Annotated in this window: 50 protein-coding genes and 1 tRNA gene (1 of these 51 only partly in view); 34 read left to right on the top strand and 17 right to left on the bottom strand. The window is 63.9% G+C overall.

The genetic code is table 11. The annotated features are described in order from the left end of the window. Nucleotides 1-328: 328 nt before the first annotated feature. From B4400_RS19800 to B4400_RS19815, 4 genes are all read left to right on the top strand, one after another. Nucleotides 329-724 (top strand): MmpS family transport accessory protein, encoded by a 396-nt coding sequence (locus B4400_RS19800; protein WP_234803077.1) that lies wholly within the window; start codon nucleotides 329-331, stop codon nucleotides 722-724. Continuing rightward, a complete protein-coding gene (locus B4400_RS19805; RefSeq protein ID WP_078312286.1) occupies nucleotides 721-3,675 on the top strand; it encodes an MMPL/RND family transporter in 2,955 nt (984 codons plus the stop codon). Before B4400_RS19800 ends, B4400_RS19805 begins: the two co-directional genes overlap by 4 nt. Before the next feature lie 838 nt (nucleotides 3,676-4,513). After that, nucleotides 4,514-4,930 carry an MmpS family transport accessory protein gene (locus tag B4400_RS19810; RefSeq protein WP_078312287.1) on the top strand — a complete coding sequence of 139 codons (417 nt, stop codon included), beginning with the start codon at nucleotides 4,514-4,516 and terminating at the stop codon, nucleotides 4,928-4,930. Continuing rightward, a complete protein-coding gene (locus B4400_RS19815; protein WP_078312288.1) occupies nucleotides 4,927-7,908 on the top strand; it encodes an MMPL/RND family transporter in 2,982 nt (993 codons plus the stop codon). Before B4400_RS19810 ends, B4400_RS19815 begins: the two co-directional genes overlap by 4 nt. 137 nt (nucleotides 7,909-8,045) lie before the next feature. On the opposite strand, the gene B4400_RS19820 is transcribed toward B4400_RS19815, so the two are convergent. From B4400_RS19820 to B4400_RS19835, 4 genes are all read right to left on the bottom strand, one after another. Next, nucleotides 8,046-8,522, bottom strand: coding sequence for a DUF5078 domain-containing protein (locus B4400_RS19820; protein ID WP_078312289.1), 477 nt, complete (start codon nucleotides 8,520-8,522; stop codon nucleotides 8,046-8,048). Between the two features lie 61 nt (nucleotides 8,523-8,583). After that, complete coding sequence (locus tag B4400_RS19825; RefSeq protein ID WP_078312290.1) at nucleotides 8,584-8,994, bottom strand: hypothetical protein; 411 nt, start codon at nucleotides 8,992-8,994, stop codon at nucleotides 8,584-8,586. A 41-nt stretch (nucleotides 8,995-9,035) separates the two neighbouring features. Next, nucleotides 9,036-10,034, bottom strand: coding sequence for a Gfo/Idh/MocA family protein (locus tag B4400_RS19830; protein WP_078312291.1), 999 nt, complete (start codon nucleotides 10,032-10,034; stop codon nucleotides 9,036-9,038). Beyond that, the gene (locus B4400_RS19835) at nucleotides 10,027-10,551 is read right to left on the bottom strand and encodes a ribonuclease FAU-1 family protein (RefSeq protein ID WP_078312292.1); all 525 of its coding nucleotides are present in this window, start codon (nucleotides 10,549-10,551) and stop codon (nucleotides 10,027-10,029) included. The genes B4400_RS19830 and B4400_RS19835 overlap by 8 nt, the downstream gene beginning before the upstream one ends. A gap of 69 nt (nucleotides 10,552-10,620) precedes the next feature. Between B4400_RS19835 and uvrB the strand changes: the two genes are divergently transcribed. Next, on the top strand, nucleotides 10,621-12,780 hold the full coding sequence (gene uvrB, locus B4400_RS19840; protein ID WP_078312293.1) for an excinuclease ABC subunit UvrB: 2,160 nt from the start codon (nucleotides 10,621-10,623) through the stop codon (nucleotides 12,778-12,780). Here the strand turns inward: uvrB and soxR are convergent, their stop codons facing one another. Continuing rightward, nucleotides 12,781-13,233 carry a redox-sensitive transcriptional activator SoxR gene (gene soxR / locus B4400_RS19845; protein WP_078312294.1) on the bottom strand — a complete coding sequence of 151 codons (453 nt, stop codon included), beginning with the start codon at nucleotides 13,231-13,233 and terminating at the stop codon, nucleotides 12,781-12,783. It lies immediately after the preceding gene. Nucleotides 13,234-13,279: 46 nt separating this feature from the next. On the opposite strand from soxR, the gene B4400_RS19850 reads away from it, so the two are divergent. From B4400_RS19850 to B4400_RS19860, 3 genes are all read left to right on the top strand, one after another. After that, nucleotides 13,280-14,728, top strand: coding sequence for an MFS transporter (locus B4400_RS19850; protein WP_078312295.1), 1,449 nt, complete (start codon nucleotides 13,280-13,282; stop codon nucleotides 14,726-14,728). Nucleotides 14,729-14,741: 13 nt separating this feature from the next. Next, a complete protein-coding gene (locus B4400_RS19855; protein ID WP_078312296.1) occupies nucleotides 14,742-16,199 on the top strand; it encodes a M20/M25/M40 family metallo-hydrolase in 1,458 nt (485 codons plus the stop codon). A 184-nt stretch (nucleotides 16,200-16,383) separates the two neighbouring features. Then, complete coding sequence (locus tag B4400_RS19860) at nucleotides 16,384-16,824, top strand: universal stress protein (RefSeq protein ID WP_078312297.1); 441 nt, start codon at nucleotides 16,384-16,386, stop codon at nucleotides 16,822-16,824. 27 nt (nucleotides 16,825-16,851) lie between these two features. On the opposite strand, the gene B4400_RS19865 is transcribed toward B4400_RS19860, so the two are convergent. After that, a complete protein-coding gene (locus B4400_RS19865) occupies nucleotides 16,852-17,529 on the bottom strand; it encodes an MBL fold metallo-hydrolase (protein WP_078312298.1) in 678 nt (225 codons plus the stop codon). 153 nt (nucleotides 17,530-17,682) lie between these two features. On the opposite strand from B4400_RS19865, the gene uvrA reads away from it, so the two are divergent. Both uvrA and B4400_RS19875 read left to right on the top strand, forming a co-directional pair. Then, nucleotides 17,683-20,637, top strand: a complete 2,955-nt coding sequence (gene uvrA, locus B4400_RS19870) for an excinuclease ABC subunit UvrA (protein WP_078312299.1) — start codon at nucleotides 17,683-17,685, stop codon at nucleotides 20,635-20,637. Nucleotides 20,638-20,647: 10 nt separating this feature from the next. Further along, nucleotides 20,648-22,129: an AMP-binding protein gene (locus B4400_RS19875; RefSeq protein ID WP_078312356.1), complete on the top strand. Its 1,482-nt coding sequence runs from the start codon at nucleotides 20,648-20,650 to the stop codon at nucleotides 22,127-22,129. Here the strand turns inward: B4400_RS19875 and B4400_RS19880 are convergent. From B4400_RS19880 to B4400_RS19895, 4 genes are all read right to left on the bottom strand, one after another. Then, on the bottom strand, nucleotides 22,086-22,346 hold the full coding sequence (locus B4400_RS19880) for a hypothetical protein (protein WP_078312300.1): 261 nt from the start codon (nucleotides 22,344-22,346) through the stop codon (nucleotides 22,086-22,088). The genes B4400_RS19875 and B4400_RS19880 overlap by 44 nt on opposite strands. A 32-nt stretch (nucleotides 22,347-22,378) precedes the next feature. Further along, the gene (locus tag B4400_RS19885; RefSeq protein ID WP_078312301.1) at nucleotides 22,379-23,698 is read right to left on the bottom strand and encodes an alpha/beta hydrolase; all 1,320 of its coding nucleotides are present in this window, start codon (nucleotides 23,696-23,698) and stop codon (nucleotides 22,379-22,381) included. 133 nt (nucleotides 23,699-23,831) lie between these two features. Beyond that, complete coding sequence (gene lysX / locus B4400_RS19890; protein ID WP_286151400.1) at nucleotides 23,832-27,104, bottom strand: bifunctional lysylphosphatidylglycerol synthetase/lysine--tRNA ligase LysX; 3,273 nt, start codon at nucleotides 27,102-27,104, stop codon at nucleotides 23,832-23,834. An 85-nt stretch (nucleotides 27,105-27,189) separates the two neighbouring features. Further along, nucleotides 27,190-27,540 (bottom strand): DUF1844 domain-containing protein, encoded by a 351-nt coding sequence (locus tag B4400_RS19895; RefSeq protein ID WP_078312303.1) that lies wholly within the window; start codon nucleotides 27,538-27,540, stop codon nucleotides 27,190-27,192. A gap of 287 nt (nucleotides 27,541-27,827) precedes the next feature. On the opposite strand from B4400_RS19895, the gene infC reads away from it, so the two are divergent. The 6 genes from infC to B4400_RS19925 all read left to right on the top strand — a co-directional run bounded on the left by infC (nucleotide 27,828) and on the right by B4400_RS19925 (nucleotide 31,074). Further along, nucleotides 27,828-28,442, top strand: a complete 615-nt coding sequence (gene infC / locus B4400_RS19900) for a translation initiation factor IF-3 (RefSeq protein WP_078312304.1) — start codon at nucleotides 27,828-27,830, stop codon at nucleotides 28,440-28,442. Nucleotides 28,443-28,472: 30 nt separating this feature from the next. Next, the gene (gene rpmI, locus B4400_RS19905) at nucleotides 28,473-28,667 is read left to right on the top strand and encodes a 50S ribosomal protein L35 (protein WP_005058702.1); all 195 of its coding nucleotides are present in this window, start codon (nucleotides 28,473-28,475) and stop codon (nucleotides 28,665-28,667) included. A gap of 68 nt (nucleotides 28,668-28,735) precedes the next feature. After that, entirely contained in the window at nucleotides 28,736-29,125 is a 390-nt protein-coding gene (gene rplT, locus B4400_RS19910) for a 50S ribosomal protein L20 (RefSeq protein WP_005058700.1), read from the top strand. Nucleotides 29,126-29,157: 32 nt separating this feature from the next. Beyond that, nucleotides 29,158-29,910 carry a TrmH family RNA methyltransferase gene (locus tag B4400_RS19915; protein ID WP_078312305.1) on the top strand — a complete coding sequence of 251 codons (753 nt, stop codon included), beginning with the start codon at nucleotides 29,158-29,160 and terminating at the stop codon, nucleotides 29,908-29,910. Between the two features lie 66 nt (nucleotides 29,911-29,976). Beyond that, complete coding sequence (locus B4400_RS19920) at nucleotides 29,977-30,933, top strand: oxidoreductase (protein ID WP_078312306.1); 957 nt, start codon at nucleotides 29,977-29,979, stop codon at nucleotides 30,931-30,933. Nucleotides 30,934-31,003: 70 nt separating this feature from the next. Then, a tRNA-Cys gene (locus B4400_RS19925) sits at nucleotides 31,004-31,074 on the top strand. Between the two features lie 68 nt (nucleotides 31,075-31,142). Here B4400_RS19925 and B4400_RS19930 read toward each other — a convergent pair. The 3 genes from B4400_RS19930 to B4400_RS19940 all read right to left on the bottom strand — a co-directional run bounded on the left by B4400_RS19930 (nucleotide 31,143) and on the right by B4400_RS19940 (nucleotide 33,907). Then, nucleotides 31,143-31,697, bottom strand: coding sequence for a hypothetical protein (locus tag B4400_RS19930; RefSeq protein WP_078312307.1), 555 nt, complete (start codon nucleotides 31,695-31,697; stop codon nucleotides 31,143-31,145). A 10-nt stretch (nucleotides 31,698-31,707) separates the two neighbouring features. Beyond that, nucleotides 31,708-32,310, bottom strand: coding sequence for an MspA family porin (locus B4400_RS19935; RefSeq protein ID WP_078292678.1), 603 nt, complete (start codon nucleotides 32,308-32,310; stop codon nucleotides 31,708-31,710). A 481-nt stretch (nucleotides 32,311-32,791) separates the two neighbouring features. Then, nucleotides 32,792-33,907 carry an oxygenase MpaB family protein gene (locus B4400_RS19940; RefSeq protein ID WP_078312308.1) on the bottom strand — a complete coding sequence of 372 codons (1,116 nt, stop codon included), beginning with the start codon at nucleotides 33,905-33,907 and terminating at the stop codon, nucleotides 32,792-32,794. Nucleotides 33,908-34,137: 230 nt separating this feature from the next. Between B4400_RS19940 and B4400_RS19945 the strand changes: the two genes are divergently transcribed. Together B4400_RS19945 and B4400_RS19950 are read left to right on the top strand one after the other, a co-directional pair. Beyond that, nucleotides 34,138-35,148, top strand: coding sequence for an adenylate/guanylate cyclase domain-containing protein (locus B4400_RS19945; RefSeq protein ID WP_078312309.1), 1,011 nt, complete (start codon nucleotides 34,138-34,140; stop codon nucleotides 35,146-35,148). Between the two features lie 54 nt (nucleotides 35,149-35,202). Further along, on the top strand, nucleotides 35,203-35,937 hold the full coding sequence (locus B4400_RS19950; protein WP_078312310.1) for a rhomboid-like protein: 735 nt from the start codon (nucleotides 35,203-35,205) through the stop codon (nucleotides 35,935-35,937). Here B4400_RS19950 and B4400_RS19955 read toward each other — a convergent pair. From B4400_RS19955 to B4400_RS19965, 3 genes are read right to left on the bottom strand one after another with little or no spacing between them, the layout of a single operon-like run. Next, nucleotides 35,894-36,397, bottom strand: coding sequence for a methylated-DNA--[protein]-cysteine S-methyltransferase (locus B4400_RS19955; protein WP_078312311.1), 504 nt, complete (start codon nucleotides 36,395-36,397; stop codon nucleotides 35,894-35,896). The two genes, B4400_RS19950 and B4400_RS19955, sit on opposite strands and share 44 nt — an antisense overlap. Continuing rightward, nucleotides 36,394-37,875 (bottom strand): DNA-3-methyladenine glycosylase 2 family protein, encoded by a 1,482-nt coding sequence (locus tag B4400_RS19960; RefSeq protein WP_078312357.1) that lies wholly within the window; start codon nucleotides 37,873-37,875, stop codon nucleotides 36,394-36,396. Before B4400_RS19960 ends, B4400_RS19955 begins: the two co-directional genes overlap by 4 nt. Before the next feature lie 50 nt (nucleotides 37,876-37,925). Then, nucleotides 37,926-38,351: a DUF6653 family protein gene (locus B4400_RS19965; RefSeq protein ID WP_139361499.1), complete on the bottom strand. Its 426-nt coding sequence runs from the start codon at nucleotides 38,349-38,351 to the stop codon at nucleotides 37,926-37,928. 84 nt (nucleotides 38,352-38,435) lie between these two features. Here B4400_RS19965 and pheS point away from each other — a divergent pair, with 84 nt between their 5' ends. The 13 genes from pheS to B4400_RS20030 all read left to right on the top strand — a co-directional run bounded on the left by pheS (nucleotide 38,436) and on the right by B4400_RS20030 (nucleotide 52,546). Next, nucleotides 38,436-39,491 carry a phenylalanine--tRNA ligase subunit alpha gene (gene pheS, locus B4400_RS19970; protein ID WP_139360385.1) on the top strand — a complete coding sequence of 352 codons (1,056 nt, stop codon included), beginning with the start codon at nucleotides 38,436-38,438 and terminating at the stop codon, nucleotides 39,489-39,491. Further along, on the top strand, nucleotides 39,491-41,965 hold the full coding sequence (pheT, locus tag B4400_RS19975) for a phenylalanine--tRNA ligase subunit beta (protein WP_078312313.1): 2,475 nt from the start codon (nucleotides 39,491-39,493) through the stop codon (nucleotides 41,963-41,965). Before pheS ends, pheT begins: the two co-directional genes overlap by 1 nt. Before the next feature lie 253 nt (nucleotides 41,966-42,218). Further along, nucleotides 42,219-43,262: an N-acetyl-gamma-glutamyl-phosphate reductase gene (argC, locus tag B4400_RS19980; RefSeq protein WP_078312314.1), complete on the top strand. Its 1,044-nt coding sequence runs from the start codon at nucleotides 42,219-42,221 to the stop codon at nucleotides 43,260-43,262. Nucleotides 43,263-43,291: 29 nt separating this feature from the next. Further along, a complete protein-coding gene (gene argJ, locus B4400_RS19985; RefSeq protein ID WP_078312359.1) occupies nucleotides 43,292-44,500 on the top strand; it encodes a bifunctional glutamate N-acetyltransferase/amino-acid acetyltransferase ArgJ in 1,209 nt (402 codons plus the stop codon). Then, on the top strand, nucleotides 44,497-45,366 hold the full coding sequence (gene argB / locus B4400_RS19990; protein ID WP_078312315.1) for an acetylglutamate kinase: 870 nt from the start codon (nucleotides 44,497-44,499) through the stop codon (nucleotides 45,364-45,366). The genes argJ and argB overlap by 4 nt, the downstream gene beginning before the upstream one ends. Further along, nucleotides 45,363-46,553, top strand: a complete 1,191-nt coding sequence (locus tag B4400_RS19995; protein WP_078312316.1) for an acetylornithine transaminase — start codon at nucleotides 45,363-45,365, stop codon at nucleotides 46,551-46,553. Before argB ends, B4400_RS19995 begins: the two co-directional genes overlap by 4 nt. Beyond that, the gene (argF, locus tag B4400_RS20000; RefSeq protein WP_078312317.1) at nucleotides 46,550-47,488 is read left to right on the top strand and encodes an ornithine carbamoyltransferase; all 939 of its coding nucleotides are present in this window, start codon (nucleotides 46,550-46,552) and stop codon (nucleotides 47,486-47,488) included. The genes B4400_RS19995 and argF overlap by 4 nt, the downstream gene beginning before the upstream one ends. After that, entirely contained in the window at nucleotides 47,485-47,973 is a 489-nt protein-coding gene (locus B4400_RS20005) for an arginine repressor (RefSeq protein WP_078312318.1), read from the top strand. Before argF ends, B4400_RS20005 begins: the two co-directional genes overlap by 4 nt. 10 nt (nucleotides 47,974-47,983) lie before the next feature. Further along, nucleotides 47,984-49,192, top strand: a complete 1,209-nt coding sequence (locus tag B4400_RS20010) for an argininosuccinate synthase (RefSeq protein WP_078292666.1) — start codon at nucleotides 47,984-47,986, stop codon at nucleotides 49,190-49,192. Continuing rightward, nucleotides 49,189-50,598 carry an argininosuccinate lyase gene (gene argH / locus B4400_RS20015; RefSeq protein ID WP_078312319.1) on the top strand — a complete coding sequence of 470 codons (1,410 nt, stop codon included), beginning with the start codon at nucleotides 49,189-49,191 and terminating at the stop codon, nucleotides 50,596-50,598. The genes B4400_RS20010 and argH overlap by 4 nt, the downstream gene beginning before the upstream one ends. Before the next feature lie 9 nt (nucleotides 50,599-50,607). Beyond that, a complete protein-coding gene (locus B4400_RS20020; RefSeq protein ID WP_078312320.1) occupies nucleotides 50,608-51,390 on the top strand; it encodes a DUF4352 domain-containing protein in 783 nt (260 codons plus the stop codon). Beyond that, nucleotides 51,387-51,995 (top strand): hypothetical protein, encoded by a 609-nt coding sequence (locus B4400_RS20025; protein WP_078312321.1) that lies wholly within the window; start codon nucleotides 51,387-51,389, stop codon nucleotides 51,993-51,995. The genes B4400_RS20020 and B4400_RS20025 overlap by 4 nt, the downstream gene beginning before the upstream one ends. Continuing rightward, nucleotides 51,992-52,546, top strand: coding sequence for a hypothetical protein (locus B4400_RS20030; RefSeq protein WP_078312322.1), 555 nt, complete (start codon nucleotides 51,992-51,994; stop codon nucleotides 52,544-52,546). Before B4400_RS20025 ends, B4400_RS20030 begins: the two co-directional genes overlap by 4 nt. On the opposite strand, the gene B4400_RS20035 is transcribed toward B4400_RS20030, so the two are convergent. After that, the gene (locus B4400_RS20035; protein WP_078312323.1) at nucleotides 52,547-53,923 is read right to left on the bottom strand and encodes a hypothetical protein; all 1,377 of its coding nucleotides are present in this window, start codon (nucleotides 53,921-53,923) and stop codon (nucleotides 52,547-52,549) included. A 140-nt stretch (nucleotides 53,924-54,063) separates the two neighbouring features. Between B4400_RS20035 and B4400_RS20040 the strand changes: the two genes are divergently transcribed. The 3 genes from B4400_RS20040 to B4400_RS20050 form a co-directional block, all read left to right on the top strand. Beyond that, a complete protein-coding gene (locus B4400_RS20040) occupies nucleotides 54,064-57,036 on the top strand; it encodes an acyl-CoA synthetase (RefSeq protein ID WP_078312324.1) in 2,973 nt (990 codons plus the stop codon). Nucleotides 57,037-57,137: 101 nt separating this feature from the next. Beyond that, nucleotides 57,138-57,617 (top strand): hypothetical protein, encoded by a 480-nt coding sequence (locus tag B4400_RS20045; protein ID WP_078312325.1) that lies wholly within the window; start codon nucleotides 57,138-57,140, stop codon nucleotides 57,615-57,617. 10 nt (nucleotides 57,618-57,627) lie between these two features. Next, nucleotides 57,628-57,671: the 5' portion of a Trm112 family protein gene (locus B4400_RS20050; RefSeq protein WP_078312326.1), read on the top strand. Its footprint extends 160 nt past the window's final position; 44 of the gene's 204 nt are visible here — the first part of the coding sequence; its start codon is at nucleotides 57,628-57,630; its stop codon lies beyond the right edge, outside the window.

Below are 57,671 nucleotides of genomic sequence, written 5' to 3' on the forward strand. Positions count from 1 at the left end.
CAGCGAACCACCCGGTAGCGTGCGTTACGCACGTCATATGCGTTAAAGATCCTGATGAACGCGCTGGAAGGGAGTCAACTGTTCCGCACTTAGGCATGGTTTACTTCGAGAAACGTCTGGGTGCGCGCACCTAGGCATCGCAGGCTCGAAGCAGCCATCACGCGGCGATTGCTGCGACGCCCTTGTCAATGGGGCGGACGGGTGCGGGTATCCGATCAGTAGTTGCGTCAGGTTCGGGCCAGTAGGTGGCGTCGCCTTGCGAAACGCCAACGGGTGAAGGGGTTTTACGATTCTCAGCGCATTGAAGCGGGCTTGGATCCCGGTGGTGATGGTGCTCGTCCTTGCCATCGCAGGCTTCGCGGTATGGCGGATTCGCGGCATTTTCGGCTCTCATCAGCTGCCCACCTACGCCGGCAGCATGACCGACGACAAAAACAACTCCAAGCCCAAGCATGTGGTCTACGAGATCTACGGCCCGCCCGGAACCATCGCGGACATCAACTACATCGACAAAGAGGGCGAACCGCATCAGATCAACGGTGCGGTCTTGCCGTGGTCGATCGAGATCGTCACGACGGCACCGTCGATGACGGGAAACATCCTGGCGCAGACGCGTAATGCCGATGGGCTGGGCTGCCGCATCACGGCCAATGATGAGAAAAAAGATGAAAGGTATACCAACGAGGTGAGCGCCTACGTCTACTGCTTTGTGAAGTCCGCATGAGCGGGGCACACGGCGGAGGCGAGCCCACCTTCATCGCCAAATGGATTCGGCGCCTGTCGATCCCCATCGTCATCGGCTGGTTGGCCATCGTCTTTGCTCTGAACACCTTTGTTCCGCAGCTGGAGCAGGTGGGCAAGGAGCACACCGTTTCACTCAGCCCGCAGAGCGCCCCCGCGATGCAGGCGATGAAGAACATGGGCAAGATGTTCAAGGAGTCCGACTCCGACAGCGTCGTCATGGTGGTGCTCGAAGGGCAGGAGCGGCTCGGCCCCGGCTCGCACAAGTTCTACGACGAGATGGTGACGCGGCTGCGGGCCGATACCAAGCATGTCCAGCACGTCCAGGATTTCTGGGGCGATCCGCTCACTGAGGCTGGCGCGCAAAGCACCGACGGCAAGGCCACCTATGTCCAGGTGAACCTCGCCGGAAACATGGGCGAGACCCTCTCCAACGAGTCCACCGAAGCTGCCCGCAACATCGTCAAACAGCTCGAATCGGAGTGGACCAAGGACGGCGGCAAGCTTCCCGATGGGCTCACGGTGTACGTCACCGGCCCCGGTGCGCTGCAGACCGATATGAACCACGCCGGTGACGGCAGCCTGAAGCTGATCACGGCGCTCACCTTCGTGGTCATCGTGGTGATGCTGCTGTTCTTCTACCGGTCGATCTTCACCGTGATCATGGTCTTCATGCTGGTGGGCATTCAGCTGTCCGCGGCACGGGGAGTCATCGCCTTCCTGGGCAACACCGAGATCATCGGCTTGTCTACCTTCGCGGTGAACCTGCTCGTGATGCTCTCGATCGCAGCCGGAACCGACTACGCCATCTTCTTGATTGGCCGTTATCAGGAAGCCCGATCTATGGGCGCCGATAAAGAGGCCGCGTACTACGAGATGTTCCACGGCACGGCGCACGTCATCCTGGGTTCGGGCATGACTATCGCCGGCGCCATGTACTGCCTGAGCTTCACGCGCATGCCGTACTTCCAGACCCTGGGTGTGCCGTGTTCGGTAGGCCTGCTCGTGGGCGTGCTCGTGTCGCTCACCCTGGGACCGGCGCTGATCACCATCGGAAGCCGCTTCGGACTGTTCGAGCCCAAGCGCGCCATGCGAATTCGTGCCTGGCGCAAGATCGGAACCACGATCGTGCGCTGGCCCGGCCCGGTGCTCGCGGCCGCGTTGTCGATTGCCATCATCGGCCTGGCGGCACTGCCCGGATACCGGACCAGCTACGACGACAAGAAGTACATCCCCAAGGAGATCCCCGCCAACGCAGGTTTCCAGGCCGCGGACCGGCACTTCTCGCAGGCCCGGATGAACCCCGAAATGCTGCTCATCGAGGCCGATCACGATATGCGGAACTCGGCGGACTTCCTAGTCATCGACAAGGTCGCCAAGGCGGTGTTCCGCGTTCCGGGAATCGCTCGTGTGCAAGCGATTACGCGCCCGCAGGGCACGCCGATCGAGCACAGCTCCATCCCGTTCCTCATCAGCATGCAGAGCGTGGGTCAGCTGCAGAACATGAAGCTGATGAAGGACCGGATGGCCGATATGAAGGTCCAAGCCGACAAGATGGGCGAGAACGTCGTCATCATGAAGCGGACCCTCGCCAACATGACCACGATGGCGGGCATCACGCACTCGCTCGTCGGCGATATGCACACCCTGCAAGGAACGATCCACGAGATGCGCGACAGCATCTCGAACTTCGACGACTGGTTCCGCCCGATTCGCAACTACCTGTACTGGGAGAAGCATTGCTTCGACATACCCATGTGCTGGGCCATGCGTTCGATCTTTGACACCCTCGACAAGATCGATGAGATGACCGAAACCATGGACGGCATGGTGGTCAACATGGAGCGAATGGATCAGCTGATGCCCAAGATGGTGTCGGATATGTCCGCAATGGTTCCGATCATGGAAGACATGCAGAAGATGATGCTGACGCAGCACAGCACCATGTCTGGCTTCTACAACCAAATGGACGAGATGAGCCAGAACTCGACCGCCATGGGTAAGGCGTTCGATGCCGCCAAGAACGATGACTCGTTCTATCTCCCGCCAGAGATCTTCGACAACGCCGACTTCAAACGCGGCCTGAAGTCGTTCCTATCGCCGGACGGTAAGGCGGTCCGGATGATCATCTCGCATCGCGGAGATCCCGCGACGCCTGAAGGCCTCGCGCACGTTGAGCCGATCAAGCAAGCCGCGATCGAGGCCGTCAAGGGCACGCCCCTTGAAGACGCCAAGATCGAGTTGGGTGGCACCGCGGCCGTGTTCAAGGACATGTCCGACGGCGCCCGATACGACCTGATGATCGCCGGCATCTCCGCGCTGTGCCTGATCTTCCTGATCATGCTGCTCATCACGCGAAGCTTCGTGGCCTCGCTGGTCATCGTGGGCACCGTTGCGCTGTCCCTGGGCGCCTCATTCGGTTTATCGGTCATCATCTGGCAGTACGTACTCGGCATCGAATTGCACTGGCTCGTCATGCAGATGGCCATCATCGTGCTGCTCGCCGTGGGCTCCGACTACAACCTGCTACTGGTCTCCCGACTCAAGGAAGAACTCCATGGCGGGCTGAAAACCGGCATCATCCGCTCCATGGGCGGTACCGGCAGCGTGGTGACCTCCGCCGGCTTGGTGTTCGCCTTCACGATGGCCGTGATGGTGGTCAGCGACCTGCGCATCATCGGGCAGGTCGGAACGACGATTGCGTTGGGCCTGTTGTTCGACACGCTCATCGTGCGCTCGTTCATGACACCGGCCATCGCGACCATCCTCGGCCGTTGGTTCTGGTGGCCGCTGAACGTACGTACGCGACCGCTGCCCCCGCCGAGAACACCGCAGTCGCCAACGACCGTGCCGCCATCTCCTCAACCGGCGCCAGTCGGTTCGGGGCCGGGGGATGATCCGGTGACGACAGAATTCCCAAGGCCAGCGGTCTAACTGTTCGGTCGTTCGCTGGCGGGTTCATCTCAGCTGCCTAGGCGCTGACCGCGGGTAGACCGCTGTGCCCAGAGTTTGTACCGGCGCGTGGATAACTCGCGCTGGTGCATGGTGGGATCTGCTGATTATCGACGCCGCCACGGGATGGCCGGGCGTCGAATAGCACGCAAATAGTTTGCTGAATTCGTTGTCGCCGTGGGCTTGCGATGGTGAGCTCCGCGTTGCTAATGGACAAATGTCTCGTAATGTGGCGAAGGACACGCCCCTCTGAATCGCCCGGTCTTAGTCACCTTTACCCGCCACGACACGAGCGGGGCTCGCGTGCGCTTGAGGCTCACGAGCCGACGTCGGACAGCCCGCTGAAAGATAGCAGTGGCAAACACCGGCAAGGTCCAGTAGCTGGTGCGATTCTTAGGCCAGTCACCAACTTGTATGTGCGAGCTGGTGCTTTCGTAACATTGACGAAAAGAAGCGGGGAATAGATCCGTGTCACCGGTTGTTGACATTTTCTTGTAGCTAACTAGGCTGTTTCGGGTGTTCAGGGGAAGAAATGCGTAAGTTGTGACCGATGGCACATGTACAGTTCCCTGACAAACGTATGTAGTATCCCTTACGAATTACTGAGAAAACGGGTATGAGCGGAGCCGGGTGGGATGAACGGATGTTGTGACCGGGCACCCCACGCGATCACTGGCTCCGCAAAAACAACACGGTGTCGTACTGGCTGGTAACTATTTGCGCGCAAATCACGGACATGCACGGCCGGACGCGATAGGCAGAGTCGAGTTGTTGGCCCCCGGGCCACACGGGTGAAGGGGATTGGACCATTTTCAAGGTATTGGCGCGGGTATGGGTCCCGCTCGTCGTTCTGGTGGTGATCTCGGCTGCCGCGTTTGGTGTCTATCGGCTTCACGGCGTGTTCGGCTCGACCAACATCAATCAGGCGATCGGCATCAAGGATGACTCCAAGAACATCATCCCGAAAGACATCGTCTACGAAATCTTTGGTCCCGCAGGGACAAAGGGCGAGGTCAACTATCTCGATGACCGGGCACAGCCGCAGCGCGCCCAATTCACCACACTGCCGTGGACATTAACCATCACGACGACGATGACTTCCGTCTTCGCCAATGTCGTTGCGATGGGGGATAGCGATGAAATCGGCTGCCGCATCCTGTCCAACGGTGAAGTAAAGGACGAACAGACTGTGTCCAACCACAACGCCCAAGTCTTCTGCATGGTGAAATCCGCATGAGCACACATAGCGCTTCCACGAATGGCGCAACCCAAAAGCCTTCGCGCATAGCGCGGTTCATCCACACGTTTTCCGTACCGATCATTCTTGCCTGGCTGGTGTTGACGGTCATCGTCAACGTCGTCGTGCCACAGCTCGAAGAGGTCGGCAAAGAGCACTCGGTGTCGTTGGCGTCCAAGGACGCGCCGTCGTATCAGGCCATCAAGCGTCAAGGTGAGCTGTTCCAGCAGTTCAAGGACGACAGCATGGTGATGGTCCTGCTGGAGAGTGACACCAAGTTCTCCACCGATATGAACGACAAGGCGCACACGTTCTACCGCGAGTTGGTCAAACGACTGCGTGCCGATACCAAGCACGTGGAATACGCCCAGGATTTCTGGGGCGACCGCATCACCGCCGGTGGCGCGCAGAGTGTCGACGAAAAATCTGCTTACGTTCAGTTGAATCTCCGTGGGGACCAAGGCACGACGGAAGGCAAGGAATCCGTCACGGCGGTCCAGGACATCGTCGCCAAGCTCATCGACGAGAGCAAGAAGAACAGCACATATCCCGACGGGCTCAAGGTCTTCGTCACCGGCCAGGCCGCGCTGACGATGGACATGAACGACGCCGGCGACAAGAGCATGCTCAAGATGACGGGTATCACCTTCATCGTCATTGCCGTGATGCTGCTCCTCATTTATCGGTCCATCACGACGGTGCTGCTCATCCTGTTCATGGTGTTCGTTGAACTGGGTGCCGCTCGTGGCGTGGTCGCGATCCTGGGCAATGCCGAAATCATTGGCCTGTCGACATTCGCGGTAAACCTGCTGACGTCCTTGGCCATCGCGGCCGGGACCGACTACGCGATCTTCCAAATCGGCCGCTATCACGAGCTACGGGCCGAGGGCAGGGACCGGCTCGAATCCTTCTACATCATGTATCACAGTGTCTCGCACGTGATCTTGGGTTCGGGCCTCACCATCGCGGGCGCCACATTCTGCCTGAAATTCACTCGCCTGCCGTACTTCGAGTCGCTGGGTGTGCCGTGTGCGATTGGCATGCTGGTGGTGGTCGCCGCCTCGCTCACCATCGGTCCGGCGGTGATTCTAATAGCGACGAAGTTCGGGCTGCTGGAGTCCAAGCGCACCATTAAGAGCCGGGGATGGCGCAAGATCGGCACCGCCATCGTGCGCTGGCCGGGACCGATTTTGGCGGTCACGATGATCATCGCGATCGTCGGCTTGGGCATCCTGCCCACGTACTCGGTCAACTACAACGACCGGTACTACATCCCGACTGGCCTGCCGTCGATTCAGGGCTTCCAGGCGTCCGACCGGCACTTCTCGAAGGCGAGAATGAACCCCGACATCCTGATCGTCGAGGCGGACAAGGATCTGCGCACCCCGGCCAACATGTTGGTGCTGGACCGGATCGCCAAAAACGTCTTCCGCACCGAGGGCATCAACAAGGTGCAGAGCATGACCCGCCCGATGGGCGCACCCATCGACCACAGTTCCGTGCCCTTCCAGGTGAGTATGCAATCGGTATCGATGACCGAGAACATGAATTACTTGAAGAACAGCATGGCCGATATGTTGAAGATGGCCGACGACCTGGGTTCGATGATCGCGATCATCGAACGCATGTACAGCATTATGAAAGAGCTAGTCGACGTGACGCATGATCTCGCGGGCGTCAGTACGGAATTGCAAGGCACCGTTCACGAAATGCGAGATAACATCTCGAATTTTGATGACCAGTTCCGGCCGTTGCGCAATTATTTCTATTGGGATAAGCACTGCTTTGATATTCCGATGTGCTGGTCGATGCGATCAATATTCGACACTCTTGACGGCATCGACAAAATGGCCGAAAACATGGACGGCATGGTCAAGGACATCAACAAGATGGACAAGCTGATGCCACAGATGGTGGAGCAGCTTCCACCGATGATTGCCATCACCAAAAACATGCGGAACACCATGCTGACCATGTACAGCACGATGAACGGCATGATCACGCAGATGGACCGCATGACCGACACCGCGACGGTGATGGGTCAGGCGTTCGATGAGGCGAAGAATGACGACTTCTTCTACCTGCCGCCTGAAGCCTTCGATAACGAGGACTTCAAGAAGGGCGTCAAGCTGATGATGTCGCCGGATGGCAAGGCCGCGCAGTTCATCATCACGCACGAGGGCGACTACGCCAGCAAGGAGTCGCTCGCCAACACCGAGGTCGAACTCAAGGCCGCCAAGAACGCCATCAAGGGCACCCCGCTGGACGAGGCCAAGCTCTATCTCGGCGGCACGGCACCGACCTATCACGACATCGGCGAGATGGTGAAGTACGACCTGATGATCGCGGTCATCGCGTCGCTATGCCTGATCTTCGTCATCATGCTGGTCATCACGCGAAGCATCGTGGCGGCGTTCACGATCGTCGGGACCATCGCGATATCGCTGGGGGCATCCTTCGGCCTGTCGGTGTTGCTGTGGCAGCACATTCTTGGCCTGCAGCTGCACTGGTTCGTGCTGCCGTTCACCGTCATCATCTTGTTGGCGGTCGGATCGGACTACAACCTGCTGCTGGTGTCCAGATTCAAGGAAGAGCTGCACGGTGGTCTGAACACCGCGATCCTTCGAGGTGTCGGCGGATCGGGAAGTGTGGCCACCCAGGCCGGCCTGGTGTTCGCGTTCACCATGGGCTCGATGATCACCAGCGATCTGATCGCGATCGGCCAAGCGGGATCGGCGATCTGTCTGGGTCTGCTCTTCGACACCTTCATCATCCGGGCGTTCATGACACCGGCCATCGCTGCCCTCATGGGTCGATGGTTCTGGTGGCCCATGAAGGTCAGCAAGTACGCCACCGATCCACCACCGCCGCCCGTGCCGGTTGTGCATCAGGCTCCACCGCCGGCTCCGGTTCCGGTGGGGTCGGGTCCCGTACATGATGATCCGGTCACCGCGGAGTTCCCACGACCTGCGGTCTAACCCGTGAGTGCACGTTCGGCCCCCATGCTCAAGGCATGGGGCCGAACTCTTTGCCGAGGTTTGTGCACCATTGAGATACAGACAGAAAAACGCCCCGCCGGTATGGATCACCGCGGGGCGTTTTACTGCGCGCTTGGTTAGGGTCCGTCCCACACCGACATGTCGGACGGGTACTTGCTGCAATTCTCGGTGCCCTTGGCAACAACACCCTTGTTGTTGAAGAAGATCTTGCCCCAGTTGGGCCACTGAGACGTCAGGGCCTCGGGCGGGTAGTTCACCGCGAAGACCTCAGACTCGGCGCGGCGACCCGCGTAGTCCTTGGCGAAGAACTCATGAATCCGGTCAATTGTCGCCTGCTGCACATAATCGGGCTTGTTGTTCTTATCGATCATGTATCGCGTGTAGTAGATGGGGTCATAATCGCGGACCGCGGCCAGGTACTGTTCGGCAGTACACGTGGTCTTCAGCATCCGGCGGGGAATTGGGTAGTCATCGGTGGAGTCCGCGGACGCAATCGCGGGGAATGTGCTCGCGGCGATTCCCGCGGTGACTATCGCAATTCCGGCAGCGCGGAATGGACCGCGAATATTGCTACGAATGGAGTTCAGGCGCATGGCGCCATTGTAGCGGTTTTCACGCAGGTCCGGGGTGCGAAAGTGACTAATTTGACTCTTGTTACGCGTTGAAGTGCCCGCAGGTGACAGAGTCGTTGACGGGCCCATTGAAGATCCCCAGAGCCGGGGGCACCGTGAGGTCCTGGGAGTCGACCACGACGTCGTCGACCTGCACTTCACAGTGCAAGCCGACGCCGTAGGGAGGCAGCACCCGAACGGTCATCCCGGCCTGCGCGGGGTCCTCCATCACGAGGTTCACCTCCCAGGATTCACCCGGCCCTAGACGGGGTTGCTCGGTCCGCCGATCCACCGGATCGGTCTTGAACGTCACGGAGATACCGCGGCCGAGCCCATCGACGCGGGCGATGTAGCTGATGTTGTGCAGCTCGGCTGCGGAGGCTGGTGCTGCCGGAAGCGCGAGCGTGACCGCCGCTGCCCCGGCAGCGCCTAGCCCTCGGAGGAGGTGGCGCATACCGGCATCCTACCGGCGCTCAAGAAGCGGAGGCAACGTGATCACTCCAGGTCAGCAGGGTCTTCGGTGTGATGCACGCCGAGTTGCTCGCAGGCCGTATTCAGCACCCGCTGCACAGCCAAGGTGTCCGCGAGAGGCATCACCGTGCTTTGTGCTCGGCCGTCGAGCAGGCATCTGGTGACCTCGGCGAGTTCGTGACTGTAACCGCCGCCAACGGGCGGTTTCACGATTGCCTCGGGATCAGATCCCTTGCGGTGCAACACGATCTCGCGCGGGTGATGGAAACGGGGGAGAATGTCTATCCAGCCCTCGGTACCGAAGATGCGGGCTTGACCCGGCGTGAAATGCAGCAGTGAGCACAGCAAGGTGGCGGTGCGTCCGTCGTCGTAGCGCAGCAACAGACCGGCCTCGGCGTCCACCCCGGTGGGAGACAACGAACCGTGTGCCACCACCGCCGCTGGATCGCCGAGGAAGTACTGGGCCAGGGAGACCACGTAAACGCCAAGGTCCAGTAGTGCTCCGCCGCCCAGCGCGGGATTGAACAACCGGTCGTCGGGATCAAACGGGCGATCGACCCCGAGGTCCGCCTGTACCTGACGGACCTCGCCGATGGCCCCGTCATCGACAAGTTTCTTGGCCGCGACGATCGCCGGCTGAAACCGTGTCCACATCGCCTCCATCGCAAAAACGCCACGGGCCCTTGCGATATCGATGATCTCTTGGGCTCCGGACACCGTCGCGGTGAAGGTCTTCTCGACCAGGATCGCCTTGCCTGCGGTGAGCGCCGCGATGGCGGCCTGCCGATGCTGGGGGTGAGGGGTGGCGATGTACACAGCGTCGATATCAGGGTCGGAGAGCAGCTCCCGATAGGAGCCGAAGGCACGTGGAATTCGGTGCGTTTCCGCAAAGTCCCGGGCGCGCTGGACCGACCGGGAGGCAACGGCCACCAGCTCGGCTCCCGGTGTGAGCGGGAAGTCGCGGGCCACACTTCCCGCAATACGGCCCGGTCCGATGATTCCCCAGCGAATGGCTTCAGGCATGAGCGTCTCCGTTCGGGTCGCGCCAGGTCAACGGCATTCCGGCCGCGGCGAGCCATGCGTTCAAGTCATGCCCGTGCCTAGCGAGGTGGCTGATGGTCGTGGCCGCCCGGTGGACGGCGAGTTCTGTTGTGGCAGTGGATAGCAATCCTGCCTTATGCGCCTCGAGTAACTCGTCTACATCCGTCAATTCGGTTTCACGTCCGCGGCGCACCACGAGGTCAAGATAGTGGTCGACAGCCACCCATTGTGACGGCCCGGGGACGAAGTCGCCGACATCAAGATAGAAGTCCTGATCGCGCTCGTAGCCCGGACTGAAGTGGAAGATGTTCGCACGCAATCCCAGCGTCGGGAGCAGCCAGGATTCCAGATAGTGAAACTGCGCCCGGCCGGGCGTCGGGCGAGCCATGAAGAGTCCCCAGGGCTCGATCCGGTACTCGTCCACCGACCGCACGATTCCCTTGGGGTCGGTGTTCGTCATCGCATCGAGGTCGAAGACCTCGCGTTTGGGCGGGTGCACGCTGGTTTCCTACCTGCCTTCCACACTGGTAGTAGAGGGGATGTCGGACCCTCGGCTTACTCTGGGCTCATGGCTTTCGCAACAGAACACCCCATCGTTGCGCATTCCGAGTACCGCCCAGTCACGGACATCCTGCGTGCCGATGCGCGATTCGAGGTCGTCAGTGAGTATGAGCCCGCGGGTGACCAGCCCGGTGCCATCGCCGAGCTCGAACGCAGAGTCCGGGCGGGGGAGAAGGATGTCGTGCTGCTCGGTGCCACGGGCACCGGTAAGTCGGCGACCACGGCCTGGCTCATCGAGCGGCTGCAACGGCCGACGCTCGTGATGGCGCCGAACAAGACTCTCGCCGCGCAGCTGGCCAATGAGCTCCGGGAGATGCTGCCGCACAATGCTGTCGAGTACTTCGTGTCGTACTACGACTACTACCAGCCAGAAGCGTATATCGCCCAGACCGACACCTACATCGAGAAGGACAGCTCCATCAACGACGATGTGGAGCGCTTGCGGCACTCCGCGACCTCCAACCTGCTGTCCCGGCGGGACGTGGTGGTGGTGGCATCGGTCTCGTGCATCTACGGTCTGGGCACCCCGCAGTCCTATTTGGATCGCTCCGTGCAATTGGATGTCGGGCTCGAAGTGCCCCGGGACGCGCTGCTGCGGTTACTGGTCGACATGCAGTACAACCGCAATGACGTGGCATTCACGCGGGGCACCTTCCGGGTCCGCGGCGACACCGTCGAGATCATTCCCTCGTATGAGGAGCTAGCGGTCCGTATCGAGTTCTTCGGTGACGAGGTCGAGGCGCTCTACTATCTGCATCCGCTTACCGGAGACGTTGTGCGTCAAACTGATTCGTTGCGGATCTTTCCGGCCACACATTATGTGGCGGGGCCGGACCGGATGGAGAAGGCGCTCGTTGGTGTCGAGCGGGAGCTTGAGGAACGCCTATCCGAGCTGGAAGGCCAGGGCAAGCTGCTGGAGGCCCAGCGACTGCGGATGCGCACCAACTATGACATCGAGATGATGCGCAATGTTGGCTTCTGCTCGGGTATCGAGAACTACTCGCGGCATATCGACGGGCGCGGCGCCGGTACGCCACCCGCCACGCTGCTGGACTACTTTCCGGACGACTTTCTGCTCGTCATCGACGAGTCGCATGTGACGGTTCCGCAGATCGGCGCCATGTACGAGGGCGACATGTCGCGTAAACGGAACCTGGTGGACTTCGGCTTCCGGTTGCCGTCGGCGGTGGACAACCGTCCCCTTACCTGGGAGGAGTTCTCCCAGCGAATTGGGCAGACCGTGTATCTGTCAGCGACGCCCGGGAACTACGAGCGCAGCGCCGCCGGCGGCGAGTTCGTGGAACAGGTGATCCGGCCCACCGGGCTGGTGGATCCGAAGGTGATCGTCAAACCCACCAAGGGACAGATCGACGATCTCATCGCCTCGATTCGTCAACGCACCGAGGCCGATGAGCGGGTGCTGGTCACGACGCTGACGAAGAAGATGGCCGAGGACCTCACCGACTACCTGTTGGAGATGGGTATTCGGGTGCGTTACCTGCATTCGGAGGTCGACACCCTGCGGCGGGTGGAGTTGCTGCGACAGCTCCGGCTCGGCGAGTACGACGTCCTCGTCGGTATCAACCTCCTTCGGGAGGGTCTGGACCTGCCCGAGGTGTCGTTGGTCGCCATTCTCGACGCCGACAAGGAGGGATTCCTGCGGTCCAGCAGGAGTCTGATTCAGACCATCGGACGCGCCGCGCGCAACGTCTCCGGTGAGGTGCACATGTACGCCGACACCATGACGGACTCGATGAAAGAGGCCATCGACGAGACCGACCGGCGGCGTGCCAAGCAGGTCGCCTACAACGAGGCGAACGGGATAGACCCACAGCCATTGCGCAAGAAGATCGCTGACATTCTCGACCAGGTATACCGCGAAGCCGAAGACACCGAGGCAGTGGCGGTGGGCGGATCCGGCCGTAACTCCAGTCGCGGTAGGCGGGCACAGGGCGAGCCGGGTCGCGCGGTGAGTGCCGGGGTGTTCGAAGGCCGCGACACCAAGAGCATGCCCCGCGCGCAGCTGGCCGACCTGATCAAGGACATGACCGAGCAGATGATGGCGGCGGCGCGTGATCTGCAGTTCGAGCTCGCGGCGCGCTTCCGTGACGAAATCGCGGATCTGAAGAAGGAATTACGCGGTATGGACGCCGCGGGCCTCAAGTAATCAGCACGGCTCGGCGAGCAGGAGCGCACCGGTCGACCCGTCCTCGGCAAGTACGTCGGCGGGATTGAACAGTGTGCACTTGGTCATTGACAGACATCCGCAGCCGATGCACCCGGTGAGCTTCTCCTGCATATCTGCGATGGCGTTCTTGCGCTCTTCCAGATGCGAATGCCACTGGCGCGAGATTCGTTGCCAGTCACGAGTACTCGGTGCCCGGTCATCCGGGAGGCTCGACAGCACCTCGGCGACCTCCGATAACGGAATGCCGAATCCTGTGGCGACCCGGATCAGTGAGATGCGGCGCAACGCATGGCGGCGGAACACCCGCGCGTTGCCGGACGTGCGCTCGGCGGGGATCAGGCCGATGTCGGCGTAGTACCGCACCGCGGATACCGCGATTCCGGACCGCCTGGCCACCTCTCCGATCGGCAACAGCTCGGCCTTGTCCTTCATCAGGCCTCCTTGATCTCAAGTGCACTTTAGCTCATAGCGTGTCGGCATGACTCACGACGTGGCGACCGGCAGCTGGCGGGATCTGTTGTGCGGGCGACAACTCGGCATTGTTACGGTGCTCGCCGGGGGAGTGGCGCTGTACGCGACCAATGTGTACCTCACCACCAGTCTGTTGCCGAGCGCCGTTGCCGATATCGGTGGAGAACGTTTCTACGCGTGGGTGACCACGCTGTATCTGATCGCCTCGGTGAGTGCCGCCACGGTGGTGAGCCCCCTTCTTGGCTGGGCCGGCCCACGCGGCTCCTATCTACTCGCGTTCAGTGCGTTCGCCGCAGGCACCGTCATATGTGCGGTAGCTCCGGGCATGCAGGTCATGCTCGCCGGGCGCGCGGTCCAGGGCGCGGCGGGCGGGCTGCTGGCCGGACTCGCCTATGCTGTCATCAATCTTGCACTGCCACAGCGGCTATGGACACGCGCTTCGGCGCTCACGTCGGCGATGTGGGGCGTGGGTACCTTTGTGGGCCCCGCGGCCGGTGGGCTGTTCGCGCAATTCGGGTTGTGGCGGTGGGCGTTCGTGTCGTTGACGGTGATCACCCTCGGCATCGCCGCCATGGTGCCCTATGTGCTGACGCGACCGGAGAGTGCGAACACCGAGGCTGCCCGGCATAGCGTTCCGGTGCGGTCCCTGCTGGTGCTGACGACAGCTGCCAGCCTGGTGGCCGTGGCCGGGCTCCAGTCCTCGCTGCCGGTCATGGTGGGGCTGATCGCCGGCGCGGCCGCACTGGTGGTCCTGTTCGTCACGCTCGATCGACGCTCTACGGCGTGGGTACTGCCCAGGGCGGTCTTCGCACGTAACCCGCTGAAATGGATCTACCTGACCATCGCGGTGCTGGCGGTGGCCTCGATGGTCGAGACGTATATTCCGTTCTTTGGTCAGCGCCTCGGACACCTGGTCCCTGTTGCCGCCGGATTCCTCGGGGCCACCTTGGCATTCGGGTGGACCGTCGGCGAAATGATCAGCGCATCGGCCACGGCACGGACCGTCGCACGTGTGGTGACGGTCGCGCCCTTGGTGGTTGCCGCAGGGCTGATCCTGGCCGGTGTACTGCAGCGTGATGGCGCCAGCGTCCCGGAGATAACACTGTGGGCGGTCGGTTTCGCGGTGACGGGTGCCGGCATCGGCATGGCCTGGCCACACCTGGCATCCGCGGCGATGTCGGTGTCGTCCGATCCAGCCGAAAGCGGTGCGGCCGCAGCCGCCATCAGCACCGTGCAGCTGATCGCCGGAGCCTTCGGTGCCGGCCTGGCCGGAGTGCTCGTCAATCTCGGTGGATCGGCCACGCGCGGTGCGCAGCTACTGTTCCTGGGGTTCGCCGCACTAGTGCTCTCGGGTGTTGTGGTGTCCTCCAGGGTGTTTCGCGCGGGCCCCGGTCCCGGCCGGACAGCTGACGTGACGGATAACCTAGCGGAAGGCACGGTTCGGGTCCCTCGGTGAGCGTCACGGGTGTATGAACGAAGCCATGCATCGGATTCTCGCCCTGACCGCCGCCGTGCTCACCATCGCCTCCTGCGGGACACCGCAGAATCAGGGCTCACCGGCAAGTAGCGCTCCCTCCGCCACCGACGATCGCGGGGCGTTTCGCGATCTGTATCGGGAGTTGATCGAGACCAATACCACCGCATCGCAGGGGAGTTGCACCGAGGCCGCACAGAAGATGGCCGACCGTCTCAAGTCCGCCGGATACGCCGACAAGGACCTGGTGCTGTTCAGCCCGCCCGATCACCCCAAGGACGGCGGTCTTGTCGCGACGCTTGCCGGGTCCGATGCGGGTGCCAAACCCATTCTGTTGCTGGCGCATATCGATGTTGTCGAAGCCAAACGTGAGGACTGGAAGCGTGATCCGTTCACCCTCGTCGAGGAGAACGGATACTTCTATGCCCGCGGTGCCGAGGACGACAAGGCAATGGCCGCGATCTTCGTGGACAGTCTCATGCGGTACCGCGCAGAGAACTTCGTGCCGAAACGTCCGATTCGCGTGGCCCTGACCTGCGGTGAGGAAGGTGGTGGGCAGGTCAACGGTGCCGAGTGGCTCCATCAAAACCGGCCCGAGCTCGTGGACGCCGAGTTCGTCGTCAATGAAGGTGCCGGCGGCGACCTCGGCGAAGACAACAAACCCATCCTGCTGGAGATCCAGGCGGGCCAGAAGATCTACCAAGACTTCACCCTGGAGGTCACCGACGAGGGTGGACACAGCAGCCAGCCCCGGCCGTTCAACGCGATACAGGCACTCGGGGCCGGCCTGGACCGGCTCGCCGCCGCGCCGTTCCCCGTCCAGCTCAACGACGTGACCCGGGCGTACTTCACGGCACAGGCCCCGCTGCAACCGGGAGAGGTGGGTCACGCGATGTCGGCGATTGTCGCCAACCCGCAAGACCCGGCGGCGACATCTGTGCTGTCCAGGAACCCGTTGTACAACGCGATGCTGCGCACCACCTGCGTCCCCACGAAAATCGAAGGCGGACATGCCAACAACGCGCTACCGCAACGCGCCACCGCGAATGTGAACTGCCGCATACTGCCCGGCAGCGGCGCCGGGTCGGTTCAAGAAGCGGTTCAAGGGGCCATCGTGAAGGCCGTCAATGACCCCAAGATCACGGTGAAGCCCACCGAGGCCTTCCGCACCAACGTGGCCAGTGTTCCCCCGCTGACGCCACGGATCGTCGATCCCATCAAGGCCGTCGCCGGATCGATGTGGCCCGGTGTACCGCTGGTCCCCACCATGTCCACCGGAGCAACCGATGCCATCTACTTCGGGAAGACTCCGGTGTATGGCCTCAGTGGCATATTCGCCCAGCCCGGAGAGACCCACGCGCATGGCCTCGATGAGCGAATCCAGGTGAAGTCCCTGTACGACGGACGGGCATTTCTCTATCAAGTCGTCAGGCTTTACTCCAACGGTGCATGACCGCGTGGCGTAATGACGCGTGATCGTCCTCATATCCGGATTGAGGCGCAGGCCATACCTGTACGCGCACCCGGCGAGGGAAAATCACGCGCATAGCCCGACACAATCAGCCAAATGGCGCATGGCCGGGGCCCTTCCCGGCTAATCTCATCTGGCCTGGTCAAATGGAACTGGAGGACCTTTCATGAGTGCATACAGCACTGTCGTTGTCGGTACCGACGGATCGGATTCGTCGTATCGGGCGGTCGACCGCGCTGGAGCCATCGCGGGCGCTGCCGGTGCCAAGCTCATCGTCGCGACCGCGTACTTCCCAGAGAACAACCCACACTCGGCCGATGTACTCAAGGATGACGCGTACAAGGTCACCGGCAAGGCACCCGTCTACGACATCCTGCGCACCGCTCGCGAGCGCGCCGGAGCGGCGGGCGCGACGAGCGTGGAAGAACGCTCGATCGAGGGAGCGCCGGTGGACGCGCTGCTGGATCTGGTGGTGGATTCCAAGGCTGATCTGCTGGTCGTCGGCAATGTCGGTCTGAACACCATCGCCGGACGCCTGCTGGGTTCGGTTCCCTCCGATGTCGCGCGTCGCTCCAGGTGCGACGTGCTGATCGTTCACACCACCTAAGACCCGGCGCGCGCGAACGGGGCCGGCTTACCAGCCTCGTTCGCGCCACTCGCCGAGCGATCCGCGCTCGGCGCCCAGGGTGGTGTCATCTCCATGTCCGGGGTAGACCACCGTGGAATCGGGGTACGTGCCGAATAGGCGCTCGCCGACATCGTCGAGCAACTGATCGAAGTCTTCGGGGCTGAAGGTCTTTCCGACACCACCTGGAAAGAGCGAATCCCCGGTGAACAGGTGGGTCACACCGCCGGCGGTGAACGCCAGGGCCACCGAGCCCGGCGTGTGCCCGCGCAGGTGGATCACATCGAAATGCAGGTCGCCGATATCGAAACTGTCGCCCCCCGCTAGCAGCGTCGTGGGGTGCACCGGAAGCGGTCCGGCATCCAAATCATGCGCGGCACTAGGGGATTGGGTCTTGTCCACGATCGCCTCAAGGGCCTGCCAATGATCAAAGTGTTGATGTGTGGTGACAATGAGTGCGACGTTCGGGGCGTTCTCGTCCAGCAGAGTGGCCAGCCGTTCCGCATCGTTGGCGGCGTCGATCAGCAGTGACTTGCCGGTATTCGCGCATGTCACGATGTATGCGTTGTTGTCCATCGGCCCCACCGAGGCCTTGATGATGGTTGCGCCGTCCACGGTGCGACGAGCCACGCCGGAGCCCGGCTCGATGTGGCCCGAGTAGTCGTCATCGATGGTGATCGAGGTCATGGTTTCACCGTAGTGGCCCCTCGTGACGCGAGGGTTGTCGGTGCCTCGTCCTAGCATGGAGTCGACGACTCGGCCCGCCTGGATTCCGCATGGGACTACAGGGGCTGAGCGATGCGAAAACACCTGCACATTGGGCAGTGTGAAAGGAGACAGGTGGCCGACCGTCTGATCGTGCGGGGCGCGCGTGAGCACAACCTGCGCGGTATTGACCTTGACCTACCCCGAGACAGCCTTATCGTCTTCACGGGTCTCTCCGGATCCGGGAAGTCGAGCCTGGCCTTCGACACCATCTTCGCCGAGGGACAACGCAGGTACGTCGAGTCGCTGTCCGCGTACGCCCGCCAGTTCCTGGGGCAGATGGACAAGCCCGATGTCGATTTCATCGAGGGGCTGTCTCCCGCGGTCTCTATCGACCAGAAATCCACCAACCGCAACCCGCGGTCCACCGTGGGCACCATCACCGAGGTCTACGACTACCTGCGTCTGCTGTACGCGCGGGCCGGCACACCGCATTGCCCGGTATGCGGGGAGAAGATCGCCAAGCAGACCCCGCAGCAGATCGTCGACCAGGTGCTGGACATGGAGGCGGGCCTGCGATTCCAGGTGCTCGCTCCCGTGGTGCGCACACGTAAGGGCGAGTTCGTCGATCTCTTCGAACAGCTGAACTCCCAGGGATACAGCCGCATTCGGGTTGACGGCGTGGTGCATTCGCTCACCGATCCGCCCAAGCTCAAGAAGCAAGAGAAGCACGACATCGAGGTAGTCATCGACCGTCTCGCCGTCAAGAGCAGCGCCAAACAGCGCCTGACGGACTCGGTGGAGACGGCCCTGCGCCTTGCCGACGGCATCGTGGTACTCGAGTTCGTCGATGCCGATGAGGACTCTGCGCAGCGCGAACGCAGGTTCTCCGAGAAACTCGCCTGCCCCAATGGCCACCCGCTCGCCGTGGACGATCTTGAACCACGGTCGTTTTCCTTCAACTCGCCCTACGGCGCCTGCCCCGAGTGCACCGGGCTGGGAATCAAGAAGGAAGTCGACCCGGACCTGGTGGTCCCCGACCCGGACATGACCCTCGCCGAGGGCGCCATCGCGCCCTGGTCGATGGGCCAGAACGCCGACTACTTCGTCCGCCTCATGGCCGGGCTGGGCGACGCCCTCGGATTCGACGTGGACACACCCTGGAAGAAGCTTCCGGCCGCAGCCAAAAAGGCGCTCCTGGACGGCTCGTCCGAGCAGGTCCATGTCCGATACAAGAACCGGTACGGCCGCACGCGTTCCTACTACGCCGAATTCGAAGGCGTACTGGCCTTTCTGCAACGGCGCATGGAGCAGACAGAGTCGGAATGGGCCAAGGAGCGCTATGAGGGTTTCATGCGGGACATCCCGTGCCCCGAGTGCAACGGGACCCGGCTCAAGCCGGAAATTCTTTCCGTCACTCTGACCGCCGGAGAGCACGGCACCAAGTCGATCGCAGAGGTCTGTGACCTCTCCATCGCCGAGTGCGCGCAGTTCCTCAACGGGTTGACACTCGGGCACCGTGAACAAGCCATCGCCGGGCAGGTACTCAAGGAAGTCCAGTTCCGGCTGGGCTTCCTGCTGGACGTTGGCCTGCAGTACTTGTCGTTGTCGCGCGCTGCGGGCACGTTGTCCGGTGGCGAGGCACAGCGCATCCGTCTGGCCACTCAGATCGGCTCGGGGTTGGTGGGTGTGCTTTATGTACTCGACGAGCCGTCGATCGGTCTGCACCAGCGCGATAACCGCAGACTCATCGAAACACTCACGCGGCTTAGGGATCTGGGCAACACGTTGATCGTCGTGGAGCACGACGAGGACACCATCAAACACGCCGACTGGGTCGTCGATATCGGACCGGCCGCGGGGGAGCACGGCGGGCAAGTGGTGCACAGTGGCACCTACGCCGAGCTGCTGAAAAACAAGAACTCCGTCACCGGCTCGTATCTTTCTGGCGCGGAAAGCATTCCGCTGCCTCCGATGCGTCGCACGATCGATTCCAAGCGTCAGGTCACGGTGGTCGGCGCGCGTGAGCACAACCTCAAGGACATCGACGTCCCCTTCCCGCTCGGGGTACTGACCTCGGTCACCGGAGTGTCCGGTTCGGGGAAGTCGACACTGGTCAACGACATCCTCGCCACCGTGTTGGCCAACAAGCTCAACGGTGCACGCCAAGTGCCCGGGCGACACACCCGGGTGACCGGGTTGGACCAGGTCGACAAGCTCGTACGGGTCGACCAGTCGCCGATCGGCCGCACACCCCGTTCCAATCCCGCGACCTACACCGGGGTCTTCGACAAGATTCGCACGCTGTTCGCGGCGACCACCGAGGCCAAGGTGCGCGGTTATCAGCCCGGCCGGTTCTCCTTCAACGTCAAGGGCGGTCGCTGCGAGGCCTGCACGGGTGACGGCACCATCAAGATCGAGATGAACTTCCTGCCGGATGTGTACGTGCCATGCGAGGTGTGCCACGGCGCCCGCTACAACCGGGAAACGCTCGAGGTCCACTACAAGGGCAAGACCATCGCGCAGGTGCTGGACATGCCCATCGAGGAAGCCGCCGGATTCTTCGAGCCCATCACCTCTATCCACCGGTATCTGAACACGTTGGTGGAAGTCGGCCTGGGCTATGTGCGGCTGGGACAGCCGGCTCCGACGCTCTCCGGCGGTGAGGCGCAGCGCGTCAAGCTGGCCGCCGAGCTGCAGAAGCGCTCAACGGGCAAGACCGTGTACATCCTCGACGAGCCCACCACCGGTCTTCATTTCGAGGACATCCGCAAGCTGCTCACCGTGATCAACGGTCTGGTCGACAAGGGCAACACCGTCATCGTGATCGAGCACAACCTGGATGTCGTGAAGACGTCGGACTGGGTCATCGACATGGGCCCCGAAGGTGGATCGGGCGGCGGCACCGTGGTGGCGCAGGGCGCACCCGAGGCGGTGGCACAGACCGCGGGCAGCTATACCGGTGAGTTCCTGGCAGACCTATTGCCCAAGCCAGTCAGGAACGGTAAGACCCCCGCGAAGGCCCCGGCCAAGAGCACTGGAAAGCCGCCCGCCAAACCGCGTACCAGGAAGGTTGTCACGCCGGTCTAGGGTGGCATTCATGACTGACGCGGCAGTTGGTGAACCGTTCGTTCGTATCCTCGCCAACCTCGCGGAATCGTCGCCGGATGCCCCGGCGATCACCTGCGGTACCGAGTCGGTCACGAGGGCGGAACTGGAGCGTCGTGCCACCGCCTTGGCACACGCGTATCACCGCCTCGGTGTACGGCAGGGCGACCTCGTCACCATCGGATTGCCCAACTCGGTGGAGTTCTTCGCCGCTCAGATCGCGGTATGGAAGCTCGGCGCCACCCCTCAGCCGGTGTCGTGGCGCCTGCCGCTCGCGGAACGCCGGGCAATCGTCGAGCTCGCCGATTCCGCTCTCGTGGTGGGGGTGGACCCGGCTGATCATCCGGATCGCGTGTGTGTGCAGGCAGGATTCGAACCCCTAGCCGAAGATCAGGCCGCCGGGCCATTGCCTGAGGTGGTATCGCCGGCCTGGAAGGCGCCGACCTCCGGAGGCAGTACCGGGCGCCCCAAGATCATTCTCGCCCCCAGTCCCGCAGCCATCACCGGCCCGGCTGCCGGTGAGATGATGGGCATGCTGCCGGGTGATGCCCAGCTCGTCGCTGGTCCGCTGTATCACAATGCGCCGCTGATGTTTTCGTCATACGGGCTGCTGCTGGGCCATCATCTGATCGTCCAGCCGAAGTTTGACGCGCTGCAAGCGCTCGAACTGATCGACACACACAAGGTCACCTGGTTGCAGGTGGTACCCACGATGATGTCGCGAATACTGCGTGAGGTTCGGCAGCATCCCGGTCAATTCGACCTGTCCACCATTCGGGTGCTGTGGCACATGGCCGCTCCGTGTCCGGTGTGGCTGAAACAAGCATGGATCGATCTGCTGGGCCCGGAGGTGATCTGGGAGTTGTACGCCGGCACCGAGGCCATCGGCGGAACCATCATCACCGGACCGGAATGGTTGGCCCACCGCGGCTCCGTCGGCAAGCCTGCGCTCGGTGAACTGACGATCCTGGACGAGGAGGGAAATCCGTTGCCTTCCGGGGAGGTGGGAGAGATCTTCATGCGCCCGTGGGAAGGGACTCCCAAGCCCTACAAATACCTTGGCGCTGAGATCAAGCGGGTCGGAACGTGGGAATCCATCGGCGATCTCGGCTGGCTTGATGACGACGGCTACCTCTACATGAGTGATCGCCGTACCGACCTGATCGTGACAGGCGGAGCGAATGTGTTTCCCGCGGAAGTGGAATCCGTCATGAACGGTTACCCCGGAGTGGTCGACAGTGTCGTCGTGGGCCTACCCGATGACGACCTCGGGCAGATCGTGCACGCGGTTGTACACGCCGAGGGAAACGTGACCGAAGACCAGCTGCGCGACTACCTGCTCGACGAGATTGTCCGGTATAAGGTTCCGCGCACCATCGAGTTTGTCGCGGAGCCGCTTCGTGAGGACTCAGGCAAGGTGCGGCGCAGCCTCATTCGCGAGCAGGCGATTGCCCGTCGGGCCGCGACGGGCTAGCTTCCTCACGCATCGACCTGCGGATTTCCTCGAGCCGCTCGGCCGCTGCGCGGGCCCTGGCGTCGAACTGCTCCTCGACCGCGCGGCCCTCGTCGCTCTCGGCGTCCAGCTCAGCGGACCCGGCAGCCGTGCCGGATCGGGTTTCGATCTTCTCGCGCACCGACTCGAAGGTCGGCACACCGCTGTCGGTGTATCCCGGATCAGGCGTATCGGACATACCGCTCGACGCTACTCCGCCGCGCAGAACAGTCAGCGCGGCAACGGCACATCGGGCACCGTGGGCGTGCCGATCCGGCCCGCCATCCAGGGGAGCGCCGAGGTGAACGCCGTCTGCGCGAACGGCCATTTGTGTTCGCCGGGCTTGTGCTGCACCGTGCATGAGATCCCTTGCGCCGCACCAATCTCGCATAGGCGGTGCGCGGCACGGTCCTGATCGCTCAGTGGAACAGAGGCCGAGGCGCCCGGTGCCGCTCCGGTACTGGTGAGCGCTCCGGACCCCGCTCGGTGCAGTCCGTTGACGTCGAACCATCCGGCGGTGTTCGCATACCGCCCGTGACGTGACATCACCGTTGCCGGATCGAACTGCTCCCACGCCGACGTGTCACCGCCGAAAAGACGGGCAATGGTCTGTGTCTTGTTGCCGGTATTCGGCGACATGTCACCGGCGATGTCCTCGAAGGTGCTGAACAATTCGGGGTGTTTGACGGCAAGCGTCACCGCGCACGTGCCACCCATCGACCAGCCCACCACGCCCCAGTTCTGCGGCCGTGGACTGACTCCGAAGCGCGACACCATGAACGGGACAACGTCCTTGGTGAGATGGTCGGCGGAGTTGCCGCGCGGGCCGTTCACACATTCGGTGTCGTTGTTGAACGAGCCACCGGCGTCGACGAACACCATGACGGGCGCGTTCCCGCCATGCTGGCTGGCGAAGGCATCCGCCGCCTCGACCGCGTTCCCGCTGCGAATCCAGTCACTCGGGGTGTTGAACTCGCCGCCGATCATCATGATTGTCGGCAGCTGGGTGCGGGTGGAGTCGAACCAGGCCGGGGGCAGGTAGACGATCTCCTGGCGATGGCGAAATCCACTGGCATCGGCCGGGATGTCCACCGGTACGAGCTTGCCCTTCGTCATCGTCGGACCGCGGCGCTCCTCGCGAGCGGCCGTCACCGTGGCCATATCGGCCTGGTTGGGCAGCGGGCCGGCGGTCAACTGTGCCCAGCCGGACTGGACGCTGCGCACGTATCCCGTCCATTGATTCAGCATCAGCGATCCTGAAAGGAGCGCGAGCGGCACCGCGGTGATCGCGACCGCGCGACGCCACCAGTGCGCCGTGCGCCAGCCCACCAACAGGACCGTGGCGGCCACTCCGGTGAGTGCGATCCACACCCACAGCATGAGAGGGGCAGGATTTCCCCTATCGGCCCAGCCCTCGGAGTTGATGTACCAGTACGCCCACACGGCAAGCGTGGCGCCGACGGCCACCGCTACGGGTAACCAGCGCTGAAACCACTGACGACTACGCAGTCCTATCGCGATGACGAGCGCAAAACCGGCAATGACCTGCATGGAGACGGGGAAGCTCCCATGTAACAACGAGATGTCATGACCGGACACGCACCCATGATGGCCTAGTTACCTGTGAATTGTCTGTCAGGTATTTGACGAGTCCGGATACGGAATGCGAACGGATTCGCCGTGGTTACCGGGGTTTGGCGAGCGGGAACGGCAGGGTCTCGCGAATGCTGCGCCCCGTGATGAGCATGACCACGCGGTCGACCCCCATACCCATACCGCCAGTGGGCGCCATCGCGTACTCCATCGCACGCAGGAAGTCCTCGTCGAGTTCCATGGCCTCGGCGTCACCACCCGCCGCGAGAAGTGACTGCTCGTACAGGCGTCGCCGCTGCTCCACCGGGTCGGTCAACTCGGTGTACGCGGTGCCGAGCTCGACACCCCAGGCCACCAGATCCCACCGCTCAGCAAGACCGTCGATGCTCCGGTGCGGGCGCGTCAGCGGGGACACCGACACCGGAAAATCGCTGTAGAACGTGGGTGTGGTGGTGTGCTTTTCGACGAGCTGCTCGTAGAGCTCGAGCGCCAGGTGCCCGGCATCCCATCGCGGATTGAACTGCACCTCCGCTGACCGGCAGAACCTTTGCAGCGTAGGCACTTCCGTTGTGGCATCGACCTGTTCGCCGAGGGCTTCCGAGATCGCCTGGTGCACCGGGATGATCGGCCACTCGCCGCTGACGTCGACGGGGATCAGCTTTCCGTCCGCGCCTTCTCCGCCCGCCCGCATCACCACTTCGCTGCCATGCGCCGCCTTGGCGGCGTTCTGGATCAGCTGTTGGGTTGTCTTGGCCCAGGTCAGATAATCGGCATGAGCCTGATACGCCTCCAGCAGGGTGAATTCGGGATTGTGGCTGAAGTCCACACCCTCATTGCGGAAGGCCCGGCCTAGTTCGAAGACCCTTTCCACGCCGCCCACGCAGAGTCGCTTGAGATACAGCTCGGGCGCGATGCGCAGATACAGGTCCAGGTTGTAGGCGTTGATATGCGTCAGGAATGGGCGAGCGTTGGCTCCACCGTGCACCTGCTGCAGGATCGGCGTCTCGACCTCTAAGAATCCCTGTGACAGCAAGGTGTTGCGCAGCGACGTGATGATCGCGCTGCGCGCCGCGATCTGATCTCTGGCCTCGGGGTTGATCGCCAGATCAAGGTATCGAGCGCGCACTCTTGCTTCGGGGTCGGTGAGACCCTTTCGCTTATCGGGCAACGGATGCAGGCACTTACCGATAATTCGCCACGATCGCACCAGTACGGACCGCGTGCCATTGTGCGACTGACCCATGACCCCACTGGCCTCGACCAGGTCGCCGAGATCGATGGCAGCGGTGAACTCTTCATGCAGGAGTGGGTCGTCGATGAGTAGCTGTACCTCTGCCGACCAGTCGCGCAGCTGCGCGAAAAGCACACCGCCATAGTCACGGATGCGCAGCAGGCGACCGCTGACGACTACCTCGGTACCGTCGGCGGCGGCCAGCGCCTCGGCAACGGTGTGGCTGGGCGGCGAGCCGACCGGATAGGCGTCGATTCCTCGCTCCTGCAAGGCCGCAAGCTTGCCAAGCCGCACCTTCACCTGCTCGGGGATCCGCTGCAGTGCCGTTGGCTGAGGCGGCAGGTCGGGCGCGGTGCCATCGTGGTGCAGCAGTCCGGTGGCCACGATGGCCTGCGGCACCGCACTGTATTGACCGGTGTGCCTTGGCTTGTCGCGGTTGCCGAACGGCAAGACCAGGAACCCCTCGGCGATCACCGAAGCGATGCCGATCCGGGGGATGAGCCGGGCGTCCTCGTAGCAGGCGAATCGAGGCACCCATTCGGGTTGATACTTCACGTTGGAGCGGTACAGCTGCTCGAACTGCCAGAACCGTGAGGCGAACATCAACACCGAGCGCCACAGCCGGAGCACGGGGCCCGCTCCGATACGGGAGCCGTCCGCGTAGACCGAGCGGAACATCACGAAGTTGAGAGAAACCCGGGTGATTCCCATGGCCTCTGCCCGGGTGAGTAGCTCGGTAACCATGAATTCGATGGTGCCGTTGGGCGATTGACGCGAACGGCGCATCAATTCGAGGGACACCCCATTGGCTCCCCAGGGCACCAGTGACAGCATGGCGACGGCGTTGCCGTCGGGGTCGACCGCCTCCACCAGCAGGCAGTCACCGTCGGTCGAGTCACCCAATCGCCCGAGGGCCATCGAGAATCCGCGTTCGGTATTGCCGTCGCGCCACATGTCGGCGTTGGCGATGATCTGTTTCGCCTCGTCCGCCGTCAATTCACGATGGCGGCGGATACGCACCGACAGTCCCGAGCGCCGGGCGCGGTTGACGGCCTGGCGGACCGCCGCCATGTGCGGACCTGATATCGAGAATGACCGCGGGTACAGGATCGCCTCGTCGCCGAGTTCGAGTGCGTTCAGGCCGTGTTCGCGGTAGGCGAGCGCACCCTCGGCGCTCGCGCCCATCACCGCGGGCGCCCAGCCGTACGCCTGGCATACCTGTAGCCAGGCGGCAATGGCCTGGCTCCATGCTGTTTTGTCCCCGATGGGGTCCGCGCTGACCAGGCAGACGCCGACCTCCACGCGATATGTCACGGCCGCACGGCCGTTGGGCGCGAAGATCACCGCCTTGTCGCGCCGTGTCGCGAAGTATCCGAGGGAATCGTCCTGCCCGTACCGATCCAGTAGACCCCGAATCAGGGATTCGTCGTCGCCGGTCAGCGCATTGACCGCGCGCTGGGAGCGGAAGAGCACCACGGCCGCGGACATCAGGGCCAGCGCCCCAAACAGACCGAAGAGCCAGTTGAGGAACAGATGCGGATGACCGTCGAAGAACTCGTGGCCCGCGAGGGAGAACCCGGCCACACGGTTCAGCGCCCACCAGAAGCGATCGGATCGCGCCAAGGTCCCCGGAAACATCTCGGTGAGACTCCAGGCGACGACTGTTCCGAGCGTCAATCCACCGATGAGCACGGCAACGGCCTTGACCGTCGCACCGCGCCGCACCTTCGCGTAAAACTCATGCCGCGCGAGGATCAGCAGGATGATCGTGCCGCCGTGGAGCACCAGCCCAAGGATCTCGACGGTGTCGCGATGCTGAATGAAACCGCCGATATTGAGGGCCGACAGCACCGACAGGTTGATCAGCAGGATCCACCACGCCATGCTCTTGCGCACCGCGAGTGCCGCCGCCAGCAGTGACAGCACGAAGGCCCACGCGAGGCTGGTGTCCGGCCAGTCGAACAGATACTCGTCGATAAATGCCCGGGGAACCTGTGTCAGGTGCCGGATGATCGGCGAGATACTCGACAGGAAGATCATCGCCGCGAAGACCCCGACGAGCCACCCGAAGAAGGTCGGTACCCAGTGCAGTGTCGAGGTGGGTGAGGGAATCGGCTTGGGGGTCTTGCCAATTCCCGGGCCGGCTAGTGGCGGTGAGACAGAAACCTCAGATGTCACCTAGCGAGGATAGGCCGTGTAGCTGGGAGTTCACTGACGCTCAGCGCAAGTACTTCTCGCCGGGCCCCTGGCCGGGTTCGTCCGGGACGGCGCTGGCTTCGCGGAACGCCTTCTGCAGACTCTGCAATCCATCGCGGATCGGCGCGGCGTGCGGGCCCAGGTATTCGACCGAGGCCGCCACCAGACCGGCAAGTGCGGTGATCAGCCGGCGGGCCTCGTCGAGATCCCGATGTGGGCTTTCGTCGGGATCGGGGGAGGACAGGCCCAGTTTCTCGGCACTGGAGCTCATCAGCATCACAATGGCCTTGGTGATCACCTCGATCGCCGGGATATCGGCGAGCTCGCGGATCGACTCGGTGAGGGGCTCGTCGTGGTCAAGGTCATCGGTCACGGCTGCTAGACTGTCATGCGCGACCGTTCCCGGCTCCGTCGGGGACATCAAGTGGAGTCCCGCTCCCACCGCTGGCCATACGGTACAGCGGTCCGGTCCAGCCACCTCCGGGTGGTTGTTCTGCGATCTGCAGAACGGCGTATGTCGTCGTGACCGGTCGGCTTCGGGCCCTGCCATGAGCAGGGCTTTTCTGTTCGTAATGAGCAGAGTGCTGATGGACCCCGCTTTATGTCCCTGTCGATCTGTGTTTCGGTCACGACAGTTAGAGGACGAGCCAGGGAGGCCACATCAGCACTGAGACCCGCATCAATGAACGCATCCGCGTACCCGAAGTCCGCTTGATCGGCCCGAAAGGCGAACAGGTCGGCATCGTGCGGATCGAAGATGCGCTTCGCGTCGCCGCAGACGCCGATCTCGACCTTGTCGAGGTAGCCCCAGACGCCAGGCCCCCGGTCTGCAAGATCATGGACTACGGCAAGTTCAAGTACGAGACGGCTCTGAAGGAGCGCGAGTCTCGCAAGAACCAGCAGCAGACCGTTGTCAAGGAACAAAAGCTTCGGCCGAAGATCGACGATCACGACTACGAAACCAAGAAGGGCCACGTTGTGCGCTTCTTGGAAGCCGGATCCAAGGTCAAGGTGACGATCATGTTCCGCGGACGCGAACAGTCGAGGCCCGAACTGGGCTACCGGCTGTTGCAGCGGCTCGGCGCAGACGTCGCCGAGTACGGCTTCGTGGAGACCTCCGCGAAGCAGGACGGCCGCAATATGACGATGGTGCTGGCGCCACACCGGGGTGCGAAGACCCGGGCCAAGGCGGCTCAGCAGGCCGAAGCTCCTGCAGGGCCGGCCCCAGCCCAGGCGGCCCCAGCGGCCGAGCAAGCGCCCACCGAACAGACCTAGTACGGAAAACGAAGGACAGGGAACACCAAGATGCCCAAGGCCAAGACCCACAGCGGTGCGTCGAAGCGCTTCCGCACCACCGGTAGCGGAAAGATCGTGCGCCAGAAGGCGAACCGTCGCCACCTGCTGGAGCACAAGCCCACCAGCCGCACCCGTCGTCTCGACGGCCGCGCCGTGGTTGCAGAGAACGACGCCAAGCGCGTCAAGAAGATGCTGACCGGCTAGCAGCCGCGTTCACGACCACCCCAATACACAGCACCTGCATCACTAGAAATCACTAATAAGGAATACTTATGGCACGCGTGAAAAGGGCCGTCAACGCCCAGAAGAAGCGCCGGACAATCCTGAAGGCCTCCAAGGGCTACCGCGGTCAGCGGTCGCGCTTGTACCGCAAGGCCAAGGAACAGCAGCTGCACTCGCTGACCTACGCATACCGGGACCGTCGCGCCCGCAAGGGTGAGTTTCGCAAGTTGTGGATCGCGCGTATCAACGCCGCGGCTCGCGCCAACGACATCACCTACAACCGATTCATCCAGGGCCTGAAGATCGCGGGCGTCGAGGTTGACCGCAAGAACCTCGCCGAGCTGGCTGTCAGCGATGCGGCCGCGTTCACCGCGCTGGTCGAGGTCGCCAAGGCCGCGCTGCCTGAGGACGTCAACGCTCCAGCCGGGGAAGCCGCCTGAGCAACTCGGCTCTGACTGAGCGGTCACAAACAGTGATCGACGCGGTCAAGCTGCACCGGCCCGCCGCCCGTCGGCGGGCCGGTCTTTTTCTGGCGGAAGGCCCCAACCTGGTCGAGGCCGCACTGCGGTCCGGCGCGGTAGAACGTGTCTTCGCGACCGAGGCTGCGGCAGAGCGATTCGCGGGCCTCTTGGTTGACGCACCCATACATCTGGTGACCGAACGTGCCGCGAAAGCATTGTCCGACACCGTGACTCCGGTCGGGCTGGTAGCCGAGTGCCGTTCCATCGCGGCCACGTGGCCTCAGATCGTCGCGCTTTCACCACGGTTCATCGTTGTCGCCGTTGATATCTCGGAGCCGGGCAACGCGGGCACCCTGATTCGCGTTGCCGACGCGATGGGCGCCGACGCCGTGGTACTGGCTGGTAACAGCGTCGACCCGTTCAACGGCAAGAGCCTGCGTGCCTCGGCGGGCAGCATTTTCAACATCCCCGTCATACCGGAGGGAGATGCGGCGTCGATCGCCGCGGACCTCACCGCGCGGGGTGGGGCAGTGCTGGCCACCACCCTCGACGGCGAGCTGTCGCTCGACGATGCCGATCCGGTGCTGGCCGGGGCCTGTGCCTGGATCTTCGGAAACGAAGCGCACGGGCTCGACAGCGCGACGGCCGCACTGGCTACACATCGGATCAGCATCCCGATGCGCGGGGGAGCCGAAAGCCTCAACCTGGCCAGCGCCGCGTCGATTTGCCTATACGCCACGGCGCGGATGCATCGCGGTCAATAGCCTCCAGTACTATCCGACAAAGCCGTAACGACGAGTACTAGTAACTTCCACGGATCGAGGAACCTAATGCCCGCACCCCTGCAGATCAGGCACTTTCGTGAGTCGGATGTTCCCGACCAGACCGGTAAGACACACGTCATCACCGGCGCGAACAATGGCCTAGGTCTCGTCGCCGCCGAGGCGCTGGCCCGCGCCGGTGCCCGCGTCGTGCTGGCCTGCCGCAACCAGGAGACCGGGCGGGCAGCGCTGGACAAGGTGCGCTCACTGGGGCCCAACGCCGATCATGCGCTGGTCGAACTGGACCTCACCAGCCTTGCCTCCGTGCGGTCCGCCGCGGACGCGATCCGCACTCAGGCGCCCACTGTCGATGTACTGATCAACAACGCCGGCGTCATGGCGATCCCGCTGCGGCGTACCGCCGAGGGATTCGAGATGCAGATCGGTGTCAACCACCTCGGTCACTTCGTCTTGACCGACGCGCTGCTGCCCTCGCTGCTCGCTGCCGACGCACCCCGGGTGGTGTCGCTGGGAAGTGTCGCGCACGCGCAGGGACGCAATCAGCTGAAGGTCGATGATCTGAACTTCACCCAGCGTCGGTACAACCGGATGACCGCATACCGCGCCTCGAAGCTCGCCTGCATGCTGTTTGGCTCGGAGCTGGCCCGCAAGGCCGCCGCCGCCGGATCCTCACTGGTGTCGGTGAATGTGCACCCCGGGGTGGCCGCCACCAACCTGTTCGACTCCATGATCCCGAAGATCCCAGGGCTGCATAAGGCCTTCTACTTCGGCATGGGTCTGGTGCTCCAGGACGAGCGTCAGGGCGCCGAGGCTGAGCTGTACGCGGCATCGATGCCCGATGTGCAGCCCGACGACTACCTTGGCCCCACTCAACTGACGGGTGCGCGCGGTCCGGTGGCTCGTGCGCCCCGATCCAGCGAGGCACGTGATGCGCAGCTGGCGGCGCGGCTATGGGAGAAGTCGGTAGAGCTCACCGGCGCGAACTACTCCCGCCTCACCGGCTAGGCCCCGCTGCGATCACTCTGAGTCCAACACTCGTGTCGCGCATCGTGGTTCGGCATGATCGGTGCTCGACGCGGGTGTGGCTGAGAGGCTAGGCACCGGCCTGCAAAGCCGTTCACACGGGTTCGAGTCCCGTCACTCGCTCTATTTCGTCGACAAAGAGGGCCCCCTGTTCAACAGGGGGCCCTCTTTGTCGACATTGGTCCGGGCGCCTAGCCGGCGGCCGGCTCCTCCGCGGCTTTCGGCGGTTGACCATCCGGCGACTCGAGAACCGGAGGGGTTGGCGCTCCCGGCATCACCGTCGGGGCGGTCGCCTCGATCCCGGCCGCGCTCTGCGGCGGTGCACCGTGTGGATCCTCCAGCGCGGGGTTCTCGTTCCCCGCACCGAACTGCACCCCCGTGGTGCTGGCAGGGGCGGCGGGCGTCGTGCCGCCCTGAATCCCGTACCGCGTGCTGGAAGAGGTCAACACGTTCGCGGGATGAGCGGCATTGCCCAACTTGCTGCCCGGCAGTCCGGCAGCGCCGGCCGCGGGATCGGCGTTGGCGGCGATCTTCACGCCGCGCGCGTCCACCGCGGCCGGCGCCACCGCCGGGAAGTTGTTGTAGATGTACGTGTAGCTGCCGGGGGTGGCGGGCAGTGGTGCCGGTACGCCGGGCACGAAAGGTATTCCCGGTGGGTCAGCGAGCGCGGTGGGCGCCGGGAGCGCTCCCAACGCGAGCGCTCCGGCGACACCTGCCATGGCGGCAACGATCTTCCTTTTCGGCACAAGTACCTCCCTAGATCTTGATCGGGTCGCCGTAGATGGCGAACTCAGTGTGCGCCGAGGCGGTCGAGATCCTCAAGTAGACATACGAGCGGATGGTGACATCGCCGCCGCACGCGTCGGCCTTGATGTGCAGATTATCGACATCGAGCATCGCCTTGCCGCTATCACTCAACGCCATGTTGGCCAGGGGGAGGTCGGTGATCACACCAGGCTGCAAGATGGTCTGCACAAACCCGGCGAGACCACCCGAACCACCGACCGACGGACCACCGCTGTAGCCCACAGACCCGGCCAGACCGCCGGTGCCACCGATCTGCAGACCGCTGGAAACGTCTGTCTGACAACCCAGTTGGTATCCCGCGATGAACAGGCTGTCGGTGATCGGGGCGGACCCTCCGGTGGCGATCGCCGTCGCGTCGAAGGTCACGAACGCCTCGCGGGAGTTGGAGGCCTCGGCCAGGTTGGGTACCGAGTTGATGGTCTCGTGGTCGATCCGGATCATCAGCGTCCACCCGTCACGACTTACCTTGGTGTACGTCTGCGGCGCCATGGACACCGGATCGGCCTGGGCCGGAGCCGTAGCCAAGGTACAGATCGCGGTGAACAACGCCATGACGGCGCCGACTCGCTTACGTACTGCCATCTGAGTGCCTCGTTTCCCCTTGCGGATGTGAATGGTGGTGAACCTGTGTCTGAGTTTGGGAGCTATTGCGGCGTCGTCGATTACCGGTCGGTGTGATAGGTCCGTTATCAAGCTGACGGAAAGATACGCCTGCGAAAACACCGCCGCTGATCAAAACTCACAGCCCGTTCACAGGAATCGCCTTGGGGGACAAGCGTCCTCACCCCTGAATTTCCTTCACGGTGAGTTGATGATGTGTTGCTGGACGCCGACAATCGACAAAAGACAGGCTGTCCGAACTAGTTGGTGCGCTGGGCTAATCGCCCGATGAACACCGCGTGTCGGGCCGCTCACGGCACGGTGAACCCGTTGTCCGGACGACGCAGTTTCGTCTGTCAGGCGATAGGAATTTCGCGGCCGAAAATGTGGTCTACGCCACAGAAGTGCCCTGTAAAAGCTGCGTAAACAGGTGTTACGCGACCTCGCGACCACCCCGGATGGCCCACCGGGGAGAGGCCAACGAGAAGGCGGCATGCAACAGCTCGCCCGCACGCGCGGTGAGCGACGTCGGCTGGACCGACGGCGGTACGTAGTGCATGGGCATTCCCCGCCTGTCCCGCGGTGGTGCGGTGATCTTGGGTGCCTCGACGAGGGGTGCATCAGGCGGCAACTCTCCCCGTGCGCGCTTGTATGCCGATACCGCACGCGGATGGAGCCGGATGTCCTCCGGCAGGGGACTGAACGCCAGCTGCACCACTTTGCCAAACAATCGCAGGAGCACTTCGTCACCAGGGGTCCAACGCATGCCGGCCTTCTCGCGCACCGAAGAACTGAACACTCCGGTGGCGACCCAGTTCTGAAATACTCTGGCCGGGGCCCAGATCTGCTGCCAGAGGAAGTCCGGCATCAGTACGTACTTCGGCTTCGGGATCTGAATGTGGAAGATATCCAACGCGGCCCGATTGATCTCCAGTTGGTCATCACAGACCCGCGCCCAGTACTCCTGGAACTCTTCCCAGGAATTGGGCACCGGCCGCATGCTCATGCCGTACATCCGGTACCACTGGACGTGCTCGGCGAACAGCTGCCGCTTTTCTGTCTCGGTAAGCCCGCCACAGAAGTACTCGGCGGTGTTGATGATGAGCATGAAGAACGTGGCGTGAGCCCAATAGAAGGTCTCCGGATTGAGGGCGTGGTACCGCCGTCCCTTGCCATCGACACCTTTGATGGTGTCGTGGTACCCCCGAATCTGGCGCCCGGTGTCCGCGGCGCGGTCGCCGTCGTAGACCACGCCCATGATGGGAAAGACCGAACGCGTGACCCGTTGCAGAGGTTCGCGCAACAGGATCGAATGATCCTCGACACCGGCGCCCAACTCCGGGTACATGTTCTGGATGGATCCGATCCACACGCCAAGCAGCCCGGTGCGCAGATCTGCGAAGTACTTCCATGTCAGCGAATCTGGGCCCAGCGGTTGCGGTGCGTCGTCCTGATCGATTTCATGCGCTGGCTCGGCGGGCGATCGCGCTCCGGACGCGTGCTCGCGCGCAGATCGCCGAGCACCTCGGCTGGCAGTGGCGGATGTCATCGTTGACCCTCCTGTGTGGTGCCTATCACGCACGATATGGGTGACAACCGACGTTGTCCACGAGTCCCCTTGGGGTATTGGGAACCGTTTGCCAACCGTGTCCGAAGCTCCACGCTGCCGCTACCAGCGCCGACCGACTGTGACCAGGCAGTTGAGGAGGGGCGCCCAGCCATCGCGACACTGGCAACGACGAGATTGCCGCCGCACACCCCAGCACATAGGCTGATGCGGTGGATGTCGAGCCGTCAGGCCTCGATGCCGATCCGGACCGTGAGCACGACACTGGAATCCGTAAGCGCAGGCGAGGCCGCACCCGTGGGCCTGTGCGGCATGACCTCGCCGCGGAGTCGGCAGACAACGCGGTGCCGGCGGAAGACTCCGATCCCACCGAACCCACGTCTCGGCAGATCGCGCGCGCGTCACGTACGGCCGGTGACTGGTTTCGCAAGATGGATCGGGATCCCACCGTCGTGGCGGCGGTACGCCGCGCCCGCCGTTCACTGCCCGGCGACCCATACTTCGGTGATCCTTTGTCCACAAGCGGTTTTGGTGGGGCGAGTGCGGTGGCGCGTGCGGCCGACCGGTTGGTGACCGACAGGGATACCGCGTTCCGCGAGTTCGGGTTCGGCGCGCTGCAGATCTGGCAGGCCTTCACCGAGAAAGTCAGCAAGCAACCGGCCAATCGGGAGGTCACGCTGGTCTTCACCGACCTCGTCGGATTCTCGGGATGGGCACTTGAGGCCGGCGACGAGGCGACCCTGAAATTGCTGCGCCGCGTGGCATCGGTCGCCGAGCCACCCATGCTCAACGCCGGGGGCCAGGTGGTCAAGCGTATGGGTGACGGCATCATGGCCGTCTTCGACGACCCGGTGACGGCCCTACGTGCTGTCCTTCCCGCCCGCGAGGCATTGAGAAACGTTGAAATCCAGGGATATACGCCGCTGATGCGGATCGGCATCCACACCGGGACGCCTCAGCGCATCGGATCGGACTGGCTTGGCGTCGACGTGAACATCGCGGCCCGTGTCATGGAGAGCGCCACCAAGGGTGGCTTGGCGATCTCGCAACCCGCTCTGGCCAAGGTGCCCCTGGTGCTTCTCGATCACTTGGGCCTCTCACCCACGCCCGTCCGGAGACCGCTGTTCTCCAGCAGGCCCGCAGGCGTGCCCGAGAACATGAAGATGTACCTGCTCGAAACTCGCAGGGAACTACCAGCGGCGGGAGATGACGGTCGCGTCTAGACGGTGCGATCATGGGTCATGCGGAGAGTCTGGGCCGCGCTAGTTCGGCTACGAGTGACGATCGCTTATGCGGTCGCGCTGGTCGCGGTGGCCACGGTGCTGGTTGTGGAAGGTCCGCGCGTGCAAGACCGAGTTGTCGCGCATGCCAGTACCAATCTGCACAATCTTCATCAGGGACGGCTGGGGACGCTCATCGGCAGTGCCTTTGTCACCGACGCGGGGCCGATCTATCTATGGCTTCCCGGCTTGATCTGCATTCTCGCCCTCGCTGAGCTTCAATGGCGCAGCGGACGTTTGGCATTGACCTTTGCCCTCGGGCACATAGGCGCAACCCTCATCGTCGGGGTCGGAACGGCGCTGGCGATCTGGATGCACTGGGCCCCGGTATCCCTCGCACGGGCCAGTGACGTAGGGATGAGTTATGGAGCGGCCGCCGTCGTCGGGGCACTGACGGCATCGATCCCGCCGCGCTGGCGCGCCTCCTGGATAGCGGGCTGGATCTCCGTCGGCGCCGTGTCCATCGCATGCAACCAAACCTTCACCGAGGTAGGACACCTCACAGCACTTCTCCTCGGAGTGCTCGCCGCACAGACACTTTCTCTGCGCGCACCACGTTGGTCCGCACTTCGATTGGTGCTCTTAGGGTTCGGCGGACTCTTCGCCCTCATGATGTTCTCCGAAGATGGCCAGACCCTCGCCGCGGCGGTACCCACCGCGCTGGCGGCAGTACTCGTCACCCAGTGGGTCAGGTTGCGGCGGAAGCCTCGTGATCAAGTAGCCATCGCTTGATAGGAAGCCCATAGCGGAAGCCTCCCAATGCGCCACCGACTCGGTACACCCGGTGACACGGGACGAACAGCGCCGCCGCGTTACGCGCGCACGCACTGGCGGCGCCACGGATGGCAGCGGGTCGCCCAGCGCGCGCGGCGAACTCGCTGTAGGTGATGGGTGCCTCCGGATCGACACTGCGCAACACGTCCCAGGCATGCATCAGGAAATCTCCGGACTGCTGGGTGACGGGAATCGGGTCGATGGCGGTCAGATCGCCCGCGTGGTAGTCGGTGACAGCCTTGGTGACTTTCCCGAGGTCACGCTTGCGGCTGAGGGTCTGCGGGCGCAACGTCGGATGAATCAGCGCGCGCAGCAGGTCGGGGGAGTCCGTCCACCCCGAGGCCAGGACCGCGCCCGACCCGTCGACGATGGCGGTGAATGGTCCTACCGGGGTGGTCAGTGTCGTGTAGTCGCTCATGAGTTTCCTTTCCGCGTGCGGTTGCGTTGACGTGTCTGCGCGGCGATCCCCTTGCGCCACAGGTGCATAGATACATACGAACGCCACGGCGAGCAGTCACGGGCGGCCGCGAGGTCGATCCCCTCGGCCAACGCGCCGCGGCGCAGCACCAAATCGTGTTCGAGCAGGACATCTGGATCAGCGAGTTGACGCATCACCACGTAGTCCGCGGTCCAGGGTCCGATTCCCTTGATTTCCAACAGCTGCCTACGCATGTCGGCGGCGGCCATGCCCTGATGCAACTCCAGCTTACCCGTCGCAAGCCTGTCCGCTGCTCCGACAATTGCGCCGATCCGTGCCGCTGGACCAGCCAATACCCCCGCGCCCGCTGCGGCGACAGATTCGGTGGTGGGAAACAGGTGAGTCACCCGCCCCGTCATGTCCGTCACTTCCTCACCGAGCCTGGCAACCAGGTTTGCTGTCGCCGTGTTGGCCGCGGACACCGAGATCTGCTGACCGATCATGGTGCGTAACAGCAGCTCTGACCCGTCGACCGTTCCGGGTACCCTGATTCCGGGAGCCTCGGCAACGAGGGGGGTCAGCGCGGGATGCGACGACAATGCGTCATCGACCGCGGCGGGGTCGGCGTCGAGATCAAGAAGGTGACGCAGGCGCGCTACCGCAGGTGCCAAGTCGCGCATATCGGCGAGCTGCAGGTCCGCCCGTACCTGATCGGCGGCCACCGTCAGGGTCACGACGACCGGACCGTGAGGCATCCGCAGCGCCCGGGTGTAGCGCCCCTCGGAAAAGTCTTCGACACCGTGCGCGCAGTGATGTTCCAGCAGCCAGGTGGACCACGCGACGTTATGAGGCTGCCGCAGGGGAAGTTTGAGACTGACTCCGCTAGGTGTCGGAGCCGATGTCAGGTCTTCCCGGCGGGGCAATTCGGTCCGCAGCTTCGACGGTGTGGTTGCGAACACCGCCGCAATCGTGTCGTTGAACTGCCGGATACTGGAAAACCCTGCCGCAAAAGCGATATCGGACATGGCCAGCCCGGTCCGCTGAATCAGCAGACGCGCGGTGGTGGCCCGATTCGCCCGTGCCAGGGCCAGCGGGCCCGCGCCGAGCTCAGCCAGCAGGACCCTGTTGAGTTGGCGACTCGAGTATCCCAGGGCACGAGACAAGCCCTCGACACCTTCACGCTCGACCACGCCATCGCTGATGAGGCGCATCGCGCGAACAGCTAAGTCGGACTTGACATTCCACAGCGGCGATCCCGGCGCCGCGTCCGGCAGACACCGTCGGCACGCCCGATAGCCATCGGCCTGCGCGGAGGCGGCGGTGGGATGGAATGAGACATTCTGCCGTTTTGGTGTGATGGCAGGACAGGACGGTCGGCAGTAGATTCCCGTGGTGCGAACCGCCGTGTAGAACTGCCCGTCGAACCGGGTGTCACGGGACTGCACGGCCCGGTAGCAGGCCTCCGCGTCAAGTTCCATGCATTCGAGCATGCCCGCCGCCACGCCACCGTGCTAGCGGAAATCAGACATTACCGTCGGCTCGGGGTTGTCGCCCAGATTCGGACGTAGCGACGCCAGGCCAGCAGCGTGATCACCATCGATATCGCGGTGCCCGCTGTCGCCCCGGCCCACCTATGGCGCCATGCGGCCACCAGCGCCGAGACCAGGGCGGTGCTGCCGAGGAGGCTCAACGTGGTGAGGGCGCTATCCGATGTGGGTTTGGTCATCCAGATCTCCTCGCCACGTATGGCGCGAGTGGCAAACGACCTGTCATCCCGGGGCGGCGGTGTCACGACCGGGTTGATCACGAGCCAGACGCCGATGGGGATTGCCCACCGCCACTGCCGGGTCCATACCGGTACGAGCAACAGCGGTGTGCTCGCCCATCGCGACCACGCGCTCACCGGGTGACAATGTCTTTCGAAGATCCAGCGGCGCACTGCTTCGCCATTCACATCGTCGACACTAGGCCGCGCCGGTCATGCCCGTCTGGCATGACCGGAAGGTGGTTAACGCGTCTTACCCTATGATCGGCATCCGTGGCTGATCACTCGCAGGATCCTTCAGTGGACCCATCAGAGAGAACTCTGACGAGCGCCGTTGATGCGGCGCGGGCGGCATTCGACGCCGCGGGCGACCTGGACGCACTCGCGCAGGCGAAGATCGATCATCTGGGGGAGAAGTCGCCCGTGGCACTGGCCCGTCAGGCTCTCGGCGCTCTGCCGAAGGAGCAACGGGCCGAGGCCGGCAAGTTCGTCAACGCCGCGCGCACCCAGGCGCAACAGGCGTACGACGCCAGGCTGGAAGCACTGCGTGCCGAACGTGACGCGGCGGTACTCGTCGCGGAACGTGTCGATGTGACGTTGCCGTCGACACGGCAGGCCATCGGCGCGCGCCATCCGATCACGATTCTCTCCGAACACATCGCGGATACCTTCGTCGCGATGGGCTGGGAGGTGGCCGATGGCCCCGAGGTGGAAACCGAGCATTTCAATTTCGATGCCCTCAACTTCCTGCCCGATCACCCGGCACGTAGTACGCAGGACACCTTCTACATCGCCCCTGAGGATTCCCGGCAGGTGCTGCGCACACACACCTCACCGGTGCAGGTCCGCACCCTGCTGGCACGCGAGCTGCCCGTCTATGTGATTTCGCTGGGCCGTGCCTTCCGCACCGACGAGATCGACGCCACCCATCTGCCCGCCTTCCATCAGGTAGAAGGGCTCGCGGTGGACCGCGGACTCACCCTGGCCAATCTCAAGGGCACCCTCGACGCATTCGCCCGGGCGATGTTCGGGGCGCAGGCACACACCCGGATGCGTCCACACTTCTTCCCGTTCACCGAACCGTCCGCCGAGGTAGATGTCTGGTTTGAGAACAAGAAGGGTGGTGCGGGCTGGGTTGAATGGGGTGGCTGCGGCATGGTCAACCCGAATGTCCTGCGAGCCAGCGGTATTGATCCCGACGAATACAGCGGTTTCGCATTCGGCATGGGATTGGAGCGCACCCTGCAGTTCCGTAACGGCCTTCCCGACATGCGCGACATGATCGAAGGCGATGTGCGCTTCAGTCTTCCGTTCGGGGTGAGTGCCTGATGCGTATTCCCTACAGCTGGCTTATCGAGGTGCTGCGCGCCGGTGCCCCGGAATTCTCCGCCGCTCCCGCGGATATCGAGGAAGCGCTGATCCGCATCGGCCACGAAGTGGAAGAGGTCATCGTTCCCGGACCGGTTACCGGTCCGCTCGTGGTCGGAAGAGTCGCCCAGATCACCGAGCTCACCGAGTTCAAGAAGCCGATCCGATTCTGCCTGGTCGACGTCGGTGAGGCGGAGCCTCGTGAAATCGTCTGTGGTGCGTCCAACTTCGCGGTCGATGACCTCGTGGTGGTGGCACTTCCGGGTGTCACGTTGCCCGGTGACTTCGCTATCGCGACACGAAAGACCTACGGACACACCTCGGACGGGATGATCTGCTCGACGACCGAGCTCGGGCTCGGGTCGGAATCGGCCGGCATTCTGGTGCTGCCCCCGGGGACCGCCAAGCCTGGTGCCGATGCCATCGAGGTCGTCGGACTTGACGATGCCGTCTTCGATCTGTCGATTACGCCCGATCGTGGATACTGCCTGTCCGTTCGCGGACTGGCACGCGACCTGGCGTGTGCGTACGACCTGGAGTTCGTCGATCCCGCTGCGGTACAGCCGCTCCCGGTCGACGGGCCGTCGCTGCCCGTGCATATCGATGCCGGGACCGGAGTCAAGCGCTTCGGGTTGCGTCCCGTCATCGGCATCGATCCGGCGGCGGTATCGCCATGGTGGCTGCAGCGCCGGCTGATGCTCTGCGGTATCCGGACCATCTCGCCGGCGGTGGACGCCACCAACTACGTGATGCTCGAAATCGGGCATCCCATGCACGCGCACGACAACGCCCGGATCAGCGGGGATTTCCGGGTGCGGTTCGCCACACCCGGTGAAACGGTGGTCACCCTCGACGACGTAGAACGCACGCTCGAACCCGGCGACGTCCTGATCGCAGACGACGCCGGTGTCACCGCCATCGGTGGTGTGATGGGCGCAGGTAGCACCGAAATGCGCGACGACTCCACGGACGTGCTCCTTGAGGCCGCGGTGTGGGATCCGGCCGCGGTGCTGCGCACTCAACGACGGTTGCACCTGCACAGCGAGGCGGGGCGCCGTTACGAACGTTCCGTCGATCCTGCGATATCCGTTGCTGCGCTTGATCGTTGCGCGTCTCTGCTGCGTGAGATCGCTGGCGGCAGCACGCCTGCCGAGCTCACCGACTGGTCCGCGGACGCGGAAGCCCGGTCTGAGATCGTCATCGCCGCCGACCTGCCGGAACGCGTCGCCGGAGTCACCTACGCCGCGGGAGTGGCAGAGCGCCGGCTCCGTCAGATCGGCGCCGAGGTGGTTGCCGAGGGCGACACACTGCGGGTGATACCGCCGAGCTGGCGCCCCGATATTGTCGAGGGTGCCGACCTGGTCGAGGAGGTACTGCGACTCGAAGGCCTGGAAGACATCCCGTCGATTCTGCCTGCGGCGCCACAAGGCGGCGGTCTTACCCCGACGCAACGCCGTCGCCGTGCGGTAGGGAAGTCGTTGGCCCTCAGCGGATACACCGAGATCTTGCCGATGCCCTTCTTGCCGGCTGGGGTATTCGACGCATGGGGGCTGGACGGCGACGATGCGCGCCGCCGCACCACTAAGGTTCTCAACCCGCTGGAATCCGATCGCCCCGAGCTGGCCAGCACCCAGTTGCCTGGTGTGCTCGAAGCCTTGTCGCGCAATATTTCTCGCGGGACCCCCGATGTAGCACTGTTCACCATCGGTCAGGTCGTGCGGCCCACCGCGGAGACCCGGGCGATCCCGCTGCTCGATGTCACCGATCGCCCCTCCGAGGCCGAGCTGACCGCACTGCTCGAATCCCTGCCCGCGCAGCCGGTCCATGTGGCGCTTGTGCTGGCCGGGGTGCGCGAGCCGAGTGGGCCGTGGGGGCGTGGACGTGCCGCGGATGTCACCGATGCTCTGGAGGCGGCGCGGATCATCGGGCGTGCTGCTTATGTGGATCTTTCGCTGCGGGCCGGCGATGAATTGCCCTGGCACCCGGGACGGTGCGCAGAGATTGTGGCCGGCGGCCAGGTTGTCGGGCATGCCGGTGAGCTGCATCCGGCGGTGATCGAGCGGCTCGGGCTGCCTAAGCGCACATGCGCTCTGGAACTCAACCTCGATGCGCTTCCCGTCACTAATCCGCTTCCCGCGCCAAGGATTTCGCCGTTTCCAGCGGTTCTTCAGGACGTCTCGCTGGTGGTCGCCGAGACGGTGCCTGCCGATGCGGTCACCGAGGCGCTGCGTGACGGTGCGGGCGATCTGATCGAAGATGTGCGGCTCGTGGAGGTCTACACCGGACCGCAAGTGGGCGAAGGCAACAAATCGTTGAACTTCCGGCTGCGTTTCCGGGCGGCTGACCGCACCCTGACAGAAGACGAGGCCACCGCCGCACGGATCACGGCGGTGGCCTCTGCGGCCGAGCGCGTCGGGGCAACCCAACGCGCCTAGCAGGTCTTACTGTCCCCGGCGCTGGTCAGCCTGCTCGCGGTGCTGCTCCTGGCGCTGACGATCGGCACGATCCGACATGGAAGGCTCCCTTCTCGCTCGTTATCGACTGCTGGCGCTATTCGCCAGCTACTTCCACCGTAGCTGTGGGAACCGGGCATTACACCGTTTAGCTCAAGTTGAGGTTGACCGCGAATTCCACGGCATCGGTCGAATATATTTGCGCTTGTCTGCATAATGATACAGAATTGGTCTCATGACTACTGGGTTCTCGGTCGCGGTCGCCGGTGCCAGCGGCTACGCCGGCGGTGAGATCTTGCGTCTGCTGCTCGCACATCCGGCGTACGCTGCGGGCCGCCTGCGCATCGGGGTGCTGACCGCTGGCTCAAATGCCGGCACCAGCCTCATCGAGCATCACCCGAATCTGACACCTTTGGCTGACCACAAACTACAGCCCACCGATCCCAAACTGTTGCGGGGTCATGACGTGGTGTTCCTCGCGCTCCCGCACGGTTCCTCGGCCAAGATCGCCGATGAGCTGGGGCCGCAGACCCTCATCATCGACTGCGGTGCGGACTTTCGGCTGACCGATGCCGCCGCGTGGCAGCGCTACTACGGCTCAAAGCATGCCGGAAGCTGGCCGTACGGCTTGCCCGAGCTTCCAGGCAAGCGCGATGCCCTGCACCGCACCAGGCGCGTGGCAGTTCCCGGCTGCTATCCGACGGCGGCACTGTTGGCGTTATCTCCCGCGGTGACGGCGGGCCTCGTGGAACCCTCGGCCACCGTGGTGGCGGTGAGTGGCACCACGGGCGCCGGACGTGCCCCCAAGGCCGATCTCTTGGCCTCCGAGGTGATGGGATCCGCGCGCGCCTACAACGTTGCCGGTGCGCATCGGCATACCCCGGAAATCGCTCAGGGACTGAATCATCCTTCGGGCAAGCCGGTCACCGTCTCCTTCACCCCCGTGCTCGTCCCCATGCCCCGCGGCATCCTTGCCACGTGTACAGCGCCGACCACGGCAACGCTGGCTCACATCCGCGAGGCCTACGAGGAGGCATATCGCGATGAGCCTTTCGTCCATGTACTTCCCGAAGGGCAATTGCCCACCACCAAGGCGGTATCGGGGAGCAACGCCGCACACATCGGCCTCGCCGTCGACCCCGATGCGGGTGTGTTGGTGGCGATCGCAGCCATCGACAACCTCGTGAAGGGCACCGCCGGGGCCGCGGTTCAATCCATGAACCTCGCCCTCGGTTGGCCCGAGGGCGACGGCCTGACCTTCGTGGGGGTGGCACCGTGACCGATGGTCTTCGCGCCAGCGGCTCATCCGTGACCGCTGCGACGTCACCTCTGGTGCGCACCCAGGGTGTCACCGCCCCCGCAGGTTTCAAGGCGGCCGGAATCGCCGCCGGCATCAAGGCGTCCGGTAGGCCCGATCTTGCCCTGGTCTTCAACGAGGGGCCGGACTACGCCGCGGCGGGCGTATTCACCCGCAACAAGGTGAAGGCCGCACCGGTGCTCTGGTCACAGCAGGTACTCACCACGGGCCGCCTGCGCGCCGTGATTCTCAATTCCGGCGGAGCGAATGCCTGCACCGGACCACTCGGATTTCAGGACAGCCACGCCACCGCGGAAGAGGTTGCGAAGACCCTCAGCGACTGGGGCACCGAGACCGGGGCCATTGAGGTAGCCGTGTGTTCCACCGGGCTCATCGGCGACCGGCTGCCCATGGACAAGGTGCTGGCCGGGGTGCGGGAAATCGTGCACGAGCTGGCCGGAGGCCTGGGCGGCGGTACCGATGCCGCGCACGCCATCATGACCACCGATACCGTGCCCAAAGAGGCTGCGCTGCACCATAAAGGCGGCTGGACGGTGGGCGGCATGGCCAAAGGCGCGGGCATGCTCGCGCCTTCGCTGGCGACCATGCTCGTGGTCATCACGACCGACGCCGCCGTGCCTGCCGCGCAGCTTGATTCCGCGTTGCGGGCGGCGACCGCTCGCACCTTCGACCGGCTCGACGTCGACGGCAGCTGTTCGACCAACGACACCGTGCTCTTGTTGGCCTCCGGGGCAAGCGAGATCACGCCCGATGCCCAGGAATTCGCCGCGGCGGTCGCCCGGGTCTGCGACGACCTGGCCGCGCAGCTGCAGTCCGATGCCGAGGGTGTCACCAAACGGATCCTGATCACCGTCACCGGCGCCGTCAGCGAGGACGACGCGGTCGCCACCGCGCGGACCGTCGCTCGCGACAGTCTTGTCAAGACCGCCCTCTTCGGTTCAGACCCCAACTGGGGTCGGGTGCTCGCAGCGGTGGGAATGGCTCCGATAGACCTCGACCCGGATCGCGTCACCGTGTCATTCAACGGAAACCTGGTATGCGCCAACTGCACCGGCGTCCAGGGTGCCCGTGATATCGACTTGTCCGGGCCGGATGTCGAAGTGCTTATCGACCTCGGCGCCGGAGATCAGACGGCGACCATCCGGACCACCGATCTCTCGCATGCCTACGTCGAAGAGAATTCGGCGTACAGCTCATGAAGGCCCCGAAAAAAGCACGGGTGCTGGCCGAGGCGCTGCCGTGGCTCAAGAAGCTGCACGGCGCCATCGTCGTGATCAAATACGGCGGCAACGCCATGACCGACGACGCCCTGAAAACGGCCTTCGCCGAAGACATGGTCTTCCTCCGCAATTGCGGTATCCATCCTGTCGTCGTACACGGCGGCGGCCCGCAGATCACGTCGATGCTGAAAAAACTCGGCGTGTCCGGCGAGTTCAAGGGCGGTTTCCGGGTCACCACGCCGGAAGTGCTGGACATCGCACGCATGGTGCTGTTCGGCCAGGTCGGCCGCGAGCTCGTCGGGTTGATCAACAGCCACGGACCCTACGCGGTGGGGATCACCGGCGAGGACGCGCAACTGTTCACGGCCGTGCGGCGTACCGCGACCGTAGATGGCGTCGAGACCGATATCGGACTGGTCGGTGATGTGGCACAGGTAAATCCGGAAGCGATCCTCGACTTGATCGATGCCGGACGCATCCCAGTGGTATCCACCCTTGCCCCCGACGCGGACGGTGTGGTCCACAACCTCAATGCCGACACGGCGGCCGGTGCGCTCGCCGAAGCCCTTGGCGCCGAGCGCCTCCTGATGCTCACCGATATCGAGGGGCTGTACACCGACTGGCCGGATCGGGGATCGCTGGTTACCGCTATAGCCGCCGAGGATCTGCGTGGGCTCCTTCCCGCCCTGGAATCGGGGATGATTCCCAAGGTCGAGGCATGTCTGCGTGCGGTAGACGGTGGAGTGCCCAGCGCCCACATCATCGACGGGCGCGTGGAGCATTGCGTCTTGGTCGAACTATTCACCGACGAGGGTGTCGGGACAATCGTCAGGAGCCAATCATGAGCAGTACCAGTGAGACTCAGCAGCGCTGGGAAAACGTCATGATGAACAACTACGGCACACCGCCGGTCGTCCTTGCCGAGGGCGACGGCGCCGTCGTCACCGACGTCGACGGCAAGCGGTACCTGGATCTGTTGGGCGGCATCGCCGTCAACGTATTAGGCCACCGCAACCAGACCGTCATCGATGCCGTCACACATCAGCTCTGCACGCTCGGCCACACGTCGAATCTGTACGCGACGGGTCCTGGCATCGAGCTGTCCGAGGCGCTCATCGCGCGGCTGGGTGTTCCCGGCAGGGTGTTTCTCTGCAACTCCGGCACCGAAGCCAACGAGGCCGCGCTCAAGCTGACCCGCCTGACCGGACGCACGAAAGTCGTAGCGGCCGAGGGCGCCTTCCACGGCCGAACCATGGGGTCGCTCGCCCTCACCGGCCAGCCGTCCAAGCAGGCCCCGTTCGAGCCGCTGCCCGCAGGGGTGGTTCACGTACCCTACGGCGACCTGGCTGCCATCGAGGCTGTAGTCGATGGGGACACCGCCGCGGTCTTCCTGGAACCGATCATGGGTGAAGGCGGAGTGGTGGTTCCGCCGGAGGGCTACCTCGCCGGGGTACGGGAGATCACCGCCCGCCACGGTGCGCTGCTGGTGCTCGACGAGGTACAAACCGGAATTGGGCGTACCGGAACATTTTTCGCGCACCAACAGGTGGGTATTACCCCCGATATCGTCACGCTGGCCAAGGGGCTCGGCGGCGGGCTGCCCATCGGCGCCTGTATCGCGACCGGGGCAGCCGCGGAGCTGCTCACTCCGGGTCTGCACGGCAGCACATTCGGCGGCAATCCCGTGTGTGCGGCGGCGGCTCTGGCGGTCCTGCGGGTCCTCGACGAGCAGAACCTCGTCGACCATGCTGCCGCGGCCGGAAAGTCGTTGAGTCACGCCATCGAAGGGCTGAACCATCCGTTGGTCGCACGGGTGCGTGGCGCCGGACTTCTCCTGGGCATAGTCCTGACGGAACAGCGCGCCAAGGCCGCCGAGGCCGCGGCACGCGAGGCCGGCTTCCTTCTGAACGCCGCCGCACCCGATGTGCTGCGGCTGGCCCCACCGCTGATCATCAGCGATGAACAGATCGGGGAGTTCGTCGCCGCGCTGCCCGGCATCCTCGATACCGCGGCAGGACAGGAGCTGGCATGAGTAATTCGAGGTCAATTCGCCATTTCCTCAGGGATGACGATCTGTCACCGGCCGAGCAGGCCGAAGTCCTCACGCTGGCCGCCGAGCTCAAGAAGGCACCGTTTTCGCGGCGGCCGCTTGAGGGGCCCCACGGGGTCGCCGTCATCTTCGAGAAGAACTCCACCCGAACCCGCTTCTCCTTCGAGATGGGCATAGCGCAGCTGGGCGGGCACGCCGTGGTCGTCGACAGCCGTACCACGCAGTTGGGTCGCGAGGAGACTCTCGAGGACACCGGACAGGTGCTGTCCCGCTACGTGGAAGCCATCGTGTGGCGGACCTACGCACAGGAACGCTTGACCGCCATGGCTTCCGGGTCCACGGTGCCGATCGTGAACGCCCTGTCTGACGACTTCCATCCCTGCCAGGTGCTCGCGGATCTGCAGACACTGGCCGAACGTAAAGGCTCGCTGGCCGGGTTGCGGCTGACGTATCTGGGTGACGGCGCGAACAACATGGCGCACTCACTGATGGTCGGTGGCGTCACCGCCGGCATCCACGTGACGATCGCAGCGCCCAATGGGTTTGCGCCACATGTCAAATACGTCAGCCAAGCCGAGCGGATCGCCGCCAGCACCGGCGCTTCGGTGACCGTGACCGCTGATCCTCGGACCGCTTCGGCCGGCGCAGATGTGCTCGTCACCGACGCCTGGACCTCCATGGGCCAGGAGAATGACGGGCTCGACAGGGTCCGGCCGTTCCGGCCGTTCCAGGTGAACGAGGATCTGCTCGGCGTGGCGGACTCAGAAGCCATTGTCCTGCACTGCCTTCCCGCCCACCGTGGCGAGGAGATCACCGATGAGGTGATCGACGGTCCACGGAGCGCCGTCTGGGATGAGGCCGAGAACCGTCTGCACGCCCAGAAGGCCTTACTGGTGTGGCTGCTGGAGCAGCGATGACGGCCTCACATGCGGCCGACACCCGTGCGGGGCGCCAAGCGCGCATCGTCGCGCTGCTGTCCACCCAGTCGGTGCGCAGCCAGAGTGAGCTGGCAGCGCTGCTGGCAGCCGAGGGCATCGAGACCACGCAAGCCACCTTGTCGCGAGATCTCGACGAGCTCGGTGCCGTCAAGCTCCGCGCCGCCGACGGCGGCGTCGGGGTGTATGTGGTGCCCGAAGACGGCAGCCCTGTTCGCGGGGTGTCCGGTGGCACCGACCGGCTCTCCCGGTTGCTGGGGGAGCTGCTGGTAGCGACCGACTCCAGCGGTAATCTCGCGGTACTGCGCACACCGCCGGGTGCCGCACACTATCTCGCCAGCGCGATCGATCGCGCCGCGTTACCCGACGTTGTCGGGACCATCGCGGGGGATGACACCATTGCGGTGATCGCCCGCGAACCCTTGACCGGAGCCCAGCTCGCCGCACAGTTCGAACAGCTTGCTTAAAAGGAGAATCATGACAACCTCTGACCGCGTAATCCTGGCCTACTCGGGTGGGCTCGATACGTCGGTGGCGATCAGCTGGATCGGCAAGGAGACCGGCCGCGAGGTGGTTGCCGTCGCGATTGACCTCGGCCAGGGCGGCGAGGACATGGAGGTGGTGCGCCAGCGTGCCATCGACTGCGGCGCCGTCGAAGCGGTTGTCATCGACGCCCGCGACGAATTCGCCAACGAGTACTGCTTGCCGACTGTGCAGTCCAACGCGCTCTACATGGATCGGTACCCGCTGGTGTCGGCCATCAGCCGCCCACTGATCGTCAAGCATCTGGTGGATGCCGCACGCGAGCACGGCGGCGGGATCGTCGCGCACGGCTGCACCGGCAAGGGTAACGATCAGGTTCGGTTCGAAGTCGGGTTCGCCTCGCTGGCACCGGATCTGGAGGTGCTCGCCCCGGTGCGCGATTACGCCTGGACCCGCGAAAAGGCCATCGCATTCGCCGCCGAGAACGAAATCCCGATCAATGTAACCAAGAAGTCTCCGTTCTCCATTGACCAGAACGTGTGGGGTCGCGCAGTGGAAACCGGTTTCCTGGAAGACCTTTGGAACGCTCCTACCAAGGACGTGTACGACTACACCGAAGATCCGACGCTCAATTGGGGGGCACCCGATGAGCTGATCATCACCTTCGACAAGGGCGTGCCCACCGCGATCGACGGCAACCCGGTCACCGTGTTGGAGGCCATCGTCGAACTCAACCGGCGGGCGGGTGCGCAGGGCGTTGGGCGTCTCGACGTCGTCGAGGATCGTCTGGTCGGCATCAAGAGCCGCGAAATCTACGAAGCCCCGGGCGCAATGGTCCTCATCACCGCGCACGAGGAGCTGGAGCACGTCACCCTGGAGCGCGAGCTCGGCCGGTACAAGCGGCACACCGACCAAAAGTGGGCCGAGCTGGTGTATGACGGCCTGTGGTATTCGCCCCTGAAGCGCTCGCTGGAGGCATTCGTCGCCGACACCCAGCAGCACGTGTCCGGTGATATCCGTCTGGTGCTGCACGGCGGAAACATCGCGGTGAACGGTCGCCGCAGCGCCGAGTCTCTGTACGACTTCAACCTGGCCACCTACGACGAGGGCGACAGCTTCGACCAGTCGAGCGCCAAGGGCTTCGTGCATATCCATGGACTGTCGTCGAAGATCTCCGCGCAGCGGGACTTGTCCGGGAAGTGAGTACCAATGAGGGATCACTGTGGGGCGGCCGGTTCGCCGGTGGGCCCGCGCCCGCGCTGGCCGCGCTGAGCAAGTCCACCCATTTCGATTGGGTGTTGGCGCCGTACGACATTCGGGCATCGATTGCACATGCGCGGGTACTCCGCAAGGCGGACCTGCTCACCGATGAGCAGTTGTCCGCCCTGGTGGACGGGCTGCAGCAGCTAGACCGTGACGTCGCGTCGGGACAGTTCGTCCCCGCCGACACCGACGAGGATGTGCACGGCGCTCTGGAACGCGGCCTGATCGAGCGTGTCGGGGCGGATGTCGGTGGCCGTCTGCGCGCCGGCCGGTCTCGAAATGATCAGGTCGCCACGCTGTTTCGGATGTGGCTGCGTGATGCGGCCGGGCGAGTGTCCGACGGCGTACTCGACGTGGTGCAGGCGCTGGCCGATCAGGCCGGTGCTCACCCGCAGGCGATCATGCCGGGCAAGACGCATCTGCAAGCCGCACAACCGGTACTGCTCGCACACCACCTACTCGCACACGCACAGCCATTGCTACGCGATGTGGACCGGCTCGTCGACTGGGACCGGCGCACCGCCGTCTCACCGTATGGGGCCGGCGCACTGGCGGGCTCCTCGCTCGGCCTCGACCCCGACGCCATCGCATTGGACCTGGGATTCACTGCCGCCGCCGAGAACTCGATCGATGCGACATCGGCCCGCGACTTCGCGGCCGAAGCCGCCTTCGTGTTCGCGATGATCGCAGTCGACCTGTCGCGCCTGTCCGAGGACATTATCCTCTGGAGCACAACGGAATTCGGGTACGCCGAACTCGACGACTCCTGGTCGACGGGTAGCTCGATCATGCCCCAGAAGAAGAACCCCGACATCGCCGAGCTGGCCCGCGGAAAGTCGGGGCGGTTGATCGGAAACCTCACCGGCCTACTCGCCACGTTGAAGGCGCAGCCGTTGGCGTACAACCGGGACCTGCAGGAAGACAAGGAGCCGCTGTTCGACTCGGTGGCTCAGTTGGAGCTGCTCTTGCCCGCGACGGCCGGACTGGTCGCCACGCTGCGGTTCCGTACGGAACGCATGGCGGCACTCGCCCCTGCGGGGTTCACCCTCGCCACCGACCTGGCGGAGTGGATGGTGCGCCAGGGCGTACCGTTCCGCATCGCGCATGAGGCGGCAGGGGAGGCGGTTCGTGTCGCCGAGGCCCGCGGCGTCGGCCTGGAAGATCTCACCGATGACGAGCTCGCGGCCATACATCCGGACCTGACGGGACAGGTGCGCGCAGTGCTCACCACGTCCGGATCCGTGGCCTCGCGCAGTGCGCGGGGCGGCACCGCGCCCGAACGCGTTGCCGAGCAGCGTGAACTGGTGCTGGCCCGCCTCAACGTGCTGCGCGGCGAGAGCCGCTAATATCCAGCCATGGACGGCGAGCCGGACCCGACATCGTCGGGCCCCGGTCCGGGGGGAGATATACCGGACGACCCGAACGCGGCGTGGCGTCGCCCGGAGAACATCCCGGTGGGCGGTGACTCATCAGCGGCCGCGACCACGGGCCCCATAGTCACTGCGGATCCGGCACCGCGTGGAGTGTTCGGCAGGCTGTCCGAGACCGTCCGCAGTTGGTGGAAAGATCTCGAATTCATCCAGATGTGGCACGTCGTCGCGATCGCCGCGGTGCTCACCACCGCGGGGTTCGGCGGGCTTGACAAGGTAGAAAAGGCACCCGAGACCTTCAACGTCGGCCAGGCCTTCGACAACCACGAATTCTCGATCACCGTGCAGCGGGCATCTTTGGTCAAGAAGCTGGCCGGCAACGGATTCACGCTCAAGGAGAAGCCCGGCCGCTCGTACCTTGGTGTGCTGGCCGATGTCACCAATCATGGTGAAGGGCCGGACGGGGTCTCGCCCATGTTTGCGCTACCCGATATCGCCGACGCGCAGAACACCTACCTGCCGTCATCGCATGATCCGACGGCCCTGCGCATGTCGGACGGAACCATGTTGACCGAACTCCAACCTGGGCTGACGGAAAAGGTGGCTCTGGTCTGGAGTGTTCCGGACACCGCTGTCGCAGTGGGATCGACTGTGACGGTGGAAGTTCCATACCGTAAGTACGGACAGGGCTACGTTATCTACGGCGCAGGGTGGCAGAGCGTCGGGGGCAGCGCAAGGACGGTTGTGGCAGTGGGGAGCCCGAAATGAACATCCAGGGATTTCGGGACCTACCACCCCTCGTCAGAATCGGTGGGACTGTGGGCATTGTCGTCGCCATCTTGGCGGCCTCGGTGTTCGTATGGCACCGCCTGCCGTATGCCACGGATGTGCAGGCACCGTTCGATGTGCATGGCAGTGCGGGCAGTCCCGTGAGCGGCAGGCTTTTCTCGGTCACCGTGATCAAGGCCGCGGTGGCGCCCGTCGTCAAACACACGGGTGTACTGCCCAAGAATCGCAACCTCACGACGTCGGGACAGTGGGTGGTTGTGACGGCGACGATCACCTCACTACTCGATGCGCCCTCGGCGCGCGTCGCACTCGAACTCGACGGAAACGCTTACACCCCTGATGATCGGTTGAGTCTCTCAACGCTGGGCGGAGCGATCCTGAACCCGTTGATTCCCCAGACCGGTGTCTATGTGTTCGAGGCGCCGACAGAACTTGTCAACCGGGTCAGCGTCGGACGGTTGTATGTGTCGACAGGCACCAATAAGTGGGACACCGGGCTGATCATCGATGTACCGCTGGACCCGAGCCATGCGCCCCGCTCCGCAGTGCTGGCGTTGGCCAAGACCAAGGTTGGCGCCCCATGACAATGATCGACTCCGCGAAACACCGCCGGAATCAGCGCGGCGTCCTGCGAGACAAGCTTTGGTTTCGCAACGTCATCGCGACGGTGGCGGTTGTGGTCTTGTTCGTGATCATCGCCTTCATCTCTTTCTGGGGACCGTGGCGCGAGTACCAGGCAAGCGTCCGTCCCGAGTTCGTGGTCCCCGCCGGCCAATCCGCGGCCGTGAACGGTCAGACATGGGAGCTCGGCGAGATTCGGCGTCTCGGTAAGCGGCAGGGGCCGCTAAACACGGTCCTGCCCAAAGGCACTCAACTCATCCTGGTGACAATCAAGCGCTCGGGGCCGCCGCCCGCCGATATGTACTGTGCGGCGCGGATCACCGATGGAACGCACATGTGGAAGGCCGAATTCGACAACGGTGGCGTACGGACACCGGACGGATCTACCCAATCGTGTGGAAGACCAGGTGACCTGTTGTTCGTCTTTCTCATGCCGGATGACATCGAGCCTCAGGCCGTGGAGATCACCGAGAATATCGGCGGCAAAATCCTTGTTCGGCTTGATCTTCCGTAGTCAGATGCGTGGTCCGGTCAGATCGATATGTGGATCCGTATCCACCGTATCCGGGTAGTCCACGACCTCACCCTGATTGTTGCTGCCGTCGGAGACTGCGGACTGATGACCACTTTCGGCACGTTCCACACAGTGCGCGAAAACCGAGGCGATGAGACAAACTCGCAGTGAAGCAACGAGAATGCCGGAGAGTGCCGCCAGGACAGGCCCGACCGCATTCCAGTACTCCTCGGAATGCGGACCCAGTATCCACGCGAAACCGCGAACAAGATAGCCGCCGACCTGCATCTGCGGGCGGTAGAAGCCATCCGACATATCCAGCCAGGCCAGGCAGAGATACAGCAGCACATAACTGGACAGCACGATAAAGCCACCGTGCAGGACCAGTCGTGCGGAGTCCGCGATGGGACGAAACTTGCCGAATTGCGACAGCGCCAGCTCGGCAGTCTTCTTCCGGGTCTCGCCCGAGAGCCCGGATAGCCGCTGGTCGACGCGCTGCCGGGATGGCGCGAGACGATCCGCGACCACCTCACCGTGACTTCCTGCCACCTGCCGCAGCACGCCTCGCCAGCTCGCCCGGTTTGAGGTGCCGTAGATGATTCCCGCAATCGCAAGCCAGATCAGGGGCACCGCCGCGCCGCTGAAGGCGATATGCAGGGCACTGGTCAACACGTTCCAGATGACTTCCAGCGGCCGAAAATGGGAGAAGAGTTCGGCGCGGGTGGTGTCGGCCCAGACAACGATGCGACGTTCTTTGAACCATGCGGTCGGCTTGAGGAAGAAGGTGACGCCCTTACTGGCTGCGAACGACAGGATCAAGAACACCCAGAGCGCGTCCAGATACACCTTGATGAAGACGAACCACGTCGGCGTCCGGCTTTCGACCCACTTCAGTTTGAGGGCGTATCGAAGAACGAACGCGCCCACGATGAGGTACCACACCAGGTTGGTGACCGGCACATTCGAGAGATCTAGCACCGGCCCCGAATGTGTCATGGCGGCACCAACACGTATGTACATCGCCTTGTGCTCATAGGCGATCCAGTCGTCGGCGAACATCTGCCACGCGAGGTAGATGGCAAAGAACGGCAGTACGACACTCGAGAAGAGGTCGACCTGCCGCAACGATGCCTTAGGCAGGACGGAGAGCGACGGAATGGCCGAGCGCAGTACCAGGAACATCGCGATGATCGAACCGAGTCGGGCAAGACCCGCGAACGGCATGATGAGGTCGACGATCAGATAGTTGTTCCATCCGAACTTCGCGGCCAATTCAATCGCGATATTGCGCCCCAACAGACCCAGCAGATAGCACGCGGCCAGTTGAGGCAGGTACATCACCCACAGGCGTAGCGGCCGCAGCAACAGATTCCCCACCGCGTCATCGTAGAGGCTCGCATCGCGACGTCGCTTCCTATCCGGTGACGGGGATTCGGTCAGCCCGATACGCCCGTTGTGACAGGATATGCAGGCCCTCACCTGGGCAATATCGCGGATGATCGGTCTAAGGAGTAGCTGTGTCCTTCAATCTCTCCTCCTTGACCAAGCCTGTCGCGCGCCTGGCTGCCACCGCGCAGAACGGGCTGGAGGTTCTGCGTCTCGGCGGCCTGGAGACCGGCAGCACCGCCTCTTCGCACCAAATCGTCGAGAGCGTGCCGATGTACCGGCTGCGCCGGTACTTCGCGCCGGGGTCCACCGAGGCGGCGGACGCCGGACCGGTGGTCCTCATGGTGCACCCGATGATGATGGCCGCCGACATGTGGGACGTCACTCAAGATGGCGGCGCTGTCGGCATCCTGCATCGCGCTGGTATCGATCCATGGGTCATCGACTTCGGCAGTCCCGACCGGATGGCCGGCGGCATGGAGCGCACGCTGTCCGATCACGTGGTGGCCGTCAGCGACGCCATCGAGACCGTGCATAGGATCACCGGCCGTCAGATACACCTCGCCGGATACTCCCAGGGCGGCATGTTCTGCTATCAGACTGCGGCACTGCGCAAGTCGCGGACCATCGCGAGCATCATCACGTTCGGTTCGCCGGTCGACGCCAACGCCGCCATGCCCATGGGACTGCCCGCCGGGCTTTCGGCCGATATCGCCGAGTTCATGGCCGACCACATCTTCAGCCGGTTCTCCATCCCAGCGTGGTCGGCGCGAATCGGATTCCAGATGCTGGACCCGGTCAAGACCGTCAAGGGTCGCCTCGATTTCTTGCGGCAGCTGCATGACCGCGATGCCCTGCTGCCGCGCGAACAGCAGCGCAAGTTCCTCGCCAATGAGGGGTGGATCGCCTGGTCCGGACCCGCGATCGCCGAGCTGCTGCGCCAGTTCGTGGTGCACAACCGAATGACCACCGGAGGTTTCACCGTCAATGACCGCGTGGTCACGCTCAGCGATATCACCTGCCCAGTCCTGGCGGTGGTGGGCGAGGTGGACGACATCGGGCAGCCCGCTTCGGTGCGCGGCATCCTGCGCGCCGCGCCGAAGGCCGACGTGTACGAGTACCTGATCCGCGCCGGTCACTTCGGTCTTGTCGTCGGCTCGACCGCCGTGGCCCAGACGTGGCCGACGGTCAGCCAGTGGGTGCAGTGGCGGGAGGGCGAGGCGACAAAACCCCCGTCGGTCGACCTCATGTACGAGCACGAAAGCGGCCAGCTCGACGGCGGCGGTGTCCCGCTCACATCCCGAGTAGCACATGGTTTGAGCACCACCACCGAGGTCGCCATCGCCGCCGCCCGAACCGCGGGCGCAGCCGCGGCGGCCGCCAACAAGTCAGTGAAATCCATTGCCGTCGAAGCGGTTCGCACGCTGCCACGGTTGACGCGTCTCGGGCAGATTCACGATCACACCCGCATCTCCCTGGGCCGGTTGATGACCGAACAGGCGCGCCGCACGCCGCATGGTGAGAGCTTCCTGTTCGACGGCCGGGTACACACCTATGAGGCGGTGGATCGCCGCATCAACAACGTGGTCAGGGGCCTCATCGAGGTGGGCGTGCGTCAGGGCGTCCGGGTGGGTGTTCTGATGGAGACCCGGCCCAGCGCCCTGGTGGCGATTGCCGCGCTGTCCCGGCTGGGGGCCGTCGCGGTGCTGCTGCCGCCCGATGCCGACCTTGAGGTCGCGGTGAAGCTGGGTGAGATTTCCGAACTGCTCACCGATCCGCCGAATCTTCCTGCTGCACAAGATCTTCCCGTGCACATTCTGGTACTCGGCGGTGGCGAGTCACGCGATCTGTCCATACCGGACGACGGCTCGATCATCGACATGGAGAAGATCGACCCCGACGCGGTCGAGCTGCCCGGGTGGTACCGGCCCGATCCAGGGCAGGCCCGCGATCTGGCCTTCGTGATGTTCAGCGGGTACGGGTCCCGCCTGGTGCCCAAGCAGATCACCAACCACCGGTGGGCGTTGTCGGCGTTCGGTACCGCGTCGGCGGCCGCACTCAACGCCAATGACACCGTGTACTGCCTCACACCGCTGCACCATCAGTCGGGGCTCTTGGTGAGCCTGGGTGGGGCAGTGGCAGGTGGGGCCCGAATTGCGTTGTCACGCGGGCTCAATCCCGATCGATTCGTGCAAGAGGTGCACCAGTACGGCGTGACCGTCGTCTCCTACACCTGGGCGATGATGCATGAGGTCATCGACGATCCTTCCCTGGAGTTGGGCGCCCATCATCCGGTGCGGTTGTTCATCGGTTCGGGTATGCCCTCGGGCCTGTGGCGGCGTGTCACCGAGAGGTTCGCACCCGCTCATGTCGTCGAGTTCTTCGCGACCACCGACGGGGAAGCGGTGCTGGCCAATGTGTCCGGTACCAAAATCGGCAGCAAGGGCCGACCGCTTCCCGGTGGCGGCAAGGTGCGGCTCGCCGCCTACGACCCCGTCGACGACGTGATCATCGAGGGTGAAGACGGATTCGTCCAGATCGCCAGGCCCGGTGAGGTGGGGTTGCTTTTGGCGAAGCCGCCTGGAGACGTGGACCCCGCCGCGGCGGTCCGGCGCGGCGTGTTCGCCCCGGGCGACACCTGGGTATCTTCGGAATCTCTCTTCCGCCGCGACGAGGACGGCGATTTCTGGATGCTCGACGGCCGAAACACCGCGATCCGCACCGCACACGGCGTTGTGTACGCCGAAGCCACCAGTCACGCACTGGGTTCGGTGAGCGCCATCGATGTGGTCGCGACATATCCCGTCGAGTCCGGTGAGGCCAACGTCGCGGTGACCGCGGTGGTTCTCCGGCCCGGCGAAGCGATATCGCCTGCCGACCTGGCGGAAGCGTTTGCCTCCGTGCCGATCTCGGAACGCCCCGATATCGTCAAGGTGGTACCGACCCTGCCGCTGAGTGCCACGTATCGCCCGTCCACCACACACCTTCGGGCGTCCGGGTTCCCGAAACCGGGGCGGCAAACCTGGTATCTCGACCCAGAATCGGGTGCCTACCATCGGTTGACCGCCGCGACGTATGACGCGCTGCAGGGAGCAGCGCAGTAGCCCGCATCGGGGCTGCACCAGCGCGGTTCCCCGCGCCTTCCGCTGCTGATGTGGCGGGTTGTTGTTAGGCTGAGCTCCGCGACACCCGGAAGGAACTCGTCATGCCGACACGCCTACGTGCCCTCACTGGCACCGCACTGGCTGCCGCCGGTCTCTCTGCAGCCCTGGTGTTCGGACCCGGTGTCGGCACCGCCAGCGCGGATGTGCTGGACGACATCGCGCACGAGTACTCCACCGGAACCAGTGGCGGTCAGGTATCCAACCTGGTGCGTACGGCGCTTCAGCTGCGCGCCAGGGGCGCCCAGGTGAGCTCCGCGCAGAATGACGCCCTGAAGGCCGCGCTCGACAAGCGGCCCAGCCAGATGCCCCTGATCAACTCGCTGAAGTCGGTCATCGCCACGCAGTCTCAGTTCCTCAAGGCTGCTCAGAAGCCACAGCAGCCCGTCCATATCGGCATCAGCGGCACCAACGGATCCAACAATCCGAACGGTGGGCCGCCCAATGTCAGCCCGGGACCGGGTATCGGCGTCAGCGGAGGCGGGGGCCAGCAGATCTTCAACGAGAACATCCCGCTGGGCTGATATCACCGCCATGCCACTTGACGCCGCACTCCTCGACATCCTGGTCTGCCCGAT

It is taken from the genome of Mycobacterium sp. D16Q13, assembly GCF_002013375.1.
Lineage (GTDB): Bacteria > Actinomycetota > Actinomycetes > Mycobacteriales > Mycobacteriaceae > Mycobacterium.

What these genes read in the sequence shown, in the direction of transcription:
- pheT (WP_078312313.1), top strand. Translation starts at nt 39,491, where the DNA reads ATGCGTATTCCCTACAGCTGGCTTATCGAGGTGCTGCGCGCCGGTGCC.
- uvrB (WP_078312293.1), top strand. Translation starts at nt 10,621, where the DNA reads ATGGCTTTCGCAACAGAACACCCCATCGTTGCGCATTCCGAGTACCGC.
- B4400_RS19960 (WP_078312357.1), bottom strand. Translation starts at nt 37,875, where the DNA reads ATGGAACTTGACGCGGAGGCCTGCTACCGGGCCGTGCAGTCCCGTGAC.
- B4400_RS20005 (WP_078312318.1), top strand. Translation starts at nt 47,485, where the DNA reads ATGACGGCCTCACATGCGGCCGACACCCGTGCGGGGCGCCAAGCGCGC.
- B4400_RS19920 (WP_078312306.1), top strand. Translation starts at nt 29,977, where the DNA reads ATGCCCGCACCCCTGCAGATCAGGCACTTTCGTGAGTCGGATGTTCCC.
- B4400_RS20045 (WP_078312325.1), top strand. Translation starts at nt 57,138, where the DNA reads ATGCCGACACGCCTACGTGCCCTCACTGGCACCGCACTGGCTGCCGCC.
- B4400_RS20010 (WP_078292666.1), top strand. Translation starts at nt 47,984, where the DNA reads ATGACAACCTCTGACCGCGTAATCCTGGCCTACTCGGGTGGGCTCGAT.
- argB (WP_078312315.1), top strand. Translation starts at nt 44,497, where the DNA reads ATGAAGGCCCCGAAAAAAGCACGGGTGCTGGCCGAGGCGCTGCCGTGG.
- argC (WP_078312314.1), top strand. Translation starts at nt 42,219, where the DNA reads ATGACTACTGGGTTCTCGGTCGCGGTCGCCGGTGCCAGCGGCTACGCC.
- B4400_RS19855 (WP_078312296.1), top strand. Translation starts at nt 14,742, where the DNA reads ATGAACGAAGCCATGCATCGGATTCTCGCCCTGACCGCCGCCGTGCTC.
- B4400_RS19820 (WP_078312289.1), bottom strand. Translation starts at nt 8,522, where the DNA reads ATGCGCCTGAACTCCATTCGTAGCAATATTCGCGGTCCATTCCGCGCT.
- B4400_RS19880 (WP_078312300.1), bottom strand. Translation starts at nt 22,346, where the DNA reads ATGTCCGATACGCCTGATCCGGGATACACCGACAGCGGTGTGCCGACC.
- B4400_RS19860 (WP_078312297.1), top strand. Translation starts at nt 16,384, where the DNA reads ATGAGTGCATACAGCACTGTCGTTGTCGGTACCGACGGATCGGATTCG.
- B4400_RS19850 (WP_078312295.1), top strand. Translation starts at nt 13,280, where the DNA reads ATGACTCACGACGTGGCGACCGGCAGCTGGCGGGATCTGTTGTGCGGG.
- B4400_RS19955 (WP_078312311.1), bottom strand. Translation starts at nt 36,397, where the DNA reads ATGAGCGACTACACGACACTGACCACCCCGGTAGGACCATTCACCGCC.
- rpmI (WP_005058702.1), top strand. Translation starts at nt 28,473, where the DNA reads ATGCCCAAGGCCAAGACCCACAGCGGTGCGTCGAAGCGCTTCCGCACC.
- B4400_RS20030 (WP_078312322.1), top strand. Translation starts at nt 51,992, where the DNA reads ATGACAATGATCGACTCCGCGAAACACCGCCGGAATCAGCGCGGCGTC.
- B4400_RS19830 (WP_078312291.1), bottom strand. Translation starts at nt 10,034, where the DNA reads ATGCCTGAAGCCATTCGCTGGGGAATCATCGGACCGGGCCGTATTGCG.
- B4400_RS19885 (WP_078312301.1), bottom strand. Translation starts at nt 23,698, where the DNA reads ATGCAGGTCATTGCCGGTTTTGCGCTCGTCATCGCGATAGGACTGCGT.
- soxR (WP_078312294.1), bottom strand. Translation starts at nt 13,233, where the DNA reads ATGAAGGACAAGGCCGAGCTGTTGCCGATCGGAGAGGTGGCCAGGCGG.
- B4400_RS19935 (WP_078292678.1), bottom strand. Translation starts at nt 32,310, where the DNA reads ATGGCGTTGTTCACCGCGATCTGTACCTTGGCTACGGCTCCGGCCCAG.
- B4400_RS19865 (WP_078312298.1), bottom strand. Translation starts at nt 17,529, where the DNA reads ATGACCTCGATCACCATCGATGACGACTACTCGGGCCACATCGAGCCG.
- B4400_RS19805 (WP_078312286.1), top strand. Translation starts at nt 721, where the DNA reads ATGAGCGGGGCACACGGCGGAGGCGAGCCCACCTTCATCGCCAAATGG.
- B4400_RS20025 (WP_078312321.1), top strand. Translation starts at nt 51,387, where the DNA reads ATGAACATCCAGGGATTTCGGGACCTACCACCCCTCGTCAGAATCGGT.
- B4400_RS19815 (WP_078312288.1), top strand. Translation starts at nt 4,927, where the DNA reads ATGAGCACACATAGCGCTTCCACGAATGGCGCAACCCAAAAGCCTTCG.
- rplT (WP_005058700.1), top strand. Translation starts at nt 28,736, where the DNA reads ATGGCACGCGTGAAAAGGGCCGTCAACGCCCAGAAGAAGCGCCGGACA.
- B4400_RS19940 (WP_078312308.1), bottom strand. Translation starts at nt 33,907, where the DNA reads ATGACATCCGCCACTGCCAGCCGAGGTGCTCGGCGATCTGCGCGCGAG.
- B4400_RS19825 (WP_078312290.1), bottom strand. Translation starts at nt 8,994, where the DNA reads ATGCGCCACCTCCTCCGAGGGCTAGGCGCTGCCGGGGCAGCGGCGGTC.
- B4400_RS20020 (WP_078312320.1), top strand. Translation starts at nt 50,608, where the DNA reads ATGGACGGCGAGCCGGACCCGACATCGTCGGGCCCCGGTCCGGGGGGA.
- B4400_RS19875 (WP_078312356.1), top strand. Translation starts at nt 20,648, where the DNA reads ATGACTGACGCGGCAGTTGGTGAACCGTTCGTTCGTATCCTCGCCAAC.
- B4400_RS19995 (WP_078312316.1), top strand. Translation starts at nt 45,363, where the DNA reads ATGAGCAGTACCAGTGAGACTCAGCAGCGCTGGGAAAACGTCATGATG.
- B4400_RS19800 (WP_234803077.1), top strand. Translation starts at nt 329, where the DNA reads ATGGTGCTCGTCCTTGCCATCGCAGGCTTCGCGGTATGGCGGATTCGC.
- argF (WP_078312317.1), top strand. Translation starts at nt 46,550, where the DNA reads ATGAGTAATTCGAGGTCAATTCGCCATTTCCTCAGGGATGACGATCTG.